Origin of the sequence: Flavobacterium sp. IB48 (assembly GCF_016405855.1) — a bacterium.
Classification (GTDB): Bacteria; Bacteroidota; Bacteroidia; order Flavobacteriales; family Flavobacteriaceae; genus Flavobacterium; species Flavobacterium ginsengisoli.
On sequence record NZ_JAEFCA010000002.1, the window covers coordinates 461,372 to 504,936 of the forward strand.

The 43,565-nt window shown below is 34.8% G+C and carries 37 protein-coding genes; 20 read left to right on the forward strand and 17 right to left on the reverse strand.

Annotated features, from left to right (window positions below):
- The first annotated feature begins 273 nt into the window (after window positions 1-273).
- The 5 genes from JC605_RS09115 to JC605_RS09135 all read left to right on the forward strand — a co-directional run bounded on the left by JC605_RS09115 (window position 274) and on the right by JC605_RS09135 (window position 3,905).
- Window positions 274-1,089: an alpha/beta fold hydrolase gene (locus tag JC605_RS09115; protein ID WP_198855872.1), complete on the forward strand. Its 816-nt coding sequence runs from the start codon at window positions 274-276 to the stop codon at window positions 1,087-1,089.
- A 108-nt stretch (window positions 1,090-1,197) separates the two neighbouring features.
- Window positions 1,198-1,488: a GNAT family N-acetyltransferase gene (locus JC605_RS09120; RefSeq protein WP_198855873.1), complete on the forward strand. Its 291-nt coding sequence runs from the start codon at window positions 1,198-1,200 to the stop codon at window positions 1,486-1,488.
- Window positions 1,489-1,715: 227 nt separating this feature from the next.
- The gene (locus JC605_RS09125) at window positions 1,716-2,336 is read left to right on the forward strand and encodes an alpha/beta hydrolase (protein WP_198855874.1); all 621 of its coding nucleotides are present in this window, start codon (window positions 1,716-1,718) and stop codon (window positions 2,334-2,336) included.
- Window positions 2,336-2,686, forward strand: a complete 351-nt coding sequence (locus JC605_RS09130) for a hypothetical protein (protein WP_198855875.1) — start codon at window positions 2,336-2,338, stop codon at window positions 2,684-2,686. Before JC605_RS09125 ends, JC605_RS09130 begins: the two co-directional genes overlap by 1 nt.
- Before the next feature lie 280 nt (window positions 2,687-2,966).
- Window positions 2,967-3,905, forward strand: a complete 939-nt coding sequence (locus JC605_RS09135; protein ID WP_198855876.1) for a ring-cleaving dioxygenase — start codon at window positions 2,967-2,969, stop codon at window positions 3,903-3,905.
- A gap of 155 nt (window positions 3,906-4,060) precedes the next feature.
- Here JC605_RS09135 and JC605_RS09140 read toward each other — a convergent pair whose 3' ends face one another.
- The 8 genes from JC605_RS09140 to JC605_RS09175 form a co-directional block, all read right to left on the reverse strand.
- Window positions 4,061-4,843 carry a hypothetical protein gene (locus JC605_RS09140; RefSeq protein ID WP_198855877.1) on the reverse strand — a complete coding sequence of 261 codons (783 nt, stop codon included), beginning with the start codon at window positions 4,841-4,843 and terminating at the stop codon, window positions 4,061-4,063.
- 80 nt (window positions 4,844-4,923) lie between these two features.
- Complete coding sequence (locus JC605_RS09145; RefSeq protein WP_198855878.1) at window positions 4,924-6,333, reverse strand: efflux transporter outer membrane subunit; 1,410 nt, start codon at window positions 6,331-6,333, stop codon at window positions 4,924-4,926.
- Between the two features lie 2 nt (window positions 6,334-6,335).
- Window positions 6,336-9,491 (reverse strand): efflux RND transporter permease subunit, encoded by a 3,156-nt coding sequence (locus JC605_RS09150; protein ID WP_198855879.1) that lies wholly within the window; start codon window positions 9,489-9,491, stop codon window positions 6,336-6,338.
- A 27-nt stretch (window positions 9,492-9,518) separates the two neighbouring features.
- Complete coding sequence (locus JC605_RS09155) at window positions 9,519-10,664, reverse strand: efflux RND transporter periplasmic adaptor subunit (RefSeq protein WP_233074073.1); 1,146 nt, start codon at window positions 10,662-10,664, stop codon at window positions 9,519-9,521.
- Window positions 10,665-11,163: 499 nt separating this feature from the next.
- Window positions 11,164-11,919 (reverse strand): LytTR family DNA-binding domain-containing protein, encoded by a 756-nt coding sequence (locus tag JC605_RS09160; protein WP_198855880.1) that lies wholly within the window; start codon window positions 11,917-11,919, stop codon window positions 11,164-11,166.
- A gap of 5 nt (window positions 11,920-11,924) precedes the next feature.
- Entirely contained in the window at window positions 11,925-13,019 is a 1,095-nt protein-coding gene (locus JC605_RS09165; RefSeq protein WP_198855881.1) for a sensor histidine kinase, read from the reverse strand.
- 38 nt (window positions 13,020-13,057) lie between these two features.
- On the reverse strand, window positions 13,058-14,104 hold the full coding sequence (locus JC605_RS09170) for a beta-ketoacyl-ACP synthase III (protein ID WP_198855882.1): 1,047 nt from the start codon (window positions 14,102-14,104) through the stop codon (window positions 13,058-13,060).
- Between the two features lie 591 nt (window positions 14,105-14,695).
- Window positions 14,696-15,529 carry a universal stress protein gene (locus JC605_RS09175; protein ID WP_198855883.1) on the reverse strand — a complete coding sequence of 278 codons (834 nt, stop codon included), beginning with the start codon at window positions 15,527-15,529 and terminating at the stop codon, window positions 14,696-14,698.
- A 222-nt stretch (window positions 15,530-15,751) separates the two neighbouring features.
- On the opposite strand from JC605_RS09175, the gene JC605_RS09180 reads away from it, so the two are divergent.
- Both JC605_RS09180 and JC605_RS09185 read left to right on the forward strand, forming a co-directional pair.
- Window positions 15,752-16,807, forward strand: a complete 1,056-nt coding sequence (locus tag JC605_RS09180; protein WP_198855884.1) for a nitronate monooxygenase family protein — start codon at window positions 15,752-15,754, stop codon at window positions 16,805-16,807.
- Between the two features lie 461 nt (window positions 16,808-17,268).
- Window positions 17,269-17,664, forward strand: a complete 396-nt coding sequence (locus JC605_RS09185) for a DoxX family protein (RefSeq protein WP_198855885.1) — start codon at window positions 17,269-17,271, stop codon at window positions 17,662-17,664.
- Between the two features lie 207 nt (window positions 17,665-17,871).
- On the opposite strand, the gene JC605_RS09190 is transcribed toward JC605_RS09185, so the two are convergent.
- The 8 genes from JC605_RS09190 to JC605_RS09225 all read right to left on the reverse strand — a co-directional run bounded on the left by JC605_RS09190 (window position 17,872) and on the right by JC605_RS09225 (window position 27,690).
- Window positions 17,872-18,639 carry a LytTR family DNA-binding domain-containing protein gene (locus tag JC605_RS09190; protein WP_198855886.1) on the reverse strand — a complete coding sequence of 256 codons (768 nt, stop codon included), beginning with the start codon at window positions 18,637-18,639 and terminating at the stop codon, window positions 17,872-17,874.
- Window positions 18,620-19,636: a sensor histidine kinase gene (locus JC605_RS09195; RefSeq protein ID WP_198855887.1), complete on the reverse strand. Its 1,017-nt coding sequence runs from the start codon at window positions 19,634-19,636 to the stop codon at window positions 18,620-18,622. Before JC605_RS09195 ends, JC605_RS09190 begins: the two co-directional genes overlap by 20 nt.
- A 364-nt stretch (window positions 19,637-20,000) precedes the next feature.
- Window positions 20,001-20,735, reverse strand: coding sequence for a thioredoxin family protein (locus JC605_RS09200; protein ID WP_198855888.1), 735 nt, complete (start codon window positions 20,733-20,735; stop codon window positions 20,001-20,003).
- Window positions 20,736-20,852: 117 nt separating this feature from the next.
- Window positions 20,853-21,263 (reverse strand): organic hydroperoxide resistance protein, encoded by a 411-nt coding sequence (locus JC605_RS09205; RefSeq protein ID WP_198855889.1) that lies wholly within the window; start codon window positions 21,261-21,263, stop codon window positions 20,853-20,855.
- A 118-nt stretch (window positions 21,264-21,381) separates the two neighbouring features.
- Window positions 21,382-22,368, reverse strand: a complete 987-nt coding sequence (locus JC605_RS09210) for an alpha/beta fold hydrolase (RefSeq protein ID WP_198855890.1) — start codon at window positions 22,366-22,368, stop codon at window positions 21,382-21,384.
- Between the two features lie 397 nt (window positions 22,369-22,765).
- Window positions 22,766-23,176, reverse strand: coding sequence for a cupin domain-containing protein (locus JC605_RS09215; RefSeq protein ID WP_198855891.1), 411 nt, complete (start codon window positions 23,174-23,176; stop codon window positions 22,766-22,768).
- Between the two features lie 552 nt (window positions 23,177-23,728).
- A complete protein-coding gene (locus JC605_RS09220) occupies window positions 23,729-24,985 on the reverse strand; it encodes a retropepsin-like aspartic protease (protein WP_198855892.1) in 1,257 nt (418 codons plus the stop codon).
- Between the two features lie 170 nt (window positions 24,986-25,155).
- Complete coding sequence (locus JC605_RS09225) at window positions 25,156-27,690, reverse strand: hypothetical protein (RefSeq protein WP_233074075.1); 2,535 nt, start codon at window positions 27,688-27,690, stop codon at window positions 25,156-25,158.
- 548 nt (window positions 27,691-28,238) lie between these two features.
- Between JC605_RS09225 and JC605_RS09230 the strand changes: the two genes are divergently transcribed.
- The 7 genes from JC605_RS09230 to JC605_RS09260 all read left to right on the forward strand — a co-directional run bounded on the left by JC605_RS09230 (window position 28,239) and on the right by JC605_RS09260 (window position 37,982).
- Window positions 28,239-28,472, forward strand: coding sequence for a hypothetical protein (locus tag JC605_RS09230; protein WP_095931884.1), 234 nt, complete (start codon window positions 28,239-28,241; stop codon window positions 28,470-28,472).
- A gap of 289 nt (window positions 28,473-28,761) precedes the next feature.
- Complete coding sequence (locus JC605_RS09235) at window positions 28,762-30,270, forward strand: class I SAM-dependent DNA methyltransferase (protein WP_198855894.1); 1,509 nt, start codon at window positions 28,762-28,764, stop codon at window positions 30,268-30,270.
- A complete protein-coding gene (locus tag JC605_RS09240) occupies window positions 30,267-31,433 on the forward strand; it encodes a restriction endonuclease subunit S (protein WP_198855895.1) in 1,167 nt (388 codons plus the stop codon). The genes JC605_RS09235 and JC605_RS09240 overlap by 4 nt, the downstream gene beginning before the upstream one ends.
- A gap of 3 nt (window positions 31,434-31,436) precedes the next feature.
- Window positions 31,437-32,054 (forward strand): hypothetical protein, encoded by a 618-nt coding sequence (locus tag JC605_RS09245; RefSeq protein ID WP_198855896.1) that lies wholly within the window; start codon window positions 31,437-31,439, stop codon window positions 32,052-32,054.
- Window positions 32,055-32,071: 17 nt separating this feature from the next.
- Window positions 32,072-33,859 (forward strand): DUF262 domain-containing protein, encoded by a 1,788-nt coding sequence (locus tag JC605_RS09250; protein WP_198855897.1) that lies wholly within the window; start codon window positions 32,072-32,074, stop codon window positions 33,857-33,859.
- Window positions 33,860-33,865: 6 nt separating this feature from the next.
- The gene (locus JC605_RS09255) at window positions 33,866-37,006 is read left to right on the forward strand and encodes a type I restriction endonuclease subunit R (RefSeq protein ID WP_198855898.1); all 3,141 of its coding nucleotides are present in this window, start codon (window positions 33,866-33,868) and stop codon (window positions 37,004-37,006) included.
- A 46-nt stretch (window positions 37,007-37,052) separates the two neighbouring features.
- Window positions 37,053-37,982, forward strand: coding sequence for a restriction endonuclease (locus JC605_RS09260; protein WP_198855899.1), 930 nt, complete (start codon window positions 37,053-37,055; stop codon window positions 37,980-37,982).
- Window positions 37,983-38,052: 70 nt separating this feature from the next.
- Here the strand turns inward: JC605_RS09260 and JC605_RS09265 are convergent, their stop codons facing one another.
- Window positions 38,053-38,796 (reverse strand): SDR family oxidoreductase, encoded by a 744-nt coding sequence (locus JC605_RS09265; RefSeq protein ID WP_198855900.1) that lies wholly within the window; start codon window positions 38,794-38,796, stop codon window positions 38,053-38,055.
- Window positions 38,797-39,122: 326 nt separating this feature from the next.
- Between JC605_RS09265 and kaiC the strand changes: the two genes are divergently transcribed.
- The 6 genes from kaiC to JC605_RS09295 all read left to right on the forward strand — a co-directional run bounded on the left by kaiC (window position 39,123) and on the right by JC605_RS09295 (window position 43,488).
- Complete coding sequence (kaiC, locus tag JC605_RS09270; protein ID WP_198855901.1) at window positions 39,123-40,796, forward strand: circadian clock protein KaiC; 1,674 nt, start codon at window positions 39,123-39,125, stop codon at window positions 40,794-40,796.
- A 5-nt stretch (window positions 40,797-40,801) separates the two neighbouring features.
- Window positions 40,802-41,095: a circadian clock KaiB family protein gene (locus tag JC605_RS09275; RefSeq protein ID WP_095927489.1), complete on the forward strand. Its 294-nt coding sequence runs from the start codon at window positions 40,802-40,804 to the stop codon at window positions 41,093-41,095.
- 2 nt (window positions 41,096-41,097) lie between these two features.
- Window positions 41,098-41,397 (forward strand): circadian clock KaiB family protein, encoded by a 300-nt coding sequence (locus JC605_RS09280; protein ID WP_198855902.1) that lies wholly within the window; start codon window positions 41,098-41,100, stop codon window positions 41,395-41,397.
- Between the two features lies 1 nt (window position 41,398).
- Window positions 41,399-42,652 (forward strand): ATP-binding protein, encoded by a 1,254-nt coding sequence (locus JC605_RS09285; protein ID WP_198855903.1) that lies wholly within the window; start codon window positions 41,399-41,401, stop codon window positions 42,650-42,652.
- A gap of 1 nt (window position 42,653) precedes the next feature.
- Window positions 42,654-43,058 (forward strand): response regulator, encoded by a 405-nt coding sequence (locus JC605_RS09290; protein WP_198855904.1) that lies wholly within the window; start codon window positions 42,654-42,656, stop codon window positions 43,056-43,058.
- 94 nt (window positions 43,059-43,152) lie between these two features.
- On the forward strand, window positions 43,153-43,488 hold the full coding sequence (locus tag JC605_RS09295) for a helix-turn-helix domain-containing protein (RefSeq protein WP_177209806.1): 336 nt from the start codon (window positions 43,153-43,155) through the stop codon (window positions 43,486-43,488).
- Window positions 43,489-43,565 lie beyond the last annotated feature (77 nt).

Sequence of the window (43,565 nt, forward strand, 5' to 3'; positions counted from 1 at the left end):
AATTCTTTCCAAATAAAGAAACTAAAAAACTTAACTTTATAAAAACTTAAAAATCAATAAATTACACTAATAAATCATTAATTTAACATTACTTATCAACTTAAAATTTTCAGTTCTTAATCTAGATTAATAGATGCAGATTTTATTCTGTAATACATTTGTACCATAATCAAACAAAATAAAACAAAAAACAAGTTATAAGTTTAAATTTTAAACCATAATCAAATTTAAACTTAAAATAATAAAACAAATTAATCTTAAAATCAAAAAATTATGAGCACATTTACAGTAAAAGACGGAACACAGATTTATTACAAAGATTGGGGAAAAGGTCAACCAATTGTTTTTCACCACGGATGGCCTTTGTCAAGTGATGATTGGGATGCACAAATGATGTTTTTTCTTCAAAAAGGCTACAGAGTTATTGCACACGATCGCCGCGGACATGGACGTTCTAGTCAGGCCTCTGAGGGGAACAACATGGAAACTTATGCATCAGACATCGCTGAATTGACTGAAGCTTTAGATTTAAAAGATGCCATTCACGTTGGGCATTCAACTGGTGGTGGTGAAGTAATTCGCTATGCTGCAAAATACGGAAAAGGGAGAATTTCAAAAGCGGTAATTATTAGTGCCGTTACTCCGATAATGATTCAAAACGAATCTAATCCAGAAGGCGTTCCATTGTCGGTTTTTGACGAAATTAGAAAAGGAACCGGATTTAATAGAGCGCAATATTTCTACGACTTTCCGATTCCGTTCTACGGTTGGAACCGCGAAGGACAAACTGTTCAAGAAGGCATTAAACAAAATTGGTGGCGTCAAGGAATGATGGGTTCTGTTTTATCTCATTACGAAGGAATTAAAGCGTTTTCTGAATCTGATTTTACAGAAGACTTAAAAAGTTTAGATATTCCAGTTTTGGTTTTACATGGAGAAGATGACCAGATTGTTCCTTACAATCAAGCTCCTAGAGCAGCAAAATTGTTGAAAAACGGAAAATTGATTTCATATCCTGGTTTCCCTCACGGTATGCCAACTACAGAAGCAGAAACAATCAACAATGATATTCTTGACTTTATAAAATAAATACAGAAAGATTTAATTAAACTGTCTGTAGAACTATTTTTATAGACAGTTTAATTTTCTTAAATTCAACTAAATAATTTTCTCTCAAAAAATTGAATCAAAAAATATATGGAAACAATAAAATTAGAATTGGACGAAAAAAAACATGGCGCTTTTAATCTTTATGTAGATGGTAAAAAATTAGGCGAAATGACAATAAGCATTAAACCTGATTTACTGACAGTTTACCACACGGGAGTTGAGCCAGAGGGCGAAGGAAAAGGTTATGCTAAGAAGCTTTTAGAAGAAATGGTTTCTTATGTTCGCGCCAATAATTTGAAAGTTTTACCACTTTGTCCGTATGTTCATGCGCAATTTAAAAGACATCCAGACGAATACGAAGATATTTGGAAGAAGTAATTAATTCTAAACAAAGTATCTCGCCAAAGTTTGTCATTTCGACGTAAGGAGACCCGAGCGATAGCGAACAGGCAAAGCAAATCTTCGCAAGTAACTCCGTACAGAAAATCCAATCTTTGTCGAGCTTCTCGCGAAGATTTCTCCTTACGTCGAAATGACAAGATTGTGTAAATCTGTGTGGAGCACTCATTCGTCAAACCAATAATAAAAAAAACAAAAACAACACTATGAATACAGAAATATTAACAGACGGTGTTCCTTTAAATGAAGCGAAAAAAGCTTTAATTATGATTCATGGACGTGGTGCAAGCGCACATGATATTCTTTCGATTGCAAAACATCTTAAGGTTGATGATTTTGCATTGATTGCGCCTGAAGCAGAAAACAGAACTTGGTATCCGTATTCGTTTTTAGCGCCGCTAAACGAAAATGAACCTTCGTTTTCAAAATCGTTGGAAGCAATACATCAAGTTGTGGTCGCTATTCAGCAAAACGGAATCGAAAAAGAAAATATTTATTTCTTAGGATTTTCACAAGGAGCGTGTCTCGCTTTGGAATTTACAACAAGAAATGCTGCAAAATACGGCGGAATCGTTGCTTTTACCGGTGGATTAATTGGCGATAAAGTCTATGAAAACCATTATGCAGGAAATTTTGAAAACACGCCTGTTTTTATCGGAACAAGCGATCCTGATTTTCACGTTCCTGTAGAAAGAGTAAATGATACTGAAACGCTTATGGAGAAAATGGGCGCAGATGTTACAAAAAAAATCTATCCAAATATGGGACATACCATTAGTCAGGATGAGATAAATTGTGCTAATGCATTAGTTTTCAATAAAAAGTAATGATTACGATAACTCGCATTTATAGCGATGCAAACGGAGAAAGTCATTTTAAAGACTTTGATGTTCCGTTAAAAAACAACGGCGATATCGGATTTTTATCTGATGAAGAACCCGTTAAATCTATCGTTTTTAGAGAAGTTAATCCTTCTTACGATTACGATTTTCATAATGCTCCAGACCGCCAATATATTGTTTTGCTAGATGGCGGTGTAGAAATAGAAACTTCATTAGGAGAAAAAAGAACTTTCAACACGGGTTCAATTCTATTGGTTGAAGACACTACAGGGAAAGGACATAAAACAAAAAATATTGAATTTAAGCTTAGAAAATCAATATTTATCAAAATATAAAATTCATCAATATTTCATATAATTTGCTGTGATCAGTTATTGGTCACAGCAAAAAACAACGTCTGAAAACAGCATATACTGTTTTTCAGAATGTATTTCTATACACTGCATTTACTTTCGTGTTATGCAATTAACAAAACATTGTCGTCGAAGGAAGAACTTAAAAAAATGACAAAATATCGTCCTCGCTTCTTTCTTAATCTAGTTTAATCGATAAACAGCGATAACGGACGTAAATTTGTAAAAGAAAAATCAAACAACTATTTAATATAAAAATACCATGGAAAATAAAATTTTAGGATTACACCATATTACTGCAATTGCAGGAGACGCTAAACGCAATTTTGACTTTTACTCAAAAGTTTTAGGATTAAGATTCATCAAAAAAACAGTGAATTTTGATGATCCAGGAACTTACCATTTTTACTTTGGTGATGAAGTTGGAAGTGCAGGGACTATTTTAACTTTCTTCCCGTGGGGAGCAGGAATTCAACAAGGCAGAAAAGGTTCTGGAATGGCTACAGAAATTGGTTATTCTGTTCCAAAAGGAAGTTTAGATTTCTGGCAGAAACGTTTCGAGCAATACAACGTAATTTACAATAAACCAGCTGAAAAATTCGGAGAAAAATATTTGACTTTCTTAGATCCAGATGGTTTAAAATTAGAGTTAATTGAATCTAAAACGGAAGATAACAGAAAAGCTTGGGAAACTGACGAAGTAAAAGCTGATGTAGCTACAAAAGGTTTTCATAACATTACTTTGACTTTAAATAACATTAAACCAACTGCTGCTGTTTTAACTGAAATATTTGGTTACAAATTGATCGATCAAGATGTAAACCGTTACCGTTATGCAACAGATGCTGTAGAAAATGCTGCAATTGTTGACTTGGTAGAATTACCAGAAGAAAAACGCGGTTTAAATGCAAATGGAACGGTTCATCACGTTGCTTTTCGTGTAAAAAATGACGAAATTTTAATGAAATTCAGAGAAAAAATAGAAGAATACGGGTTGCAGATTACACCACAAATTGACAGACAATATTTTCACTCTCTTTATTTTAGAGAACCAGGCGGAGTTTTGTTCGAAATTGCAACTGACAATCCTGGATTTACTGTAGACGAAAGCTTAGAAGAATTAGGTCAGAACTTAAAACTTCCTGCTCAATACGAACCTCAAAGAGCTACCATTGAAGCTCATTTGGTTAAAATTAATTAATTTAAAAACTAAACCAGTTTGTTTGAAAACCACAACACAACTATTTGAAAAAGAGGCTTCTCAAAAGAAAGCCTCTTTTTTTGTATATTTCGGAAGAAGGAAGTATTTATGGCAAAGAGAATCCTTTCAAAATATGTTAATCCGCTTGGATATTTTTAATCTTCTGCAGCCATTAATTCAATCTTTGCCATAATTAATGCAAGATTATTTTCTAAAGAAATTTTTCCTTCACGCCATTCTTTTTTGTTTGATCCTCTTGAAATTCTAAAAATGAAATCGCCAGTAAAAACATAACCAAAAGTTTCTCTTAAACCCGTTTTGGTTATTCTTTTTTGCGCTTCTCTTAAATCTATTTTTATTTCACTTTCGTTCTTAAAAACAATTGTATCCAAACCATCAAGACCTTTTTTAAATTCATGTCCGCGATAGTGAATGAGTTTGATCAAAGCATTCATAAACCGTAAAGCGCGATTTGCACTTTCTTTAGAAACATTCAAATTCAAAATCTCTAATTTTTCCAGATTGATATTATCGTTTAAGCCTCTGCTTTCCCAATAATCCTTTGTTGCTGTAATAATCTCCAACGAATTTTCGAGCTTGTCGCTAATGCTCAGCGGAGCATGAACATCATCTTTTATGCTTTGAGCCAAATCGAGTAAAGGCGTCGATTTTGAAGGAACTCGAAGTTGCATTTCGTATGTCTTTTTTAAAATTGCAATCTCATTATTTCCTTTAAAATCAATTGGTAACTGAGGAACATTCTTTCTTTTATATTCAGGTCCAATCCAATGTCGGCTTTTAGGGAGCGGAATATTCAATTTTTCGCAAGCATTTTTGATTCCCATACTAGAAACCTCATAATGTTTTGCAATCTGCGGTATTGGAAATTTCCAAACCAAGCTGTAAAGTTCTGATCGGGTAAAAATAATTTTGTCCATAAATCAGTAAAATCAATTCAAAAGAAAATTCACCACCTCCATAATTGCTTACAGAAATGGTGAATTAAGAAAATTAAGCACTACTCTACTCCACCGCCTAAAGCACGGTACAGGTTAATTGCTGCATTCAGTTTTTCGAGTTTTATTGTTACTAAATCTAGTTCGTTCTGTAGCGAACTGTTTTGCGCTGCAATTACTTCAAGATAATTAGCCATTCCGCTTTTATAAAGCAAACCAGCATCTGAAGTTGCTTTTTCTAACGATTCTGCTTTCTCTTTTGCCAAAACAATACGTTCGTCAGCATATTTTAATCTTGACATAGCATCGTTTACTTCGCCAACTGCTGTTATAAAAGACTGTTTAAATTGCACAACCGCTTTTTCTTGTTCTAAAACAGCCACTTCATAAGCCGTTCTTAAAGCTTTTTTTCTAAAAATAGGTTGCGCTAAATTGGCTGCAATGGTTTTGGTGATTGAACCTGGAAAATCAAACCAATTTTCAAATTCAAAAGAATTTACTCCAATAGACGGATTCAAACTTAAAGTCGGATACATGGTTGCTTTTGCCAATCCTGTTTTTGCAGTGGCAGACATAACCGCGTATTCGCTAGATTTTACATCTGGTCTTCTGCTCAAAAGCGAAGCCGGAATTCCTGTTGGAAAAATTACAGAAACTTCAGCAGCATCAATGTTTCCAGCTCTTTCAATCTTATCTGGATATTCTCCGCATAAAATCTGTAAAGCGTTTTCTTGCACTGCGATATTTGCTTTCGCTAAAGGCACTAATAATTCAGCCGTTTTCTTTTGAGCTTCTGTTTGATTTACTGCCAAAGAACTAATCGATCCCGATTTGTATTGCAATTCCATCATGCTCAAAGTATTGGTACTCAATTCGATGTTTTTCTCTGCAATTTTAAGCTGTTCATCTAAACCTAAAAGATTGTAATAAGCTTGCGCCACTTGAACAATAATTCGAGTTTTTAATGCTGAAAGATTCTCTTTTTGAGCAAAATAAGCGGCTTTAGCATCTCTTTTTTGCATCGCTGCTTTTCCCCAAATATCTACTTCCCACGAAAGACGCAGATTGGCACTGTAATCATCCATATAATCCTTACCAATAAATTGCTGGCTCAAAGATCCGTTTAGGGAATTTTTAGAAGGATAAGAACGGCTCGCTCCAGCATCGAAATCTAGTGTAGGTAATAACGATAATTTGGCTTGTTTATAACTGAGGTCGAGCTGTTCCATGCTTTTCATTGCAATGATCACTTCGTTGTTTTTTACTAGCGCTTTTTCAATCAAAGCAATCAATAAAGGATCTTTATAATAGTTTTTCCACGGAAGCAAAACTGTGTCTCCAGTAACCGCGATTTCATCGCGGTATTTTTCTGGAGCTTGTAAATCTGTACGAGAATATTTTTTCCCTACCACACACGATGTCATGATCGCTCCGGTAAGTAAAACCATTCCGATTTTATATAATGTTTTCATTCTTATTCTTTTATCGTTTGAACTTGAGTTGCGATCTTTTTCCTTGATACTTTTTCTTGTAAATATTGGAATACAATGAAAAGCAACGGAATCACAAAAATTCCCAAAACAACACCGCTAAACATCCCTACTGCCGCACTCACACTGATCGATCTGTTTCCAACTGCAGTTCCTCCAGAGGCAAACATTAACGGAATCATACCTACAATAAAAGCTAGCGAAGTCATGATAATTGGTCGTAATCTTGATCTTGAACCTTCAATTGCGGCTTCAATTATTGTTAATCCTGCAAGACGTCTCTGCAAAGCAAATTCTACAATCAAAATGGCGTTTTTAGCAAGAAGTCCGACCAGCATGATTAATCCAACCTGAACGTAAATATTGTTGTCTAAACCAACTGCTTTAACTCCTGCAAAAGCTCCTAAGATTCCTGTCGGGATAGAAAGCAATACCGCAAGTGGCAATAAATAACTTTCGTATTGTGCTGCCAATAAGAAAAATACAAACAAGAGACACAATCCGAAGATGGCAACAGTTTGACTTCCTCCAGCTTTTTCTTCCAAACTTAAACCAGTCCATTCGTAACTGTAATCAGACGGAAGTTTATCTAAAACTTGCTCTAGATTAGCCATAATTTGTCCGTTACTGTAGCCAGGCAAAGCCATTGCTGTAATATTTACCGAATTATAAAGGTTATAACGATTCACTGATTCTGGACCGTAAACTTTATGGAATTTCACAATCGATTTTACTGGAACCATTTGCATTTGAGCATTTCTCACAAAAATTTCATTAAATGCATCTTCATCCATTCTAAAAATGCCATCAGCTTTTACATTTACTCTGTAAAACTTACCAAATCTTGAAAAGTCAGCTGATTGATCTCCTGCAAAATACGTCTGAATATTTCCTAAAAGTTCCTTGATATTTACGCCCATTTGACGTGCTTTATCTTCATCAACTTCTAATTCCAATTGCGGATAATCGGCTCTAAAAGTGGTATATGCGTATTGAACTCCAGGCTGTTTCATAATCTCTGCAATCACTTTATCAGACATTGCTTTTAAAGTTTCCGGGCTTCTTGCCATTCTGTCTTGCAATACAATCTCAGCACCACTCGTTACCCCGAATCCTTCAACAGGAGGCATTCTGAAAACCATAATCTGACCTTCTTTAATTTTAGCCAGTTTTCCGTTTACGATATTCATGATTTCCTCAATATCTTTTACCGCTCCTCTATCTTTCTTAGGTTTCAATTTGATAAATCCTAAACCATAAGCAGGGCTGGCACTATTGCTCAAAATATTGAATCCTGTAATGCTTGTATTAACATCAATCGCTTCTATTGGAGCCAATTCTTTCTCTAATTTTTCAATTACAGCAGTAGTTCGATCAAGAGCTGTTCCTGGGGGCATAGACAAACTATAAACCATGAAACCGTCATCTTCTAAAGGCACAAAACTTTTTGGAGTAGACATCATCATGTAAACCGCAATTGCCGTGATTCCTGTTACTAATCCTGCAGCAATCCATTTTCTTTCAATTAAGAAACGAACGCCTTTAATATATCTTCCCGTTAAATTGTCGAAACTTGTATTAAATCCGACGAAAAAACGATCTTTAAAACTCGTTTTATGTTCATGATCACCATGTTTACCTCCATGATTTTTTAGCAAAAGCGCACATAATGCAGGCGTAAGCGTCAAGGCATTTACAGCAGAAATGATAATCGCAATGGCCAATGTATAAGCAAATTGTTTATAGAAAATCCCTGAAGATCCCGTCATAAATCCGATCGGAATAAATACTGCCGACATTACCAAAGTAATCGAAATTACGGCTCCTGTAATTTCTGCCATCGCACCATGAGTTGCTTCTTTGGCTGAAATTTCTTCATCTTCTTCCATTTTACTGTGAACGGCTTCGACAACAACAATGGCATCATCGACTACAATTCCGATCGCTAATACCAAGGCAAAAAGCGTCAAGATGTTAATCGTAAATCCGAAAACCAAAAGGAAGAAAAACGTTCCTACAATCGCAACCGGAACTGCAATAGCTGGAATAATCGTCGAGCGAATGTCCTGAAGGAAAATAAACACCACAATAAATACCAGAATGAAAGCTTCAAATAAAGTCGATTTTACCTGACCTGTTGCTTCGTCTAGTCTTTCTTTGGTACTCATTACGTTTACGTATTTAATACCTGGCGGAAAAGATTTCGATAATCGTTCTACTTCTTTATTGATTCCGATTTCGATGTCATTGGCGTTTGAACCCGAAGTTTGCAAAATCGCCATCGTAACGGCATTTTTACTATTCGATTTATTATCACCACTGTACGAAATAGAACCAAATTCAACTCTCGCTACATCTTTCAATCTTAAAACATTGCTGCCAACATTTTTAACTACAATATTTTCATATTGTTCTGGTTTGTTCTTTTTTCCTTTGTAACGAATTACATATTCTAAAGCCGCTGTAGATTCTTCTCCCAATTTACCTGGAGCCGATTCTAAACTTTGTTCTGCAATGGCCTGTGTTACATCTGAAGGCACTAAACCTGCGTTTGCCATTTTACGCGGATCCAACCAAACACGCATCGAATAATCTTTCTGTCCAAAAATCTGAACTTGTCCAACACCTGGAACACGTTTCATTTGAGGAACTAAGTTGATATTGGCGTAATTCTGAAGAAACAACTCGTCGTATTTGCTATTATCATCTGTATATAAGTTGAAAATAACAATCATACTATTTTGCTGTTTCGAAGTTGTTAATCCCATTCGGATAACTTCTTGAGGCAGTTTTGGCGTTGCTTGCTGTACTCTATTTTGAACGTTTACCGCAGCTTGATCTGGATCTACTCCTTGTTTAAAAATTACGCTGATAGAGAAAGATCCGTCATTACTTGCAGTCGATTTAATGTACTGCATGTTCTCTACTCCGTTAATCTGCTCTTCTAAAGGTGTTACTACCGAACGAATAACGGTTTCACTGTTTCCTCCTGGATAAGAACCGCTTACCATAACTGTTGGCGGCGAAATATCTGGGAATCGCGTTACAGATAATCGGGTAAGACCTATGATCCCCAGTATAACCAGTACAATAGAGATAACTGTGGCCAATACTGGCCTGTCTATTATTTTCTTTAACATGGAAATGTTATTTTATTAAATGAAAAATTATTTACTGCTTGTGTTTTTAGCAGCGATTTTTGGAACGACTTCCATTCCATCATAAAGTACATCGATATTATTCAACGCTACTTTATCTCCAGATTTTAATCCGGATTTTACGAAATAATCTACTCCTGCACTTCCTGCAATTTCGATTGGAACCATAGCTACTTTATTGCCTTCCTTTAGAATAAAAACAAAGAATTTATCTTGAATATCTTTTACGCTCGCCATTGGAACTGTAATTACAGATGACAAACTTTTGTTCAAGACAATTCTCGCAGAACCTCCCGCACGTAATTCTTTTTTTGGATTTGGAAAAATAGCTTTTAAAGCAATTGTACCCGTTGCACGATCGACGTTTCCACTCGCCACTTCCAATTTTCCTTTTTGATCGTACTCGCTGTCATCGGCCATAATTAAACTTACAGTCTGATTACTTTTTGAATCTTTAGAAAAAGCTAAATAATCTGCTTCTGTTAGCGAAAAATAAACGAAGACGTTATTGATTTCAGATAAAACAGTCAGCGGAATAGCATCTGTCGGTGTAACTAAATTTCCAATTCGGTTTGGAATACGGCTAATATAGCCGCTTACAGGAGCTTTAATCAAAGAGAAATCGGCATTTAACTGAGATGATCCTAAAGCGGCCTTAGCCTGTGCTACTTGTGCAGTTGAAGCTTCGTAATTGGCCTGCGCCGTTTTTAACTGCATGTCTGAGAAAACTTTTCCTTCTACTAAAGGTTTAATTTTTTCTACTTCCAGTTTCGCATTTGCTTGATTTGCCAAAGCGCTTTTGTAAGCTGCACGACTATTGTTAACTTGTTCGGCATAAACGTCGCCTTTAATTTTAAAAAGAGATTGTCCTTTGGTTACATAATCTCCTTCTTTTACATAAATTGCTTCCAAATAACCTGATACTTGTGCTTTTATATCAACGTTTACAGAACCTTCAACTGTTCCTGGATATTTCTTTTCAACTTCTCCTGTTGCCGAATTGGTCTGAAGAAAGTCTACTTCTGGCTTTGGAGGAGCCATCTGCGCATCTCCGCTTTTCCCACATGATGCAAGAGAAATGGTTATCAATAAAATTGCAATTCTGCCAATTGCTTTATTATTTTTAAAAAACTGTTTTGTCATTTTACTTTTCATTTTTAAATGAATTACCTCAAATTTGGCAGCAAAATAACAGCGTAAAACCGCTTTTTTAAGGAAGAAATTTACCCAAACGACATTTTTTGATACTGAAACGTTGGCTTGGGTTTATGCCATGAAGGTGCTAAGGCGCGAAGTTTTTTCTGCCACGAATTCCACGAATTTTCTCTAATTAAAATTGTTTTATGAAATACTGTGGATAATTTCTCGAATTTTTATCGCCAAGTTGGTAAAACGCAACGTTTGTCATTTCGACGAAGGAGAAATCTCCGCGAGAAACTCTACAAAGATTGGCTATAGATTGCGGAGCTACTTGTGGAGATTTCTCCTTCGTCGAAATGACAAAAATGAGAGCAAAACATCATAAACACAGGAAAAAATTAGCGGAAATTCGTGGAATTCGTGGCAGAAAAAAATTCGCATCTTCGTATCAAAAAAATTCGTGAATTCGTGGCAAAACAAAAAAACTTAGAATCTCAGCATCTTAGAAACTTTCTTATCTATCCATCCACTGCTTAAAGAAAGGAGTTTTTTCTCTGCTGATGATTACCTCGCGTTCGGGATCTAGTCTAAGTTGGATTTTTAATTTTGCGTTGAAATAGTTCGCAATAGATTTAATGCTTTCGGCACGAATGAAAAACTGGCGGTTAGCGCGGAAAAAGATATTCGGATCTAATTCTTGCTCCAGTTCTTCCATAGTTTGCGGAATTGAGATAATGACACCAGATTTAAGAAACAAATTACTGGTTTTAAACTCAGAATATATAAAGTCGATATCTGAAACGTCTACACTTTTATAGCCGTCACGATACGTTACCAAAAAACGCATTCTAAAAACTGGTTTTTCGATCAGTTCTTTTAGGATTCCTGCGATATTGGTTACGCTAGATTCGTTTTTATTTAAAGATTTGAATTTAGCTAGGGCAAACTCCAACTCCGTCTTTTCAATGGGTTTCATCAAATAATCGATGCTGTTTACCTTAAAAGCACGAATTGCATATTCGTCATAAGCTGTAGTAAAAATTACAGGACAAGTGATGTTGATTTCATCAAATATAGCAAAACTAAGTCCGTCTGCTAAACGAATGTCCATTGTAATTAAATCGGGTTTTGGGTTAGATTTGAGCCATGAAACAGTATCGACAACCGTGTCAATTATGTCTAAAATTTCACAATTGGGTTCTAGTTCTTCCAACAGTCTCTTTAACCTGCTGGCGTTAATGCTTTCATCTTCTACAATTAAAATTTTCATAATTCTTAAATTAATGGCAGATGCACTTCATAATAGCCATTTGATTCGCTAAAAGTTGGCATTCTTTCAGATAAAATTTTATAACGAAATTCAATATTTTTATTTCCAATTCCTGTTGAAACCAGACTTTTTCCAGCTGTTTGCTGCAAGTTATTCCGAACAATAATATCTCCAGAATTAGAGAAAACAGTAATCGTAAGCGGATTGGCCAAAGTTGCCATATTATGTTTTACGGCGTTTTCTACCAATAATTGCAACGTTAAAGGCGGTAAATGAAGTGCAAGCGAAGCAGCGTCAACCTCAATTTTTAAATCTATTTTTTCGCCCAATCTTTTCTTCAGCAAATAAAAATACGCATTCAAGAATTCGATTTCCTCTTTTACTGTAATGGTATCTTTATTTGAGTTCGAAATCATATAACGATATACTCTCGTTATATTTTCTAAGAACGAAGCTGCTTCTTTCTGATCTTCATAAATCAGCTCTGTCAAAGTGCTGAAATTATTGAATACAAAATGCGGATCTAACTGCATTTTAAGAGATTCTAATTTTGAACGCGTTACCGCTTCTTGAAGTTCAGAGGCTTTAACCTTTAATTCTGTAGTTTCTATAGCATTTAAACGCCATCTGTTTAATAGGAATATTCCAGTATGAATGGCACTTATAAAAAGCGAAATAATTGCAGCCATAATTTTAGACTGCCATATTACAACCAAATCATTTTCTTCTAAAGCAGTACATGGATATAAATAATCCCAAAGGCAAGAGAAAAAATAGTTTAAAAGTATATTTCCGGCAATAAGACAAATAAACTGTGCTATTGCTCTAAAAGCCGGATTTTGTTCCCAACTGATGTAGTAATTTAATTTGCGTCCAACAAACAAAGTTAGTTCTGTAAGGATGGCGCAATACAATAAAATAATGAAGATATCGAAGGTCTGATCTAAATCGAGCAAACCTTCTTCTTCAAAATTTCGGTACGGATTTAGAAAATAATACGAAGAAAGATAGACCAAAAAAACGGCTGGAATTACTATAACCCTGTAGTATTTATAGAAAAAATTCTTGCCCGATTTTTTATTTTGGTTCTTTCTACCCATTAATTCCCTCAACTGTAAAATTGAAAAATCCTATCTTATTAGTGTTCAACAAGAACACCCTCTTCTTTTTTGTTTGCTTTTATGGTAGCAACTGGATTTTTCTCACGCATAACGCCCCATTTCAGACACGTTGCGCCCCAAGAAAAACCTGCACCAAAAGTAGTAATCAATACATTTTGACCTTCTTTGAAATCAGCTGCAAAATCCCATAAACATAAAGGAACTGTTGCCGATGTTGTATTTCCGTAACGGTCAATATTTACTTTTACTTTATCAGAATCAATATTTAAACTTTCGCCTACAGCATTAATAATTCTCAAATTGGCTTGATGTGGCACAACCCAATCAATTTGAGTTGCTTCCAAATCATTCTTTACCAAAGCATCTTGAGAAACTTGGCTCATTGCTGCAACGGCTCTCTTAAATACAAAAGCTCCGTCTTGTTTTAAATAATGCGTTCTGTGCAAAAGACTCTGCATAGAAGTTGGATTTCTAGAACCTCCAGCCGGTACAGCCAAAGAAGAAACTCCGCTTCCGTCAGTTTTTAAAATCGTTTTCATTAAACCGTACTCAGATTCTGTTTTTTCTAACAAAACCGCACCTGCTCCATCTCCGAAAAGAATACAAGTATTACGATCTTCATAATCTACGATAGAGCTCATTTTATCAGCTCCAACGATGATTAATTTCTTATAACGTCCGCTTTCGATCATATTTGCTCCCATTTCTAGCGCATATAGAAATCCGCTACAAGCTGCATTCATGTCAATCCCAAAAGCATTTGTAAGTCCGCTTTTATCGCAAACAATACTTGCAGTTGGTGCTAAAATGTGATCGGGAGTTGCTGTTGCGACAAGCAAAGCTTCAATCTCGTTTCGATCTACGTTATAATTTTCGAAAAGATTTTCAATCGCTGCCGCAGCAAGATCAGATGTTGCTGTGTCGTCGTCTGCGATTCTACGTTCTTTAATTCCAGTTCTTTTAATGATCCATTCCTCCGATGTATCAACTGTTTCTGAAATCTTTTTATTGGTCAGAATTGATGATGGTACGAAACCACCTATTGCTGTAATTACTGCGCTCATTGTTTTTTATTTTTTTTAAGCTTTGTACTCTTAGAACCCAATGCTTAATACTTTTCTCTTCTTTTTACAGTTTCTTTAGAACTGACGCAGGAAAGACAAATGCATTCCTAAAAAGCCGATTAAATCTGCTGACAATAACTTTTCTGAGAAATATTGTTTTAAAAACCTGAACAAACCAAAAAGATTATACAAAATCCAATTAAAATAAATTAAAAATATACACCAAGTGTTCTCTCGGTATTACTTGGTATATAATCTTTAATTTATCTTATTTTTAAAATCATATAATGCTGTTTCAGTTTGTAGATAACTCTCAATTGTAGCTGTTGCCATACTGATAAAAAACCTATTTGCATTTAAGTTTTTAGAGTGCCACAAAATTAATTTAAAAAAATCTGAAACTAACAGACAATTAAGAATAATTAACAAAACTGCCTCAAATGTTAAAATATAATTTTGAAATTCGGCAACAAACGCTAAAAATTATAGAATCCCTAAAATCAAAAAAAATCTGTTAAAATTTATTCTGATAAAATTTCTTCAAAAAAACCTTGTAATTTTTATATCATTATTTTTAAATCAAATCAATCTTTAATAATTCGGAAACGACAATAATGGAATATCAAGCCCTGCTGCCAAAATCCTAGTTTTACTTCTATGAACCAAAGAATCCCAAAAACCGTATTTTTGAGGTACCATAATCAGTAAATCGGCCTCGTAATTCTTAATTTCTTTTCTGATTTCGTTAATAACAGCGTTCGATCTTACCGTTTTATAAAGATATTTTACATCTTCAAATTCTTTTTCGATATTCGAATTCATTAAAACCCTGTGTTGTTCTTCTTTTAAATCGTCTAATTTTTCGTCTACACTAAAAAACTCAATTTCTGCACCAAAATCTCCCAAAGCATTTTTAATCCAGCTAAATTTCTTAATAGCCGAAAAACTCAAACTATCGCATGCATATAATACTTTTTTGATATTTAAGAAATGTGCATTTTCAGGAACTGCCAAAACGGGAATTTGAAGATTCTTAATTGCCGTTGTAGTCGAATTTCCTAATAATTCCTGTTCAAAAGAACGTTCGGCCATTCCCATTACAACTACATCTGCGTTTGTTTCTGCAATAATTTTCGGAAGTTCATCTTCCAAAAAAGAATACGTACAGATTGCTGCTGTTTCGATTTTAAACGAATCGGCCATTTCTTTAGCTAAGTTTTCTAGTTTAGAAATCGCTCTTTCAATCTGCTTTTGCATTGCATCTGCAGTTATATGAGAGTTAGCACTGTGCACACTCAATGAAAATGAATTAAATAAAACCAATTTTGCGCCTGTGGCTTTGGCAAGTCCAGCGGCATAATTAACTGCATTAGTGGCGATGGCAGAAAAATTTGTTGCGGCGATTATAGTAAGAGGTGAATTCATAGAATATAATTAAACTTTCTCGCAAAAGTGCTCAAATAAAGGCTTCAATCTTTTTTTATATAACCGAATAATCATTTTTAACGACTCAACCGTAAAATTTCATTCCTGAAAAAACAGCCTTTCCTTTTTTGTTTCTTACTTTAAAAAACAATAAAAATTATTGAAGCGAACCGTTTTAATATTTTAGTAATTTTACTATTCGTTTAAAAATTAGGTTCACGCATGAAAACCAAAATAACAGAATTACTAGGCATTGAGCATCCCATTTTACAAGGCCCTATGGGAGGCGGTTTTTCTACAGCTTCACTTTTGGCGGCTGTAAGCAACGCAGGCGGATTGGGCAGTTACGGCGCTTATACGCTCACACCTGAAGAAATTCGACAAGCCGGAAAAGAAATCAAACTTGCCACTTCTAAACCTTATAACATCAATTTATGGGTTAATGATGTTGACGAAAGTCTTATAAATTATCCAAAAGAGAAATTAGAAAAGTTAAAACATAATTTTAAACCTTACTTTGATGAATTAGGAATTTCGCTTCCTGATTTATCTTCTGATATTCCTTCTAAATTTGAAAAACAAGTAGAAGTTTTATTCGAACTCAAACCTGCTGTTTTTAGTTTCATTTTCGGAATTCCGTCAAAAGAAATTCTTCAAGAAAGCAGAAAACTTGGAATAAAAACCGTTGGTGCTGCCACAACATTAGAAGAAGCACTTGCACTAGAAGATGCCGAAGTAGACGCAATTGTCGCCGCAGGATTTGAAGCTGGCGGACACAGGCCATCGTTCTTAAAACCTGCTCAAGATTCTTTTACAGGATTATTTAGTCTCATTCAGCAATTAAAAGTAAAAACCAAAACGCCAATTATTGCTGCTGGCGGAATTATAGATGCTAAGGGAATCGCCGCTGCTATGACTTTAGGTGCCGATGCTGTCCAATTGGGAACTGCTTTTATGGTTACCGACGAATCTGCTGCTGTGCCTTTACATAAAGAAACATTGTTTGCAAATCCCAATATTCCGACAACAATTTCAAAATCGCTTACAGGAAGAATGGGCCGAATGGTTTGCAATAAAATATCTGACACTGTTCCTTTTGAATCTGAAGTGCTTCCTTTTCCGCTTCAAACTAGATTAATGGCTTCTTTAAAAACTGCTGCTTTAGCTCAAGAAAGAACCGATTTAGTAAATTTCTGGTCGGGACAAAACACAAGCAATTTAAAATACCATAAAGCCGGCGAGTTGATGCAGGCTTTAATTGCTGAAATGTCTGCTTAGTTTTTTTAACGCAAAGTGCGCTAAGGTTCTTTTTTATGTAAATGCTGTAGATTTTAAGTTCGCAAAGGTCTTACTAGCTGTTAAGCTTGTGCTTAAACTTTTTTAATCTCGCAAAGTCGCAGAGTCGCAAAGTTTTTTTTAAAGCCACAGATTAATAAGATTAAAATGATTTTGTTTCACCCAGATCCTGCAGATTTTAGCAGATTTTAATTTTTAAGCCTTAAAAAAATCTGCGCTTATCTGTTTAAATTATTTAAAATCTGCGTGAAATAAACCTTTATGAACTTAAAATCTCCACCATTTATATGCAAAAGAATTTTTGAGCGCTTTGCGGTAAAATACACCAATCCACTCCCTGTCCAGTTCACCCCAAAGTTTGTCCGTTTCAACAAAATTCTGATTTCGATTTTAAAGCTTTCAACGCACATTTGTACCGTTAAATAACTTTAAATATCAAAATCATGAACTCAAAAACAACAAAAATTATCTATTGGACAGGCGCAGTATTAACTTCTTTATGGTTTGGCGCAAGCGGTTTCTTCGAATTAACAAACAATCCATTGGTTTGGGGAATTACACAACAATTGGGTTATCCAGCACATTTCATTTACATCCTTGGCGTTTTTAAAGTAGCTGGTGTTATTACACTTTTAATTCCGAACAAATTATTACGATTAAAAGAATGGGTTTTCGCAGGCGTATTTTTCGATATCATCTTTGCTTTCTTTTCAAAAATTGCCGTTTTAGGTTTTGGCGCTGCGACAGACGCGATTATTGCCTTTGTAATGGTAAGCGTAACGTATGCTATGTACAGAAAACTGTATACAGCAACTTATACTCCATCAGCAATCAATTAAAACAAAACTACATTAAAATAAAAATGCCTAATAATTGATATTAGGCATTTTTATTATTTCTTACTCTAATACAAACTAAGATGAAAAAGATCATTCTAATTCTCTGCTTTATACTTTCAGCTTTGTTTTTCATAAGCTGTTTTATGTTTCCAGGATTATAAAATCAAGCCAATTAGTTTATCTCAGAAAATGATAAATTAATTGGTTTTATCGGTTTTCTAACCAGCTTAAAAAAGCGGTTGCTTTTTCTTTTCCAACCAATATTTTTTCTTCTGTCGGAACACTTAATTTCACGATTATTTTACGCGAAAAATAATGTTCTGCTTCACGAATGGCCGAAAAATTAACCAAATACTGTCTGTTGATTCTAAAGAACTGAATTGGAGATAAAAGCTTATGAATTTCATCTAACGACTGCGTTAACGGATATTCATTTTTATCTAAAGTCATTATCGTTGGCGTTTCATTTTTGATAAAGAAAAACGCAATATTCTCCGTTAAAACGGTTTGATATTTATTGTTTTTGAAAACTAAAAAGCTGCTTTTTCCTTTATTTTCACCAGTTCTACTCAACAAATAATCAAAATCGGGCATGGCCTTTTTGTTTCTCTGAAAGAAGTTTTTCAGTTCTCCAGCTTTCTTTAAAGCTTGCGAAATACTATCTCTAGAAAAAGGTTTCAAAACATAATCAATTCCGTTTGATTTGAAAGCTTCGATGGCATAATCATCAAAAGCAGTACAGAAAATTACAGGCGACAAAACCTCAACATTCTTAAAGATCTCAAAACACTGACCGTCTGCCAGCTGAATATCCATAAAAATAAGATCTGGCTGATCGTTTTCCAAAAGATAATCTACTGCGCCGTCAATGCTTTGTATATATGACAAAATCTGAACATCGGGTCTGATGCTCAGAATTAGTTGGCCAAGTGCTTTGGCTGTTTTTACTTCATCTTCAATTATTATGATAGTCATAATTAAGTGGTATTTTTACTTTAAAGGTAGTTTCGTCTTTGTCAATTTCGATTTCTTTATGAATCAGGTGCATAAAACGCTGGTTGATATTATCTAAACCAACACCTGTAGACACGGCGCCTCTTTTGAGCTGAATTTTATTCTCAACTACCAAAAACTCGTTTTCTGTATAAAGTCTTATTTTTAAAGGTTTGTCTAAAGAAACAACATTGTGTTTGATACAATTTTCGATTAATAACTGCAAAGTAAAAGGCGGAATTGCCGAATCGTACTGTTTGGAATCAATTTCGTTTTCTAAGACAAATCCGTCTTCAAAACGTGCTTTTAGCAGATATACATACGAATCTAAAATTTGTAGTTCTTCGCGAAGCGGAATCAAATCCATTTTTCTGCTTTCTAGTGTAAAACGATAAAAATCAGATAATTTCAAGATAAAATCAGAACTCTGCGGATCTTGGATATCGACCATCGATTTTAGTGTATTCAAACTATTAAACAAAAAATGCGGATTTACCTGCTGTTTCAATAATTCGTATTGAGCGCCAAGATTTACGGCTTTTGTACGTTCTAGCTCAACTCCCATTTGCTGTGTTTGATAGTTTTGAAAAAGCAAATGCAAAAACATATATACAATCAAGTTGATTAAAACTCCACGAAGTTCAAACATGATTGGCGCATCCATTTTTGAAACCTGAAATAGTTCCTGATGCGCAATTACCAGAATCACCATTAAAACAATCCCCAGAATAACACTCAATAAAAGTTTCCAGTTAAAGAGACTTTTATTGGCATGATTGGCAGAAAACTTTGGCAAACTGTAAATGTTGTAATACCATATAAAAAGGGAAAACAACAGCGTAATCGAAGAATTTATAATAAGGTCTCCAAGTGTAGAATCGGCATCAAATAATTTAGGTATCGAAGCCATAACTGCCAATGCAACCGAACTTCCCCAAATGACTTTGAGCGAAACCTGAAAACGTTTTGTTTTTTCCATATTGTAATTGGTTTGTTATGATCAAAGATAAGTTTATTTGAAAAAGATTTCACGCAGATTTTTAATGATTTTAGGAGATAAGTGCAGATAAACTTTAATCTCGTAAAACTTTATTTTCTCATTTTTTGTCATCCCGAGGAACGAGGGATCCCCGCAAGTAGCTCTACAAAGATTGTCGATTTTGTTTGCGGAGTTTCTTGTGGAGATCCCTCATTCCTCGGGATGACAAACTGTGTGGAAAAACTGGGAGTAAAAAACTAGGTTCTTTGAATCGGTAAATTTCTCTCGCAGATTTAGCAGATCTAGCTGATTTTTTTATCTGCATAATCTCCAAAATCTACGAGAGATTTTTTTAATACTAAAGCTAAACTCTCTTAATTCCTAAAATAGTACCTGAATTCATATCTTGAACAAAACCAATGATTTCGAAATCCTGCGCATTGTAATTTTTAGGAAGACGAACAGATGCCGTTCCTTTTTTATTTTTATTTAAATCTACAGATTGCAGATTACGAACAATCTGATAATGCGATAAAACTCGATTAGCATTCTCGCCTCTTTTCACATTGCTTTTAGCTTCTTTCTGAACAACTGCAAGCAATAAACGGCTGTTTTTTGAAGTGCCTTCGACATTATAATTCACAGAAATTGAATTTTCATTTTGATTTGCTTCTAAATTTAAACTCACTGAACCTGGTTTAGAAAGTACCGATTTAATTCCGTTTCGCAGACTCGTTTCCTGAGAACCGATATAATCTGTTTTTCCGTTAATGATTACTTGAGGTGTATAAATTGGTTCTTTTCCTAAAAATTGAGCATAATCGTATTGTCTTTTGGTGAAATCGGCATTGCTGAAAATATCTTTCCAACCTTGCTTGTCCCAATAATCTACATGATACGCCAATACATAAACGTTTTTATCACGATATTCATTCTGAATTTTTCCCAACAATTCATCTGCTGGCGGACAACTCGAACAGCCTTCTGAAGTGTATAATTCTAATAGTGCAAAACCCTTTGAATTGTTTTGACTAAAAACGCTGTTTCCAATTAAAAAAAACAGCATAACAAAGCCACTTAAAATTTTTATCTTTTTCATAATTCTATTTATTTCCTGCAAGGTTTTCAAAACCTTGTAGGTCTGATTATAAGATGTGCTAAAAATAATTTAAACCTACAAGGTTTTGAAAACCTTGCAGGTTATACGATTTGGAAATTATAGAATATTAATCTCAACATTTATATTTCCTCTCGTTGCTTTAGAATATGGGCAAGTCTGATGTGCTTGTGCCGCCAAAGCTTCTGCTGTTGAAGTGTCAATTCCAGGAAGACTTATATTTAATCTAGCTTGAAGCGAATATTCTCCTTCTGTTACACATAAATCTACTTCGGCATCTACAGCGGTTTCTGCTGGAAGTCTAACCCCAAGTTTAGAAGCTGCAATTCCTAAAGCTCCAATAAAACAAGCTGACCATCCCGCAGCAAACAACTGCTCTGGATTTGTTCCCGGACGCGAAGATCCCGGTGCGCTTAATTTAATATTCAATTGTTCGTCTGAACTTTGAGAAGCTCCTTCTCTACCACCTGTTGTATGTGTCTTTCCTGTGTATAAAACTTTTGTGTCCATGTTATTAATTGTTAATTGTGAATTATTAATTGTAAATTTTTATATGCTTAATGTTATTGCTTTGTGGAATGTAAAAGTGAGTGAGAATAATTAACCATTCACCATTTACAATTCACCATTATTTAGATACATCTATTATCGCTTGTGCAAACGCTTTTGGATCTTCTTGTGGAACGTTGTGTCCAATTCCTTTTAAAATTCTGTGTTCATATTTTCCTGTGAATTTGCTTGCGTATGCTTTTCCATCCGCGAAAGCGCCATCAAAATCACTTCCTATTGTAATGGTTGGAACTTTAATCTCTGGTTTTGCTGCTAAACGTTTTTCTAGATTATCATATTTTGCTTCACCTGCTTCTAGAGATTGTCTCCATCTGTAATTGTGAATCACAATTGCTACGTGATCTGGATTGTCAAAAGATTGAGCCGTTTGATCGTAAGTTGCTTTATCGAAATTCCATAACGGAGAAGCGATTTTCCAGATTAATTTATTGAAATCATAAGTGTTTTGAGTATAACCTTGTCTTCCTCTTTCGGTTGCGAAATAATATTGGTACCACCATCCTAACTCAGCAGTTGGAGGAAGCGGTTTTAAGTTTGCTTCTAAATTCACCACCAAATAACCACTTACCGAAACCAAACCTTTTACGCGTTCTGGCCAAAGTGCCGATACTACAACCGCTGTTCTAGCACCCCAGTCGAAACCACCAATTACTGCTTTGTCAATTTTAAGGGCATCCATAAAAGCGATAATATCACTTGCTAAAGCCGCTTGTTGACCATTTCTAAAAGTTTCTTTAGAAAGAAAAGTCGTTGTCCCGAATCCGCGTAGATATGGTGTGAAAACGTGGTATCCTTTTGCAACCAAAATCGGAACTACTTCATTATAACTATGAATATCATAAGGCCAGCCGTGAAGCAAGATTACTGGCGTTCCGTTTGATGGACCTGCTTCGGTATAACCTACGTTTAATAATCCAGCATTGATTTGTTTTAAAGTTCCTAGTGAACTGCTCACTTCAATTGTTTTTTGTATTGAAGTTTGTGCTTGAGTGAAAGCTGCATTCATAAAAAGAATAGCGATTAGAATATTTGATAGTGTTTTCATATTTTTTATTATTTGATTAGTTGATTATCAGTTAATTTCTTTGTCAAAGGTATTTTGACAATGCTTGTTTTAAAAGGTAAAAAAAGGTGAAGTGGACAAAGTTGAGGGTGAAATGGACAGGCTTTAATTTGGGATAATTTTAACGCAAAGAGCGCAAAGGATTCGCAGAGAACACAAAGATTTTTTTGAGTTGAAACTAAGTTTTTTTTAAGTTCACAAAGCTGTATAAATAAAACTTTGCGACTTCGCGACTTTGCGAGATTAAAAAGCCCAAGATTCACACAAAGCTTTGCGAACTTAATGTCTATTGACATTCTCCTTAAACAGAACTTCGCTTCCTTTGCGAAAATCCTTTGCGATCTTTGCGTTAAAAAACTACCCGCATTTCAACTTGAAACTATTTTTTCATAGTCAAAATAGGTTTTCCTTTTTCTACAATATAAGTCGCCAGTTCTGATGCTTTAGCATTTGTATTATTTTTAGCCGAATGCACTACACCTGCAGGAATAAAAAGTACTTCTCCCACTTTTAAGGTTACAGGTTCTTTGCCTTCAATTTGATATTCCAGCGAACCTTCAACTACATAAATAACTTCTTCGCCTGGATGAGAATGTTTCCCGAAAGCAGCATGCCCGTCAAAATCGATTCGTGCCTGAACCATTTCTTTTCCCGGAGTACTTAGATCATGTTTTTGCAAATCGACGCGTTTTACTCCTTGTGCCGCAATCTGATTCGGAACCAAAAAGGCAATGATTCCTAAAACTATAATTGCGATTATAACCCATGTTTTTTGTTTTTTCGTTTCCATAACTTCTGATTTAAATTATTTGTTTTCGTTAATTTCTTTGTCAAAAGTATTTCGATAACCCTTCTTACGAAATGAGAAAATAGTTGAAACGGACAAACTTCAGGGCGAAATGGACAGGCTGCGAGTTGTGAGTTGTGATTTGTGAGATGCAAAATATTTGAGGTTTAACCGCAATCCCGATAGCTATCGGGAGCAAAGGTTTTTTGCTTGTAGGAAATTTATAAAAACGTAAAGAGCGCAAAGCTTTGTCTTTATTCTTTTGCCACTCCCGATAGCTATCGGGAATAAAGATTAAAAGGATTTCAAATCTGTGCTAATCTGTGAAATCTGTGGCTAGAATAAAAATTCGAAAATCCGCAAAGTTTTATCCACAAAGCTTTGCGTTCTTAATACTTGAAATAAATTTAACTCTAAAAATATCTTTGTGTACTTTGCGTATCCCGATAGCTATCGGGATTGCGAACTTTGCGGTTAAATAAACAGTTAGCAAAAAAAAATCAGGTATAGTATGTTATTACTATCCTGATTTATATAATTCTTCTATGGTTAATTCTAATTCTCTAGTTTCAAATAATTACCATCAAAACTAATCACGACCTTTTCAAATTGGCCAAGTACATCCTGACCGATATTCCCATAGTTTACTTCGCCATAAACGCCGTAATCCTTTGGGGAAATTTCCATTTTTGGAAGCTGAATTGTTTTGTTACCGAGTGATATTGGCTGATCTTTTAAAACCAAAACTTCAGTCGAAACAACTTCTGCACCAGCGCTAGATGATTTTGTCGTTTCTAAAGTGCCTATGGAATCAAGATCGGTTTTGAACGTTTCGTAAAAAGCTTTATTAAACAAACTTACTTTTGCGCCGCTGTCAAAATTAAATGGTAGGGTCTTGCTTTTATACTTCAGCATTACAATCGCTCTTAGTTCGTCTACAAACAAGTTTTTTTCGTTTGTACCTGATTCTGATTCTTTAGAAAACGTCAATTTATCTTTTTCAAAAGTAATTGTTCCTAACTCTTTTATTATCGGAAAACCAATAATTCCGTTAATCACATACGCTCCATCTGCAAAAGTAAAAGCCTTATCAGGATATACTAAAAACACTGCGTTATGAATTTTTAATTCTCCTAAATTAATTTCAGACGCAACACCAATACGGACTTTATTTTTCTGTCCTGTAAAACTCTCCACCGAAATATTATTGTCTGGAAGAATTTTAACTCCCATTTTTTTAGCTATGCTTTCTGTAATACAGCTAATTCCTGCCCCAGTATCAAAAACAAAATGAGACAGCGTATCTTTTGCTTTAACCTCTGTTGTAATCAAACCCGCTTTGTCTTTTACAGCGGCAACAGTAATTTTAGTAAACTTATCTATAGATTGTGGCCTAGTACCTCTAAGCGTCTTCCAAATTTGCTGTGTATTTATTTCATCCTGAAGTTCTTCTTTGGTAAAACGCTGCTGAAATTTCATCGTCAAAATTTTAGAAGCCATATAAGCCGAATTATAACTAAAGAGTTTGATGTAATTATCATCTTTTAGCTTTGTAAATTCATAACTATTTATAAGTTCGTTATTTTTCAGACTGTCCAAATACTGATTTGACAGCTTTGGTTTATTGCACACATTGGCATATAATCCTTTATAGAAATAATAATCTTTACCCTTTTCCTTGCTGTTAAGACTGTCCATTTTAGCAAACTGATGCTGTTTACTCAGCTGTTTTAAAATAGAATCTGATTTCGTCTGCCCTAATACTATTTGTACCGCAAATAAAAGCCCCAATAAAAGTTTGTTAGAATTCATCTATCTGATTTTTTGAATGTTAAATATAAGGAAAATCGGAAAAAAATTGAAGTTCAAAATTCCGATTATTTGATTTGGAATTGAGTTTTCAAAAATTAAAATTTAAAAAAAAATCAGGATTAGCATTTTACCGCCATCCTGATTTTCTGAATTAAAATTAACCTTCACTTTTATCTTCTTCCTCTAAAGCCGCCTCCGCCACCTCTAAAACCTCCGCCGCCGAAGCCGCCGCCATTAAATCCGCCTCCGCTTCTTTGGATATTTTGGAAATTTCGGGTTTGCATTTCACCGCGATCTCTTGACATAGCCGAACGATCAAGATCGTTTGTAATATCTGGACGTCCAGGTTCTCCAAGCGGTTTATTTGGCTGTCCGAGTGTTTGATTTGCTTTAGGGAAATTATCTCTCTGAATTCCGTCTCCCATTCGGGTTTCACCTCCTAGATTCTGACCAGCTTTTGGCAAATTATCACGCTGAATTCTTTCGCCAGCACCATTTGCGCCAAGTCCTTCATTAGGTCTATCACGCTGAATTCGTTCACCCGCTCCATTCGCTCCAAGTCCTTTATTCTCTCTGTTCTGAATCCCTTCACCCGCTTTTTTAGATGAACCTAAAGTTCCCGCTTGCGTCCAACCACCGTTTCCGTTATTATAATGACTCCAGTTTCCGTTGGCATCTCTTTTATAAACATGTCCGTCGTGACCAGCATATAAATTATTATTGGTATGAATTGTAGTTCCTCCGCCTCTTCTGTGTGTAATTACACCTTTATTTCCTCCTGAAGTTTCATAACCAATCGCTGTTCCGCGTCGTGTAGTGATATGTCCCGTCTGCGCCCACTGATTTCCGTTTGTCGCAGCCGAATGTCCCCATTGTGCATATGCATTATGTCCTTGATTGGTTCTCGCATAATTTCCCGTCCACGGATTGTATGTACTAGCAGCCGTACGTCCGCCATACCTGCCTTGCACGCTTGCAGAACGTCCGTATCTTCCCGTTGCAGGATTGTACCAAGCCGAAGTTCCAGCTGCACCATAAGGTCCGTAAACGCGTCTTCCTGCTGCATAACCTCCCGTCCACGGATTGTAAACCGCTCCACCTCCGTACGCATAAGGCCACGGACGATAAATTGGATACAGTCCGCCGTAATACATATAAGGCGGATAATACCATCCTGTGCCATAAGTCAAAATAGCGCCAAATGTTGCTCCAATAATAAAAGCACCCAAATAACCCGCTGTTGCACTGCTTTCTACCGTTGTGTCGGTTGTGGTTTGCGTTACATACGTCACATTATATACTGGCGAACTTGGCGGAATCGTATAAATTTCTTGCGGAACAGAATCGCATGTTTTCCAAGGTCCGTTTGGACTTGTCGACATAAACCAAACCGCCTGAAAACACAAATAATACAAATCGCCTACTTTTATAATCTTCTCCTGCGTATTGCTTGCATATTGCATTTTCGTTCCATCGATAGGTTTAAACTGAGGCGTTCCGCCATCATACGATACTTTTACTTTTGCCTCAGCATCCGATTTCTTTAAAATAGCTGTTGTCGGAACTTGCGATAACATTACAGCATCATTCGCTTCCTGCGTTCCAGGCACAGATGACAATACATTGGCACGCGGAGAATCTTTCGGAATTTTAGCAAAATCGGCAGGAAGACTGTTACTCGCATAACTCCACGGTCCAGTTAATTCTTTAGACTTAAACCATCTTCCAGACAACAATACATAATACTGACCTTTGTTTTCATCGGCAAAAACATCATTCTCGGTATTGTCAATGTATAACAATTTAGTTCCTGGAATTTTAACGAATTTCGGACTTCCGTTTATGGCAATCAATTCAGCAGGTTTATTGCTGTAGAAAACCTCTGGAGCTCCACCAGAAGACGGAGGCGGAATCATTTTCTTAACATCATCAAAATTCTGACCCGAAGGCAGATTACTTAAACCCGAAGGCAATTGGGTTGTTTTGGTCCATTTGCCCGCCACATTTTTCGAAGTCAGCCAGATATTCTCCACCAATAAATAATAATCCTTTGTTGTTTTATCAAAAAACAAATCCCAATTGGTATTTACCACATATTGAATATCCGTTTTTTCTACAGGCACCAAAACCGGTTCGCCTTGCACAATAAGCAAAATCGACGGATTCGTGCTGTAAAAAATCGCAGGAGGATCGTTTTTAGCCGCAATTCCCTTTGGTGGACTTTTGGTATGACTTAGATCGGCCAAAATACGATCTACCGAAATAGGATCTCCGCTCTGAGGCAACGTTTCTTTAAACAGCTTTTCCATTTCAGGAACTTTCTTTTCGTCCAAAGCCGGAAATCGAATATCGGTTACCTGAAGATTTTTTATAAAAGCGCTTCGGTTGTCTTTGTCCACCAAAGTTTCCGCTTTCAAAGAAGCAACTCCCAAAACCTGTTTTCCGTCTTTTGGAGTCAGCGAAAAAGCCACTCGAGCCGTAATCTCTTTAAAATCTTTCCAATCGTCTACCTGAGGCTGATAATAAACCAATTTTGTCCCGTTATTTTCGGCTTCGCGAGGCCAGCCACGATCGGCAATTAATGTCGAGTCGGCAGTTTCAGACTTTCCAGTTTCAGAACTTGACTGCTCCGTATTTTTATCTTTTTTGCAGGAGAACAAAATTGCGCTCAAACAAACTCCAATTATTAGAAAAGCATTTCTCATAAATTTAAAAGTTAGATTATTCATTGAAAATTTATTTTCTCGATCGTCGTATAAAATTCTTTCCTATAAAATTAAATTCACCGCATAAATAAAACTAAAAATCAGCCGCTTACTTTGTTTCACATTATAATTTGAAACCAAATAAGTACCTAAATGATCCTTCTTTTCTAGAACCAAAATGTTAATCTGAACCCATAAATTGAGCTAAAATGAAGCATTGATATTAATTAGGAGCTAATTCCTGCTATCCGCTATATCTTTTCCTTGCTAAAGAAGCAAGAAAAAGGATGCCGCTCCTATCAGGGCTAGGGCACTCATTTTCAAAAGGAAGTTTTTGGGAAATTATTATTTAAGAATTGTATTACTTTTTACAGTATTAAACCAACTTCTTTTTTAATATATTTGCGCTTCCTAAATTACAGAATTATGATACTTAAAAAACTTCTTGCCCATGTGGTATGGTGGCGGCATTGGAAACAACCGTAACGCTTCTGTAAGCGTAGGACACCTAAGCTACATGGGTTTTATATTTCCTAAATTACAGAGTTATGAGTACCAAAACCCTTTCAAAAGAAGCCGAAATCGGTTTAATGAATTTCTTCAACGACAGAATTGACCCACTCGATATGGCGAGAGCCATAAGACAGGTAAATCTAACCCTCGCATTGGGCGTTCTAAACGATCAAGAAAACATTCAGTTAAACGCTGCCAAACTTGGAGACAGCTTCTATTGGCTCAATGAACTAGCCGAAATTTTAGATCCTTATCTGGATTTGGAGTAATTAAGGTTTGTGCTTTTTTGAGAAAATTAAAACCCTTGGTCTTTTAGAAAGATTGAGGGGTTTGTTTTTTTTGATTCGGAGAAAATACCGTAGAAATACTTATTCTGTTATGTCTAATTATGATTACTCTTGCTGTAGAATTACAAACTATATCTATTGTAAAAAATTGACAACAATTATAATAACTTTTAAATTAAAGACTTTTGGTAAAATTACATTTAGAAGCCTATTATAATTGATAAACTGCTAATTTATTGGTAAGTTTGGCAATCACAAATTATAACTTTTAATGGCAAAAACAGACAACAGTAGTTTTGAACAGAAACTTTTTAAAGCAGCTGATAAATTACGAAAAAATATTGATGCAGCAGAATACAAACATGTTGTATTAGGCTTAATATTCTTAAAATATATTTCTGAATCGTTTAGTGAATTATACGATCAGTTAAAAAAAGATGAATACTCTGATCCAGAAGACAGAGATGAATATCTTGCTGCTAATACATTCTTTGTACCCAAAGAAGCCCGCTGGAGTCATATACATGCTAATGCAAAATTACCAACTATAGGGCAGACGATTGATGAAGCCATGGTTTCTATTGAACGTGAAAATAAAGAATTGAAAAACGTTTTACCACAGGTATACGGTAAAGCAAACTTAGACAAAACCTCTCTAGGCGAATTAATAGATTTAATTTCTAATACACAATTACTAGCGGAACACCATAATTCTAAAGATCTTTTTGGGCGAGTTTATGAATACTTTTTGGGTGAATTTGCCAATGCAGAAGGTAAAAAAGGAGGACAATTTTACACGCCAAAAGCCATTGTAAAACTAATGGTCGAGATGATCGAACCATATAAAGGGAGAGTTTATGACCCGGCCAGTGGTAGTGGCGGTATGTTTGTAATGAGTGAAAAGTTCGTAACCGAACACCAAGGAAATATTAGAGATATTACCGTTTATGGACAGGAAAGCAACCAAACTACTTGGAAGCTTTCTAAAATGAACCTCGCTATTAGAAATATCAATTCAAAGTTTGTAGCTTGGAATACAGAAGGTTCTTTTTTGAAAGATGCACATCCAGACTTAAAAGCAGACTATATATTAGCAAACCCACCGTTTAACCAAAGCGAATGGGGAGTCGATATTTTACAAGACGATGCCCGCTGGAGATATGGTGTACCACCTAGCGGAAATGCAAATTATGGTTGGTTACAACACATGTTGTACCACTTGTCACCTCGAGGCGTTATGGCAACTGTTTTGTCAAATGGCTCTTTGAGTTCTAATACTTCTGGAGAAGGTGACATACGACGTAATTTTATAGAAAATGATTTGGTAGATTGCATAGTGGCCTTACCCAAACAACTATTTTACAACACTGGTATTCCCGCTTGTATTTGGATTATGCGCCGAGAAAAAAGCCAACATCATAAAGAGGTTTTGTTTATAGATGCCTCCGAAATGGGTTATATGAAAGACCGTGTACATCGCGACTTATCTAATGAAGACGTTGATAAAATTGCTGAAACTTACCATAATTGGAAAAAAGGCAATGAATACCACAACGTAAAAGGATATTGCAATAGTGCTACTCTGGAAGAAATAGAGAAACACAATTTCGTACTTACTCCCGGACGTTATGTAGGTATAGAAGATGCCGAAGATGATGGAATCTCGTTTGAAACCAAAATGGCAGAGTTGACCCAAACCTTAAAAGCACAAATGGACAAAGAATCAGAACTAAATGATGAAATTGCCAAACAACTTTCTAAAATTGGGTTTACGCTATGAGTGATGTAAAAAATATACCTGAAGGTTGGGTAGAAACTACTTTGGGAAAAAACTTAAAGGAGATTGCGATGGGCCCTTTTGGCTCTAATTTAAAGGTTGACATGTTTACGAAAAATGGAGTGCCTGTAATAAAAGGAGGTAATTTATTAGAGTCTTTTGTTGGTGGTGATTTTTCATTTGTTTCGGAAGAAAAAGCAACAAGTTTAGGAAAAGCTATTGCCTATCCCGATGATTTGATAATTACACATCGAGGAACATTAGGACAGGTTAGCTTAGTTCCTAAAAACAAATTTGAAAGATATGTTACCTCACAGTCACAACTAAGACTTTCTGTCAACCCAAAAAAATTAAACCACAGTTATCTTTTATATTTTTTTAAAAGTAGATTAGGCCAATACGAACTTTTAAAAAATGCCTCTCAAGTTGGTGTTCCTGCCATCTCATCACCAACAAAATCAGTAAAAGAAATTGATATAACTATTCCCTCAAGCATTAAAGAACAAGAAGCAATAGTCTCTGTCCTAACGGCTTTTGACAATAAAATAGAATTACTACAAGCCCAGAACAAATCCCTTGAAGAAACAGTTCAAACTATTTTTAAGGAATGGTTTGGAAAATATAAAATTGATGATGAATTGCCTGCGGGTTGGAGAGTTGGAAATTTAGGCGAAATTGCAGAAATATCATCAGGTAAAAGACCAAAAGATTTAAGAAATAACAAAACTGAAAGTCATAAAATTCCACTTATTGGAGCAAGTAAAATTATGGGATACGTTGAGAATTATTTATATAAAGACAACACATTAGTGATTGGAAGAGTTGGAACTCATGGAGAAATCCAAAGATTTAATGAAAAAATATTTCCATCAGACAATACTCTTGTTTTTAAGTCAGAAAATTCAATTTTTGTTTATCAAATATTAAAAATTATTGATTTTGAAAAGATAAATAGAGGTGCTGTTCAACCTCTCATTACACAAACAGATATGAAAAATTATCCAATAATTATTCCAATTGAAAGTTTGCAAGAAGAATTCAAATATGTAACAAATTCCGTTTTTGACAAAATTGACAATAACAACTATCAAATCCAAGCCCTCACCAAAACCCGCGATGAATTATTACCAAGATTAATGAGCGGAGAAATAAGAGTAAAAATGTAATATATGCTGGAAGAAGCGAAAGATTTAGGAAAAGAAATAATAAAAGATACTAAAGAAGTTGTAATAGAACGTTTTTTTAGTCCTATGTATTTCTATTTCATAATGGCTTGGATAATTTATAATTGGACATTTATTTATAGTTTACTCTTTGTTGATAGTGATAAATTTAAAAAGTTCAAAATAGATTATCTGCTAAGTTTTTATCCAACAAATTCTTTTTGGGATTATGTATGTAATTTTTGGCATGTCATTTTAGGCCCATCAGTTTCAACTTATATTCTAATCTGGTGGGTTTCAATTTGGTCTGAAAAGTCTTTTGAAAGGTTTGAGCAATATAAATCCAATAAGAGAACAATTAAAAGAAAATTAGAATACGAAGAAAAAGTAACTGTTGCAAAAGAGGAAAGGAAAATCAGGAACGAAGAATCTGATAAAAACAGCATAAAATATATTGATAATGAAGATTTTAATGACTGGTTTGATGATAGTAATGAAACCGTAATGATAGCTGGTCTTTCTTATAAACCTAGTGAAGCTTTGTATAATACCGATTTTGAAAGTTACAAAGAAGCACTAGAAGAATATAATAATAGTGATACTCAAGAAGAAGAAATTTCATAATAACTAAATAAATATAAATGGCAATAGAAGTAACAGGCAAGCAAATTGCCAGTGATAAAATAACTATCAAAGATGTTTTTGGAGAAGATATGTGGTTTACTATCCCCGATTATCAAAGACCTTATGTTTGGGGTGAAGACCAAATTAGTAACTTATTAGATGATGTATCGCATTCGGCAGTTAATACACCCGATAGCCAATATTTTTTAGGGTCATTAGTTTTGCATTGTGAACCAAAAAATTTGAGAGGCACAGCCTATCAGGAAAACTCAGTTTTAGATGGACAGCAACGTTTAACAACTTTATATATCCTACAAGCCGTAATTAGAGATATTACAACATCTGAAACTCGAAAATCTACATGTGCAAAAGCTATATTTCAACAAGGCAATCCTGATGATGGTATTCCTGAAAGATTACGAATTGAATTCGCTATTCGCAAAGAGGTTGAAAATTTTATCAATAAATTTATCAAAGAAAATGGAGGAACATTAAAAAAAGATGAATTAGAGGATGTAGTTAAGACTTCTAAAGATGTTTCAATTAGAAATATGGCAAACGCTATTTTAATCATAAATAAATGGTTTGCTGATGAGGACAATCTTGATATCGATACTTTTTTTCCTTATTTGAGACAATATGTAATTTTAGTTTATGTCGCAAGTAGCGAATTGGAGGATGCTTTCAGATTATTTACGGTTTTAAATGACAGAGGAATAAAATTACGCAATAGTGATATTCTGAAAGCGCAAAATCTTAAAGAAGTAAGTACAGAACAAAAACAAACCAAATATGCTAAGTTCTGGGAAGAATTAGAAGGAGAATTAGGAGAAGATTTCGATTTATTTTTGTCTTACATCAGAACCATTTTAGTAAAAGAAAAAGCGCGCAATAATTTACTTAAAGAATTTGAAGATAATATCTATCATCCTAAAAAATTCAATCATAGTACAAAGAAATATGAAAAAGCTCCAGCTCTTCTGAAAAAAGGAGATGATACATTCGAATTAATAAAAGCCTATAAAGTACATTACGACGTCATTTTTAGTGGTAATAATCATCACATTAGTAATAATTGGGCTTTTGATAATTTGATTAGTGTTTTAAATGATACAGCACTGTCTGATATTTGGATACCTCCTTTATTAGTTTACCGTCATAATTTTGGAGATTATAAAATATTAGATTTCTTAAAATTATTAGATAATAAGTTTTCAGGTGATTGGATTGGTAGGGAGACACCTACTACAAGAATAGAAGCCATGAATAATATTATCAAGAAGGTGGAAGAATTGGCTAATGAAAAAGAAAAATCTAAAGATGAAAAATTGAACGAATTATTTAATGATAATGTCTTCAAGTTTAACACCTCATTTTTCTTGTCAGATTTAGACGAAAATTCAATTTACGGTAGAAGGTTTGCAAGATACAAATTAAGAAAAGTAGATTTTTTACTCGATGCACCTTTATATTCTGAAAAACGAAGCTCTTATAATGAGATGACTGTTGAACATATTTTACCACAAAATCCAGAAGATGGTAGTCAATGGACAAAAGATTTCAACCTAGATGAAAGAGAGGAATGGACGCATAAATTGGGGAATTTAGTATTAATCAGTAGAAGAAAAAATTCAGGACAAGGAAGATTAGATTTTACAGATAAAAAAGCAAAATATTTTACATCAAGCATTGAAACTTTCCCAAATTCTATAAGAGTTATGCAAAAGCCACAATGGACTATTAAAGAGTTAAAGGAAAATCACTCTCAATTAATAAATAAAATCAAGTTGCATTACAATATTTAAATTATTATGATAACCGAAAACACTATAGAACAGTCACTAATATCACAATTAATAAATCAAGGCTATAATTATTTTTATGGTCCCGATATTGCGCCCTATAGTGAAAACTCACAAAGAGAAAACTTTACGTCGGTTATTTTAGAAAATCATTTCAAGGAATGTTTAAAAAAACTCAACCCTACCCTTCCTGAATCAGCTCGTGTAGAAGCTTTTCAAAAAATAATCAATTTAGGCACCGAAGATATTCTGGAAAATAACGAACGTTTCCATACACATCTTACCCAGGGTGTTACGGTAGAATATACCAAAGATGAAAATACTATTGGTATTCCTGTTACTTTATTCGATATAGAAAAAATTGAAAACAATAGTTTTTGGGTAGTTAATCAGTTAGTAGTAAAGGAAAATAACAACGAAAAACGCTTTGATGTTGTAATATATGTTAATGGTTTACCATTAGTGTTTATTGAGCTTAAAAATGCTGTTGATGAAAACGCTACACTCCAAAAAGCACATCAGCAAATACAAAATTACAAGAAAGCAGTTCCTAGTATTTTTTATTATAACTCAGTCTGTGTAATTTCAGATGGTATTGATGCAAAAACCTCAAGTGTTTCAGCTCCTTTTTCTAGATATTTATCATGGAAAGAGCCTAAAGAAATAGAAACAAAAGTCAAAATAAAAACCGACAATAAAACTGAGTTACAGATTCTGACAGAATACATGTTAGATAAAAAAACCTTGGTAGAATTAATCCGTTATTGTACTGTTTTTGAAACAGAAGAAAAGAAAGATCCTAACACAGGATTAATTTCTCAGGTGAAAGTTAAAAAAGTAGGTGCTTATCATCAGTATTATGCTGTTCAAAAAGCAGTTGCGCAAACTATTCGAGCTACTCATGCTACTGATGGTGATAGAAAAGTAGGTGTTGTTTGGCATACACAAGGTTCCGGAAAATCATTATCTATGGTTTTCTACAGTGGACAAATAATTACACATCCACAAATGGAAAATCCAACAATTGTAGTTTTGACTGATAGAAATGATTTAGATGATCAATTGTTTGGGACTTTTGGAAATTGTATTAGTTTATTAAGACAAAAACCAGTACAAGCAGAGAGCAGAGAGCATATAAAAGAATTATTGAAAGTTTCGGGAGGGGGTGTTATTTTTACCACTATTCAGAAGTTTTCACCTGAAAGTGGTAATGTTTACGATACGCTTTCAGAACGAACCAATATTGTAGTTATTGCTGACGAAGCCCACAGAAGTCAGTACGGTTTTTCTGGTCGTGAAGTAGAAACTGAAGAAGGTTCAGAAATACGTTATGGAAATGCAAAGTACCTGCGCGATGCTTTACCTAATGCTTCTTATATCGGTTTTACAGGCACACCAATTGAAAAAGAAGATAGATCAACGCCTGCCGTTTTTGGAAATTACATTGATGTTTATGATATCAAAAGTGCTGTTGACGATGGTGCAACCGTGCCTATTAGTTATGAATCACGTTTGGTAAAAATAAATTTAGATGAAAAAACAGCATCTGCAATTGATGAAGAAATAAACGCAATAACTGATGTTACCGAAGAACAACTAGAAAAAGCTAAAAAGAAAACAACAACTATTGATGCTATTGTAGGACATAAAGAACGTTTGCAAGATATTGCTCAAGACATCGTAGAACACTTCGAAAAAAGGCAAGAAGTCTTTGAAGGCAAAGCAATGATAGTTTGTATGACGAGAACCATTTGCGCTAAATTATACGATGAAATTATTGCATTAAAACCAGATTGGCATGACAACGATTTAGACAAAGGAAAACTAAAAGTCATTATGACCAGTTCGTCTGATGATGATGCTTTATTACAACCACACCACACCACCAAAAACCAACGAAAAAAATTAGCAGTCCGCATGAAAGATGCGAATGATGAATTAAAAATAGTCATCGTTAGAGATATGTGGCTAACTGGATTTGATGCTCCAAGTTTGAATACAATGTATGTGGATAAAAAAATGCAAGGAGCTAACTTGATGCAAGCAATTGCGAGAGTAAACCGAGTGTATAAAGACAAACCAGGCGGATTAATTGTAGATTACATTGGTATTGGACAAGATTTACGTAGTGCCTTAACAACCTATTTAGAAAGTGGCGGTGAAGGAACACCTACATTTGATATAAAGGAAGCTATTGCCGGCATGAAGGAGAAGTTTGAAATAATAGCGCAAATGTTTAATGGCTATAATTACAATGCATATTTTAGTTCAGAAACAGCTCAGAAATTACAAATTTTATTAGGAGCTCAAAACTTTATATTATCTAGCGAAACATTAAAAGATCGCTTTTTAAAAGAAGTGACTTTATTATCAAAATTATTTGCAATGTCTGTCCCTAGCGCAGATGCTGACAGAATAAAAGATGGAGTGGCATTTTTTCAAGCTGTAAAATCAAGAATAAACAAATTCAATAGCAATAGCATTAAATCTGATTACGAAGTTGAAACTGCAATTAAACAGATTGTAGATGAAGCATTATCAAGTGATGGTGTAATTGACATATTTGAAGCAGCAGGAATAAAAGCACCATCAATAAGTATTTTATCAGATGAGTTTTTGTTGGAAGTAAAAAATATGCAACAAAAAAACCTTGCATTTGAATTACTTAAAAAATTATTGAGCGATGAAGTAAAAATTCGTAAAACAAAAAATCTAGTTCAAGGTAAAAAGTTCTCTGAAATGTTAGAATCAGTTGTGAAGCGTTATCATAACAATCAAATAGATTCTGCACAAGTACTTCAAGAGCTTTCAGAAATTGCAAAAGAAATGCAATTAGAAGATAAAAAATCAAAAGATTTAGGGCTAACACCTGAAGAGTATGCTTTTTACAGTGTTTTAAAAAATAATGACTCTACTTCATTTTTAGATGATGATAAGATGAAAGAATTAATACATACTATTGTCGATGTAATCAGAAAAAATGCAACTGTAGATTGGAGTAAACGAGATGATGTTAGAGCACAACTTCGTCTAACTGTAAAAAAAATATTAATGCGTTATGGTTATCCTCCAGATGTCGCTAAAATGGAAGCAGATAGAGTCATTGCACAAAGCGAATCATTAGCAAGTATATTTTCAAAAGAAGAATAAATAATTTTAGATTCGCTTTAAGAATCAATTTAAATCATATAACCCAATGCCTGTACCAGATTTTCAAACCATTATGCTACCTTTTTTACAAAACTTAAAAGATGGCAATAAACAATCGCTAAATCAAGTCATGGAGAATTTAGCAAGTCATTTTAATTTAACACAAGAAGATTTAGCAATATTAGTTCCAAGTGGACAAATGGGATTGTTTAGAAATCGCGTTGGATGGTCACGAAGTTATTTAAAAAATGCAGGATTAATTCATTATCCCGAACGTGGCGTATATCAAATTACGCAAATTGGTTTAAATTTTCTAAAAACAAATCCTAAGAAATTAAGAATGCAGGAACTTCTTCAATTTCCCTTGTATAATGAATGGAGATCTACTTTTAACTCAAACACAGAATCAGGCTCAATAGTTGAATCTAACACTAATAAAGAAGAAGAAGTCTTAACTCCACAAGAAAGATTAAGTACAACTATTGATACAATTAACCAGCAATTAGCATCAGACATATTAGATACTCTAAAAAGAAATACTTTTCAATATTTTGAAAAGTTTGTTGTTCAACTACTTCAATCAATGGGATATGGCGGCTTTAGTAAAGATTCTGGTGTGGTTACTGGTGCCAGTGGTGATAATGGTATCGATGGCGTAATCCTGCAAGATGTATTAGGTTTAGAATCAGTAGGAATACAAGCCAAAAGATATACGGACAACAGCACAGGATCAAGAGATATCCGAGACTTTATAGGTTCTCTAGCTGTTAAAGGATTTAACAAAGGTGTGTTTCTGACAACTTCTTCATTTTCTCAAGAAGCAATAAAAACTGCGTCAGAAAGCAAACAACATAAAATAATACTTATCGACGGCAAAAAATTAGCCAATTTAGCAATTGAATTTAATGTAGGTGTTCAGATTGAAGAAACTATTTTGTTAAAAAGAATTGATATGGATTTCTTCGAAGAAATATAAATCATCCTTTAATTTCAATATTAAAAAAAAGAGTCTGCGTAAACAGACTCTTTTTCATTTAAAAAATATTTCACCCCAAACTCATCCCGCCATCCATAATAATATCTGCTCCAGTCATAAAAACTGCAGCATCACTACTTAAATGCGAAACCATTTTAGCCACATCTTCTGCCCTTCCCATTTGTTTTAGCGGGACTTTTTCTATTACGACATCCATAATGCCTTTTACGGTGGCTTCGTCTAGACCTACTTTGTTCATGACTTCGGTTTGAGTTGGTCCTGGGCTAACCGAATTGACACGAATCTTTCTTGGCGCTAATTCTAAAGCCGCCGATCTCATAAACGAATTCAAAGCCGTTTTACTCGCCGAATAAACCGAAGATCCCGGACCTGGCATACTCGCAGTATTCGAAGAAAGAAATACCACCGAAGCGCCGTCTTTCAAAATCGGAATAAATTTGCTTAAAGTGAAAAAAGCGCCTTTTAGATTCACATTCATAATGCTGTCGTACAACTCTTCTGTAGTTTGTTCAATTGTTCCTAAACCCGCAATTCCCGCATTAATAAACAAAATATCAACCGAACCGAAATCGGCTTTTACCTTTTCAGCCAGTTTTTCGATATCCGAAATATTCGATTGGTCTGCTGTAATGGCTGTAACGCCTAGTTCTAAAGCTGCCGTTTCTATCGCCTCTTTTCTTCTTCCTGTAATAATTACTTCTGCCCCCTGATCTCTTAATAATTGCGCTGTAGCATATCCTATCCCACTATTTCCGCCTGTTATGACTGCCACTTTATTTTTTAAATCGTCCATTTTATATGTGTTTTAAATTAATGAGACAAAGGTAAATTCAAAATGGTATAACTTTGTAACCAGTATCACAGAGTATACCAGAAGTACATTTTAACATTAAAATAGTATTGAAAAATAAGTTTTAGCAAAAAGTCTCATTTTTATGTTAAATATTGAATTCGTATTCTTTACTTTTTTGGTTAAAATTCTTCGATTTCTTTAGTTTTTTCAATCAATTTTCTTAATTTATTTTTAAAACTTCATTAAACGGCTGTTAAATCTTAATCAGAATTCATTGAAAATTCTGCAGAAAAAGGTATATTTGAGTAATACAGAAATTTATTATCGTGCAAGAAAAAACAAAATCACATAGTTTTATATTTCCAAAAACTCCTACTGGAGTTGACGGATTAGACGAGATTACAGAAGGAGGATTTCCGCAAGGACGACCAACTTTAATCTGCGGTGGTGCGGGATGCGGTAAGACTTTATTGTCTATGCAGTTCCTAATAAAAGGAATTACAGAGCATAACGAACCAGGAGTTTTCATGTCTTTTGAAGAACCTTCAGACGACTTGACTCTAAATGTTAAATCATTAGGCTTTGACCTTGAACAGCTTAAAAAAGATAAAAAGCTTGTTGTAGATCATGTGCGCGTTGAAAGATCAGAAATTGAGGAAGCGGGCGAATACGATCTTGACGGCTTATTTATTCGTTTAGGACACGCTATCGATTCTATAAAAGCCACTCGTGTTGTATTGGACACCATCGAATCGCTGTTTTCTGGTCTGGACAATCAGGCCATTTTACGGGCAGAATTACGAAGATTATTCCATTGGCTTAAAACCAAAGGCGTAACTGCCGTTATTACGGGAGAACGTGGCGAGGCTACGCTAACCCGTCAAGGTCTGGAAGAATACGTTTCAGACTGCGTAATTGTTCTCGATCACCGTGTAATTGAACAGGTTTCGACTAGAAGACTTCGAATTGTAAAATACAGAGGTTCAACACATGGAACCAATGAATATCCGTTTTTAATTGACGAAGACGGAATTTCAGTTCTTCCCATTACTTCTCTAAAATTGGATAACGAAGTTTCTTCAGACATTATTTCTACAGGTGTTCCTGGACTAAATGAAATGTTTCATGGCGGCGGTTTCTATAGAGGAAGCAATATTTTGGTTTCGGGAACGGCGGGAACGGCTAAAACGACAGTTGCCTGTTATTTTGCCAATGAACAATGCGAAAAGAACGAAAGAACGATTTATTTCGCTTTTGAGGAATCACCGCATCAATTGGTGCGCAACATGAAATCAATCGGAATTGATCTGGAAAAACACATCAAAAAAGGCATTTTGCAAATACATTCTTCTCGTCCGTCATTAAATGGTTTAGAGCTGCATTTGCTTACGCTTAGAAAATTAATCAAAGAGTTTCAGCCTACTACCATTATTATTGACCCAATCAGTAATCTTATTTCGGTAGGAAGCGAACACGAAGTGCGCTCCATGCTCGTTCGATTGATTGATATGCTGAAAGCCAATAATATTACGGCCATGTTTACGTCATTAAACAAACAGACCGATAATTTCAGACCAGATCTGGCAGAAGAATCGGTTTCTTCATTGGTGGATACCTGGATTACGGTTCGTGATATGGAAGGAATTGGCGAAAGAAACCGCGGTATTTTTATCATTAAAGCCCGCGGAATGGGACATTCTAACCAAGTAAGAGAATTTGTGATAACGAGTAACGGAATCGAATTATTAGATGTTGAATTAGGTCCGCAGGGAATTTTGACGGGAGCGGCAAGACAATCTTATCAATTCAAAAAAACCATGTCGGATATTAAGCTTCAAAACGAAATTAGCCGAAAAGACAGGGAAATTGAGCGTAAACGCAAAGTCCTTGAGGCGAATATTGAAGCGTTGAGAACAGAATTTGAATCGGCTGAAGAAGAACTAAGCATCCTTAAAGCAACAGAAGAATTGCAGGAAAAACTGTCTTCTAAGAAAAAATAAATCAAATGAAAAAAGAAGTAGCCGAATGGCAATTATTGCTTTATATAGCGGGACAAACGCCAAAATCGATCAAGGCGCTCGAAAACATAAAGAAGTATGCCGAGGAACATTTAAAAGGAAAATACAGCATCGAGATTATCGATTTGCTGAAGAATCCGCAATTGGCAGAAGGCGACCAGATTTTGGCCGTACCTACTTTGGTGCGTAAATTTCCCGAACCTATTCGTAAAATTATAGGTGACCTTTCTAATGAAGAAAGAGTGCTTGTAGGACTTAACATCAAACCTATAAACTCTTAATCATGGAAGATTCATCTGATGGCACTAGTACAACCAAACATAAGTTTACGCTTTTTGTTTCAGGTATGTCTGTTAAATCAGGACATGCAATCGAAAATATACGCAAAATCTGCGACACACATCTCACCAACAATTATGAATTAGAAATTGTTGATATCAGCCGTGATAAAGAACAGGCTGTGATTCATCAAATTGTAGCCATTCCTACCTTGATCAAAACACAGCCAAAACCTAAAAGAATCATTTTAGGAGATTTATCAGATAAAGAAAAAGTATTATACATACTTAATATAAGCGAATAGTTTGAAGGAAGGTAAAAGAAATATAACCGATTTATTAGCAGAAATTGAATCATTGAAGGAAGAACTTTATGAATCAAACAGTATTGTTAATGCTATAAAACAAGGAGATGTAGATGCGCTTGTGGTAAGCAGTAATGGAGTTCCCGAACTATATTCTCTAGAAACTGCCGATTACACGTATCGTCTTCTTATAGAGAAATTTGGTCAGGGTGCGCTGAGTATTTCAAGAAATGGATTGATACTCTACTGCAATGAGCAATTTTCAAAATTAGTCGGTCTTCCATCAGAAAAAATAACAGGAACGTACATTTATGAGTATTTTACAAACCAGACGCAGTTTGTTTCTCTTATAGAAGCACTGAGATATGGAATTACTAAACACGAAATACTTTTAAAATCAGAAAATGAAAAGACTTTTCCAGCTTATATCGCTTTAACTGATCTGGAACCCGCTGTAGAAGCTATTGGAGTTGTGATTACCGATTTGACTGAAAAGAAAAAGCATGAAGAAGCTTTAATTCGCCATCAGAAAGAATTAGAAGAAAAAATAAACGAACTAAATAAAATCAATCGTAATTTAGAGGAATTTATTCATGTAATCTCGCACGATTTAAAAGAACCGCTGCGGAAAATTGTCATGAATACTAGCAGAATTGACGGAAGCTATTTTAAAGAAGCCGATACAAAAGCTGTAAATGTCATGAAATTGTCGGCTTTAAGATTAAATTCGCTTGTAGATGATTTAGTGCAGTATTCTTCGCATACCGCACAGGAAGAACGAACAGAAATAGATTTAAGAACCATAATTACGGAAGTTATCGAGGATTTTGAAATTATAATTTCTGATAAAAAAGCCGTTATCAAAATAGGGAAAGTTCCCATTATTAAGGCTTCTCGAGTGCAGATGAGACAGCTTTTTTCTAACCTTATTTCAAACGCCATTAAATATAGCAAAACAGATATCACTCCTGTAATAGAAATTTCGCAGGAAGAAAATTTAGATACTGAAATACCAAATCAAAATGCTAAATTTGTAAAGGTTCAGATAAAAGACAACGGTATTGGAATGGAAGAAAGCCATTTGCTTAAAATATTTGTCATTTTTCAGCGCCTGCATGCCAGAAACGAATACTCAGGAAACGGTATTGGCCTCGCGATCTGTAAAAAGATTATGGAAAACCATTCTGGAAATATTACCGTTGAAAGTACATTGAACAAAGGAACCATATTTAACCTTTACTTCCCAATCTTATAAAATGTCAGAAAAATATAATTTACATATCGTAATTGCTGAAGATGACATGGATGATGCAGATGTTATTACAGAAACTTTTACCAATAATCCAAATTTTAGCAAAGTCAGTCTGGTTGCCAATGGCGAGGAACTACTTAATTACCTAAAAAACGATCAGAACGAAAATCCCGACGTTATTCTTACCGATATCAATATGCCTATTATTGACGGTATTGAAGCTTTGCAAGAAATTCTTAGCAACGATGAATTAAAAAATATTCCGTGTTTTGTTTATTCCACAAGCATTAATCCTTCTTACAAAGAAAAATGCGACGATATGGGTGTAAAAGCCTACTTAATTAAACCCTATTCTTTTGAAGCTTTCGCTGAAATTCCGAAAACTATTTTAAGTATTATTGAAGCTTAAATTTCTCGTTTAATCTTAAACTTTTTCTTCATTATTTTAGATTTATGGTATAACTTTGTAACCAGTAAATTTTCTAAACTAATGCTGTTTTGTTATGGAAAGAAATCAGAAAGAAGAAGTACAAGCGCTTCAGGACACACTGCATGTTTTGGGCGGAAAATGGCGTTTGCCGATCATCAATTCAATCTGCAACGGAAATCATCGTTTCAGGGAAATCGAACGCAGTATTCCGGGAATTACGACACGCATGCTTTCGCGAGAACTCAAAGAAATGGAATTGAATATGCTGATCAAAAGAACTGAAGACCGCGATGCCGAAATTCAGGTTAAATACGAATCGACGCCTTATTGCAAATCTTTTGGCCCTGTGATCGAAGAAATGATCAAATGGGGAAAATCGCATCGAAAGGAGATTATTCGAAATTCTTAAAATATTCTCCCGCAGATTTTGCAGATTTCGCAGATTATACAAATTAAAAAAAACTGCTTTATCAGTTGAATCTGCGA

Bases quoted from the DNA above. Each gene is read 5' to 3' on its own strand.
- JC605_RS09230 (WP_095931884.1), top strand. From the start codon at position 28,239: ATGAGTACCAAAACCCTTTCAAAAGAAGCCGAAATCGGTTTAATGAAT.
- JC605_RS09115 (WP_198855872.1), top strand. From the start codon at position 274: ATGAGCACATTTACAGTAAAAGACGGAACACAGATTTATTACAAAGAT.
- JC605_RS09260 (WP_198855899.1), top strand. From the start codon at position 37,053: ATGCCTGTACCAGATTTTCAAACCATTATGCTACCTTTTTTACAAAAC.
- JC605_RS09295 (WP_177209806.1), top strand. From the start codon at position 43,153: ATGGAAAGAAATCAGAAAGAAGAAGTACAAGCGCTTCAGGACACACTG.
- JC605_RS09155 (WP_233074073.1), bottom strand. From the start codon at position 10,664: ATGAAAAGTAAAATGACAAAACAGTTTTTTAAAAATAATAAAGCAATT.
- JC605_RS09160 (WP_198855880.1), bottom strand. From the start codon at position 11,919: ATGAAAATTTTAATTGTAGAAGATGAAAGCATTAACGCCAGCAGGTTA.
- JC605_RS09210 (WP_198855890.1), bottom strand. From the start codon at position 22,368: ATGAAAACACTATCAAATATTCTAATCGCTATTCTTTTTATGAATGCA.
- JC605_RS09145 (WP_198855878.1), bottom strand. From the start codon at position 6,333: ATGAAAACATTATATAAAATCGGAATGGTTTTACTTACCGGAGCGATC.
- JC605_RS09135 (WP_198855876.1), top strand. From the start codon at position 2,967: ATGGAAAATAAAATTTTAGGATTACACCATATTACTGCAATTGCAGGA.
- JC605_RS09250 (WP_198855897.1), top strand. From the start codon at position 32,072: ATGGCAATAGAAGTAACAGGCAAGCAAATTGCCAGTGATAAAATAACT.
- JC605_RS09125 (WP_198855874.1), top strand. From the start codon at position 1,716: ATGAATACAGAAATATTAACAGACGGTGTTCCTTTAAATGAAGCGAAA.
- JC605_RS09175 (WP_198855883.1), bottom strand. From the start codon at position 15,529: ATGAATTCACCTCTTACTATAATCGCCGCAACAAATTTTTCTGCCATC.
- JC605_RS09205 (WP_198855889.1), bottom strand. From the start codon at position 21,263: ATGGACACAAAAGTTTTATACACAGGAAAGACACATACAACAGGTGGT.
- JC605_RS09150 (WP_198855879.1), bottom strand. From the start codon at position 9,491: ATGTTAAAGAAAATAATAGACAGGCCAGTATTGGCCACAGTTATCTCT.
- JC605_RS09225 (WP_233074075.1), bottom strand. From the start codon at position 27,690: ATGAGAAATGCTTTTCTAATAATTGGAGTTTGTTTGAGCGCAATTTTG.
- JC605_RS09195 (WP_198855887.1), bottom strand. From the start codon at position 19,636: ATGGAAAAAACAAAACGTTTTCAGGTTTCGCTCAAAGTCATTTGGGGA.
- JC605_RS09265 (WP_198855900.1), bottom strand. From the start codon at position 38,796: ATGGACGATTTAAAAAATAAAGTGGCAGTCATAACAGGCGGAAATAGT.
- JC605_RS09120 (WP_198855873.1), top strand. From the start codon at position 1,198: ATGGAAACAATAAAATTAGAATTGGACGAAAAAAAACATGGCGCTTTT.
- JC605_RS09190 (WP_198855886.1), bottom strand. From the start codon at position 18,639: ATGACTATCATAATAATTGAAGATGAAGTAAAAACAGCCAAAGCACTT.
- JC605_RS09130 (WP_198855875.1), top strand. From the start codon at position 2,336: ATGATTACGATAACTCGCATTTATAGCGATGCAAACGGAGAAAGTCAT.
- JC605_RS09235 (WP_198855894.1), top strand. From the start codon at position 28,762: ATGGCAAAAACAGACAACAGTAGTTTTGAACAGAAACTTTTTAAAGCA.
- JC605_RS09140 (WP_198855877.1), bottom strand. From the start codon at position 4,843: ATGGACAAAATTATTTTTACCCGATCAGAACTTTACAGCTTGGTTTGG.
- JC605_RS09170 (WP_198855882.1), bottom strand. From the start codon at position 14,104: ATGAGCGCAGTAATTACAGCAATAGGTGGTTTCGTACCATCATCAATT.
- JC605_RS09215 (WP_198855891.1), bottom strand. From the start codon at position 23,176: ATGGAAACGAAAAAACAAAAAACATGGGTTATAATCGCAATTATAGTT.
- JC605_RS09245 (WP_198855896.1), top strand. From the start codon at position 31,437: ATGCTGGAAGAAGCGAAAGATTTAGGAAAAGAAATAATAAAAGATACT.
- JC605_RS09280 (WP_198855902.1), top strand. From the start codon at position 41,098: ATGGAAGATTCATCTGATGGCACTAGTACAACCAAACATAAGTTTACG.
- JC605_RS09220 (WP_198855892.1), bottom strand. From the start codon at position 24,985: ATGAATTCTAACAAACTTTTATTGGGGCTTTTATTTGCGGTACAAATA.
- JC605_RS09240 (WP_198855895.1), top strand. From the start codon at position 30,267: ATGAGTGATGTAAAAAATATACCTGAAGGTTGGGTAGAAACTACTTTG.
- JC605_RS09185 (WP_198855885.1), top strand. From the start codon at position 17,269: ATGAACTCAAAAACAACAAAAATTATCTATTGGACAGGCGCAGTATTA.
- JC605_RS09255 (WP_198855898.1), top strand. From the start codon at position 33,866: ATGATAACCGAAAACACTATAGAACAGTCACTAATATCACAATTAATA.
- JC605_RS09275 (WP_095927489.1), top strand. From the start codon at position 40,802: ATGAAAAAAGAAGTAGCCGAATGGCAATTATTGCTTTATATAGCGGGA.
- JC605_RS09165 (WP_198855881.1), bottom strand. From the start codon at position 13,019: ATGGGTAGAAAGAACCAAAATAAAAAATCGGGCAAGAATTTTTTCTAT.
- JC605_RS09290 (WP_198855904.1), top strand. From the start codon at position 42,654: ATGTCAGAAAAATATAATTTACATATCGTAATTGCTGAAGATGACATG.
- JC605_RS09180 (WP_198855884.1), top strand. From the start codon at position 15,752: ATGAAAACCAAAATAACAGAATTACTAGGCATTGAGCATCCCATTTTA.
- JC605_RS09200 (WP_198855888.1), bottom strand. From the start codon at position 20,735: ATGAAAAAGATAAAAATTTTAAGTGGCTTTGTTATGCTGTTTTTTTTA.